Source organism: Xanthomonas sp. D-99, from assembly GCF_017746145.1.
In the GTDB taxonomy this organism is placed as follows: domain Bacteria; phylum Pseudomonadota; class Gammaproteobacteria; order Xanthomonadales; family Xanthomonadaceae; genus Xanthomonas; species Xanthomonas cissicola.
In genome coordinates this window covers 1-57,671 of record NZ_JAGHWU010000014.1, presented here as the reverse complement: position 1 = coordinate 57,671, position 57,671 = coordinate 1, and the positions used below count along the sequence as shown (strand labels likewise).

At 64.5% G+C, this 57,671-nt stretch carries 49 protein-coding genes, 1 other RNA gene and 1 pseudogene (1 of these 51 running past the window's edge); 28 read left to right on the top strand and 23 right to left on the bottom strand.

Going from position 1 to position 57,671, the window contains the following annotated elements:
- From J7360_RS06575 to J7360_RS06530, 11 genes are all read right to left on the bottom strand, one after another.
- A protein-coding gene (locus J7360_RS06575; protein ID WP_057660256.1) for an AGE family epimerase/isomerase crosses the window boundary here: on the bottom strand, window positions 1-1,130 show its 5' portion. 76 nt of this gene lie to the left of the window's left edge; 1,130 of the gene's 1,206 nt are visible here — the first part of the coding sequence; its start codon is at window positions 1,128-1,130; its stop codon lies beyond the left edge, outside the window.
- Entirely contained in the window at window positions 1,127-2,113 is a 987-nt protein-coding gene (locus J7360_RS06570) for a carbohydrate kinase (protein ID WP_209033495.1), read from the bottom strand. The genes J7360_RS06575 and J7360_RS06570 overlap by 4 nt, the downstream gene beginning before the upstream one ends.
- Window positions 2,110-3,420, bottom strand: coding sequence for an L-fucose:H+ symporter permease (gene fucP / locus J7360_RS06565; protein WP_209033493.1), 1,311 nt, complete (start codon window positions 3,418-3,420; stop codon window positions 2,110-2,112). Before fucP ends, J7360_RS06570 begins: the two co-directional genes overlap by 4 nt.
- A 13-nt stretch (window positions 3,421-3,433) precedes the next feature.
- Window positions 3,434-4,609, bottom strand: a complete 1,176-nt coding sequence (locus J7360_RS06560) for a LacI family DNA-binding transcriptional regulator (protein ID WP_209033491.1) — start codon at window positions 4,607-4,609, stop codon at window positions 3,434-3,436.
- Window positions 4,610-4,749: 140 nt separating this feature from the next.
- Window positions 4,750-5,595 carry a transporter gene (locus tag J7360_RS06555; RefSeq protein WP_057660260.1) on the bottom strand — a complete coding sequence of 282 codons (846 nt, stop codon included), beginning with the start codon at window positions 5,593-5,595 and terminating at the stop codon, window positions 4,750-4,752.
- Window positions 5,596-5,920: 325 nt separating this feature from the next.
- Window positions 5,921-6,655, bottom strand: a complete 735-nt coding sequence (locus J7360_RS06550) for a DUF2058 family protein (RefSeq protein ID WP_337411367.1) — start codon at window positions 6,653-6,655, stop codon at window positions 5,921-5,923.
- A gap of 18 nt (window positions 6,656-6,673) precedes the next feature.
- Window positions 6,674-6,910 carry a SlyX family protein gene (locus J7360_RS06545; protein ID WP_003483700.1) on the bottom strand — a complete coding sequence of 79 codons (237 nt, stop codon included), beginning with the start codon at window positions 6,908-6,910 and terminating at the stop codon, window positions 6,674-6,676.
- Window positions 6,903-8,252, bottom strand: coding sequence for a UDP-glucose/GDP-mannose dehydrogenase family protein (locus tag J7360_RS06540; RefSeq protein ID WP_022559646.1), 1,350 nt, complete (start codon window positions 8,250-8,252; stop codon window positions 6,903-6,905). The genes J7360_RS06545 and J7360_RS06540 overlap by 8 nt, the downstream gene beginning before the upstream one ends.
- Window positions 8,253-8,277: 25 nt before the next feature.
- Window positions 8,278-9,201: an FKBP-type peptidyl-prolyl cis-trans isomerase gene (locus tag J7360_RS06535; protein ID WP_244667778.1), complete on the bottom strand. Its 924-nt coding sequence runs from the start codon at window positions 9,199-9,201 to the stop codon at window positions 8,278-8,280.
- Entirely contained in the window at window positions 9,119-9,304 is a 186-nt protein-coding gene (locus J7360_RS21335) for a hypothetical protein (RefSeq protein ID WP_244667780.1), read from the bottom strand. The genes J7360_RS06535 and J7360_RS21335 overlap by 83 nt, the downstream gene beginning before the upstream one ends.
- 35 nt (window positions 9,305-9,339) lie before the next feature.
- Complete coding sequence (locus J7360_RS06530; protein WP_057660266.1) at window positions 9,340-9,897, bottom strand: glutathione peroxidase; 558 nt, start codon at window positions 9,895-9,897, stop codon at window positions 9,340-9,342.
- A 134-nt stretch (window positions 9,898-10,031) separates the two neighbouring features.
- On the opposite strand from J7360_RS06530, the gene J7360_RS06525 reads away from it, so the two are divergent.
- The 7 genes from J7360_RS06525 to J7360_RS06495 all read left to right on the top strand — a co-directional run bounded on the left by J7360_RS06525 (window position 10,032) and on the right by J7360_RS06495 (window position 14,684).
- Window positions 10,032-10,280, top strand: a complete 249-nt coding sequence (locus J7360_RS06525; RefSeq protein ID WP_015472303.1) for a hypothetical protein — start codon at window positions 10,032-10,034, stop codon at window positions 10,278-10,280.
- 2 nt (window positions 10,281-10,282) lie between these two features.
- Entirely contained in the window at window positions 10,283-10,645 is a 363-nt protein-coding gene (locus J7360_RS06520) for a GntR family transcriptional regulator (protein ID WP_003483692.1), read from the top strand.
- Window positions 10,642-11,517: an ABC transporter ATP-binding protein gene (locus tag J7360_RS06515; protein WP_209033489.1), complete on the top strand. Its 876-nt coding sequence runs from the start codon at window positions 10,642-10,644 to the stop codon at window positions 11,515-11,517. The genes J7360_RS06520 and J7360_RS06515 overlap by 4 nt, the downstream gene beginning before the upstream one ends.
- Window positions 11,514-12,500 carry a hypothetical protein gene (locus tag J7360_RS06510; protein WP_057660270.1) on the top strand — a complete coding sequence of 329 codons (987 nt, stop codon included), beginning with the start codon at window positions 11,514-11,516 and terminating at the stop codon, window positions 12,498-12,500. The genes J7360_RS06515 and J7360_RS06510 overlap by 4 nt, the downstream gene beginning before the upstream one ends.
- Window positions 12,501-12,510: 10 nt before the next feature.
- On the top strand, window positions 12,511-13,329 hold the full coding sequence (locus J7360_RS06505; protein ID WP_057660271.1) for a DUF4097 family beta strand repeat-containing protein: 819 nt from the start codon (window positions 12,511-12,513) through the stop codon (window positions 13,327-13,329).
- Window positions 13,330-13,363: 34 nt separating this feature from the next.
- Entirely contained in the window at window positions 13,364-13,894 is a 531-nt protein-coding gene (locus J7360_RS06500; RefSeq protein WP_057660273.1) for a DUF2884 family protein, read from the top strand.
- A gap of 367 nt (window positions 13,895-14,261) precedes the next feature.
- Window positions 14,262-14,684 (top strand): hypothetical protein, encoded by a 423-nt coding sequence (locus J7360_RS06495; protein ID WP_042805892.1) that lies wholly within the window; start codon window positions 14,262-14,264, stop codon window positions 14,682-14,684.
- A gap of 117 nt (window positions 14,685-14,801) precedes the next feature.
- Here the strand turns inward: J7360_RS06495 and J7360_RS06490 are convergent, their stop codons facing one another.
- On the bottom strand, window positions 14,802-16,205 hold the full coding sequence (locus J7360_RS06490; RefSeq protein ID WP_099801549.1) for a class II fumarate hydratase: 1,404 nt from the start codon (window positions 16,203-16,205) through the stop codon (window positions 14,802-14,804).
- A gap of 235 nt (window positions 16,206-16,440) precedes the next feature.
- On the opposite strand from J7360_RS06490, the gene J7360_RS06485 reads away from it, so the two are divergent.
- Entirely contained in the window at window positions 16,441-17,811 is a 1,371-nt protein-coding gene (locus J7360_RS06485; protein ID WP_209033487.1) for a hemolysin family protein, read from the top strand.
- Window positions 17,812-17,821: 10 nt separating this feature from the next.
- Here J7360_RS06485 and J7360_RS06480 read toward each other — a convergent pair whose 3' ends face one another.
- The gene (locus J7360_RS06480; protein WP_209033485.1) at window positions 17,822-18,772 is read right to left on the bottom strand and encodes a CAP domain-containing protein; all 951 of its coding nucleotides are present in this window, start codon (window positions 18,770-18,772) and stop codon (window positions 17,822-17,824) included.
- A gap of 196 nt (window positions 18,773-18,968) precedes the next feature.
- On the opposite strand from J7360_RS06480, the gene purB reads away from it, so the two are divergent.
- From purB to J7360_RS06405, 15 genes are all read left to right on the top strand, one after another.
- Window positions 18,969-20,336, top strand: a complete 1,368-nt coding sequence (gene purB, locus J7360_RS06475; protein WP_209033483.1) for an adenylosuccinate lyase — start codon at window positions 18,969-18,971, stop codon at window positions 20,334-20,336.
- A gap of 238 nt (window positions 20,337-20,574) precedes the next feature.
- On the top strand, window positions 20,575-21,075 hold the full coding sequence (locus J7360_RS06470) for a DUF3060 domain-containing protein (RefSeq protein WP_057660280.1): 501 nt from the start codon (window positions 20,575-20,577) through the stop codon (window positions 21,073-21,075).
- Window positions 21,076-21,320: 245 nt separating this feature from the next.
- On the top strand, window positions 21,321-22,814 hold the full coding sequence (locus J7360_RS06465; RefSeq protein WP_022559656.1) for a cupin domain-containing protein: 1,494 nt from the start codon (window positions 21,321-21,323) through the stop codon (window positions 22,812-22,814).
- Window positions 22,811-23,740, top strand: a complete 930-nt coding sequence (locus J7360_RS06460; protein WP_057660288.1) for a GNAT family N-acetyltransferase — start codon at window positions 22,811-22,813, stop codon at window positions 23,738-23,740. The genes J7360_RS06465 and J7360_RS06460 overlap by 4 nt, the downstream gene beginning before the upstream one ends.
- A gap of 105 nt (window positions 23,741-23,845) precedes the next feature.
- Window positions 23,846-26,749 (top strand): 2-oxoglutarate dehydrogenase E1 component, encoded by a 2,904-nt coding sequence (locus tag J7360_RS06455; RefSeq protein ID WP_176215004.1) that lies wholly within the window; start codon window positions 23,846-23,848, stop codon window positions 26,747-26,749.
- Window positions 26,750-26,791: 42 nt separating this feature from the next.
- On the top strand, window positions 26,792-28,024 hold the full coding sequence (sucB, locus tag J7360_RS06450; protein ID WP_057660292.1) for a dihydrolipoyllysine-residue succinyltransferase: 1,233 nt from the start codon (window positions 26,792-26,794) through the stop codon (window positions 28,022-28,024).
- Between the two features lie 111 nt (window positions 28,025-28,135).
- Window positions 28,136-29,578, top strand: coding sequence for a dihydrolipoyl dehydrogenase (gene lpdA / locus J7360_RS06445; RefSeq protein ID WP_007973245.1), 1,443 nt, complete (start codon window positions 28,136-28,138; stop codon window positions 29,576-29,578).
- Between the two features lie 214 nt (window positions 29,579-29,792).
- Window positions 29,793-30,386, top strand: coding sequence for a TIGR00730 family Rossman fold protein (locus J7360_RS06440; RefSeq protein WP_022559660.1), 594 nt, complete (start codon window positions 29,793-29,795; stop codon window positions 30,384-30,386).
- Between the two features lie 226 nt (window positions 30,387-30,612).
- Window positions 30,613-31,215 carry a YigZ family protein gene (locus J7360_RS06435; protein ID WP_033481316.1) on the top strand — a complete coding sequence of 201 codons (603 nt, stop codon included), beginning with the start codon at window positions 30,613-30,615 and terminating at the stop codon, window positions 31,213-31,215.
- The gene (locus J7360_RS06430; RefSeq protein WP_209033480.1) at window positions 31,212-32,981 is read left to right on the top strand and encodes an ABC transporter transmembrane domain-containing protein; all 1,770 of its coding nucleotides are present in this window, start codon (window positions 31,212-31,214) and stop codon (window positions 32,979-32,981) included. Before J7360_RS06435 ends, J7360_RS06430 begins: the two co-directional genes overlap by 4 nt.
- A gap of 241 nt (window positions 32,982-33,222) precedes the next feature.
- Window positions 33,223-34,122: a hydrogen peroxide-inducible genes activator gene (locus J7360_RS06425; protein WP_007964693.1), complete on the top strand. Its 900-nt coding sequence runs from the start codon at window positions 33,223-33,225 to the stop codon at window positions 34,120-34,122.
- A gap of 89 nt (window positions 34,123-34,211) precedes the next feature.
- Entirely contained in the window at window positions 34,212-35,900 is a 1,689-nt protein-coding gene (locus J7360_RS06420; RefSeq protein ID WP_057660300.1) for an ABC transporter ATP-binding protein, read from the top strand.
- A complete protein-coding gene (locus J7360_RS06415; protein ID WP_007964689.1) occupies window positions 35,884-36,969 on the top strand; it encodes an HlyD family efflux transporter periplasmic adaptor subunit in 1,086 nt (361 codons plus the stop codon). Before J7360_RS06420 ends, J7360_RS06415 begins: the two co-directional genes overlap by 17 nt.
- A complete protein-coding gene (locus tag J7360_RS06410; protein WP_022559664.1) occupies window positions 36,966-38,369 on the top strand; it encodes a TolC family protein in 1,404 nt (467 codons plus the stop codon). The genes J7360_RS06415 and J7360_RS06410 overlap by 4 nt, the downstream gene beginning before the upstream one ends.
- A 452-nt stretch (window positions 38,370-38,821) precedes the next feature.
- On the top strand, window positions 38,822-39,016 hold the full coding sequence (locus J7360_RS06405) for a hypothetical protein (protein ID WP_022559665.1): 195 nt from the start codon (window positions 38,822-38,824) through the stop codon (window positions 39,014-39,016).
- A gap of 280 nt (window positions 39,017-39,296) precedes the next feature.
- Here the strand turns inward: J7360_RS06405 and J7360_RS06400 are convergent, their stop codons facing one another.
- From J7360_RS06400 to hrcA, 6 genes are all read right to left on the bottom strand, one after another.
- A complete protein-coding gene (locus J7360_RS06400) occupies window positions 39,297-40,418 on the bottom strand; it encodes a prephenate dehydrogenase (protein ID WP_057660302.1) in 1,122 nt (373 codons plus the stop codon).
- The gene (gene pdxY, locus J7360_RS06395) at window positions 40,415-41,323 is read right to left on the bottom strand and encodes a pyridoxal kinase (RefSeq protein WP_007973258.1); all 909 of its coding nucleotides are present in this window, start codon (window positions 41,321-41,323) and stop codon (window positions 40,415-40,417) included. The genes J7360_RS06400 and pdxY overlap by 4 nt, the downstream gene beginning before the upstream one ends.
- Before the next feature lie 528 nt (window positions 41,324-41,851).
- Window positions 41,852-42,979 carry a molecular chaperone DnaJ gene (dnaJ, locus tag J7360_RS06390; protein WP_003483637.1) on the bottom strand — a complete coding sequence of 376 codons (1,128 nt, stop codon included), beginning with the start codon at window positions 42,977-42,979 and terminating at the stop codon, window positions 41,852-41,854.
- A 160-nt stretch (window positions 42,980-43,139) separates the two neighbouring features.
- Window positions 43,140-45,065, bottom strand: a complete 1,926-nt coding sequence (gene dnaK / locus J7360_RS06385; protein WP_003483635.1) for a molecular chaperone DnaK — start codon at window positions 45,063-45,065, stop codon at window positions 43,140-43,142.
- A 141-nt stretch (window positions 45,066-45,206) separates the two neighbouring features.
- A complete protein-coding gene (gene grpE, locus J7360_RS06380) occupies window positions 45,207-45,725 on the bottom strand; it encodes a nucleotide exchange factor GrpE (RefSeq protein WP_003483633.1) in 519 nt (172 codons plus the stop codon).
- A 100-nt stretch (window positions 45,726-45,825) separates the two neighbouring features.
- Window positions 45,826-46,857: a heat-inducible transcriptional repressor HrcA gene (gene hrcA, locus J7360_RS06375; RefSeq protein WP_057660304.1), complete on the bottom strand. Its 1,032-nt coding sequence runs from the start codon at window positions 46,855-46,857 to the stop codon at window positions 45,826-45,828.
- Window positions 46,858-46,994: 137 nt separating this feature from the next.
- On the opposite strand from hrcA, the gene recN reads away from it, so the two are divergent.
- Window positions 46,995-48,659, top strand: coding sequence for a DNA repair protein RecN (gene recN, locus J7360_RS06370; protein ID WP_057660305.1), 1,665 nt, complete (start codon window positions 46,995-46,997; stop codon window positions 48,657-48,659).
- 379 nt (window positions 48,660-49,038) lie between these two features.
- Here recN and fur read toward each other — a convergent pair whose 3' ends face one another.
- Window positions 49,039-49,449 (bottom strand): ferric iron uptake transcriptional regulator, encoded by a 411-nt coding sequence (gene fur, locus J7360_RS06365; RefSeq protein ID WP_005988392.1) that lies wholly within the window; start codon window positions 49,447-49,449, stop codon window positions 49,039-49,041.
- A 104-nt stretch (window positions 49,450-49,553) separates the two neighbouring features.
- Between fur and bamE the strand changes: the two genes are divergently transcribed.
- On the top strand, window positions 49,554-49,949 hold the full coding sequence (gene bamE / locus J7360_RS06360) for an outer membrane protein assembly factor BamE (RefSeq protein WP_007964666.1): 396 nt from the start codon (window positions 49,554-49,556) through the stop codon (window positions 49,947-49,949).
- A 269-nt stretch (window positions 49,950-50,218) separates the two neighbouring features.
- On the opposite strand, the gene J7360_RS06355 is transcribed toward bamE, so the two are convergent.
- Both J7360_RS06355 and J7360_RS06350 read right to left on the bottom strand, forming a co-directional pair.
- Window positions 50,219-50,506 carry an RnfH family protein gene (locus J7360_RS06355; protein ID WP_057660306.1) on the bottom strand — a complete coding sequence of 96 codons (288 nt, stop codon included), beginning with the start codon at window positions 50,504-50,506 and terminating at the stop codon, window positions 50,219-50,221.
- A 1-nt stretch (window position 50,507) separates the two neighbouring features.
- Window positions 50,508-50,939 carry a type II toxin-antitoxin system RatA family toxin gene (locus tag J7360_RS06350; protein ID WP_005913723.1) on the bottom strand — a complete coding sequence of 144 codons (432 nt, stop codon included), beginning with the start codon at window positions 50,937-50,939 and terminating at the stop codon, window positions 50,508-50,510.
- A gap of 60 nt (window positions 50,940-50,999) precedes the next feature.
- Between J7360_RS06350 and smpB the strand changes: the two genes are divergently transcribed.
- Window positions 51,000-51,503, top strand: coding sequence for an SsrA-binding protein SmpB (gene smpB / locus J7360_RS06345; RefSeq protein ID WP_005913721.1), 504 nt, complete (start codon window positions 51,000-51,002; stop codon window positions 51,501-51,503).
- Between the two features lie 142 nt (window positions 51,504-51,645).
- Here the strand turns inward: smpB and J7360_RS06340 are convergent.
- Window positions 51,646-54,091 (bottom strand): annotated as a pseudogene (locus J7360_RS06340) (S8 family serine peptidase).
- Window positions 54,092-54,226: 135 nt separating this feature from the next.
- Here J7360_RS06340 and ssrA point away from each other — a divergent pair.
- Window positions 54,227-54,623, top strand: a transfer-messenger RNA (tmRNA) gene (gene ssrA / locus J7360_RS06335).
- Window positions 54,624-54,730: 107 nt separating this feature from the next.
- A complete protein-coding gene (locus J7360_RS06330) occupies window positions 54,731-56,257 on the top strand; it encodes a tyrosine-type recombinase/integrase (RefSeq protein WP_209033478.1) in 1,527 nt (508 codons plus the stop codon).
- Window positions 56,258-57,671 lie beyond the last annotated feature (1,414 nt).

Sequence of the window (57,671 nt, the reverse complement as noted above, 5' to 3'; positions counted from 1 at the left end):
CTTTTCTCATCGCTGTACTTGCGGTTGTCCGCATCCAGGATGCGATACCACGCGCCATATTGATGGTCGATCATGTGCGCCCACGAATAGGCCCACAGCGTGTCATACCACTGCCAGTAGCGATCGTCGCCGCTGCGCTGGGCCAGCAATGCGGCAGCGGCCAGCGACTCGGCCTGCACCCAGAAATACTTATCGTCGTCGCAAACATTCCCGTCGGGATCGAAGCCGTAATACAGCCCGCCGCGCTGCGTGTCCCATGAGCGCTCCACCGCCACATCGAACAGGTGCTGCGCGGTGGGCAGCAACCAGTCGGCCGGTGCATAGCGATCCAGCAGCATCAGCAGCTTGGCCCATTCGGTCTGATGGCCCGGCTGAAAGCCCCAAGGGCGGAACAGGTGCTTGGGATTGTCGCGGTTGTAATCCCAGTCGATATTCCACCGCAGGTCGTAATGCTCCCACACCAGCCCATCGGCTTTGGCAGCCTGGCGTTGGGTCATGTTCTCCGCAAGCACCAGTGCGCGATCGAGATAACGCTGCTCACCGCTTGCCTCGTACGCGGCGATCATCGCCTCGCACATATGCATGTTGGCGTTCTGACCGCGGTAGCTGGTGAAGTTGAACTGCGCGTCGGCTTCGTCGCGATACAAGCCGAAGCCTGCTTCCCAGAAGTGTTTTTCCAGCAGTTGCCAGGTTTCGTCCATCCACGCACGCGCCTCATCGACGCCGGCTTTCAAGCCGCAGGAATACGCCAGCAACACAAAGGCAACGCCGTAGCAGTGATTCATGTCGTCTTCGACCACGCCATCGCGCAGCGTCCACGCATAACCGCCCGTTTGCGGGTTGCGATGCACGTTGCGCAGATAGTCCAGCCCGTGACGTACCGCCTGCAGGTACGCAGCGTCGCCGAACTCGCGGTACGCCATCGCGTAATTGAAGACGAAGCGCGTACTGCTGACCAGGTGGCGATGCCCGGCATCGTAGATCGAACCGTCATCGCGGAAATACTGGAAAAACCCACCGGCCGGATCAATCGCGCGCGGATGATAGAACGCCATGGTGTCGGCGATGTGCTGGCGCAAGACGTCGGCCGAACGGAAATCGGGTGCGGGTGTTGCAGGCAAACGGCTCATGATTGTTCCTGGATCAAGGAATGGACTTCATCGATGCTCGGCATTGCCGCGAACGCGCCCTTGCGCGTCACCGCCAGCGCGCCGACTGCGGCAGCAAACCGGATCACCTCATTGATTACCGCGGGATCACCGCACAGCTGCTCCAGCGATGCAGCACGCGTTGCCAGCTGATACAGCAGCCCGCCGACGAACGCATCGCCAGCGGCGGTGCTATCGCGCACCTGCACCTGGAATGCCGGCACCTGGCCCGAATCGGTGCGTGTCTGCCAATGCACCGGCCCGCCGCCATCGGTGACCAGCAACCAACTGGCCCTGCCCTGCCACAGCTTTTGCGTAACCGCACTGGCGTCGCTATCGAGCGTTCCCGCCAGATACTCAAGTTCCTCGCGCGAAAGCTTGACCACATCGGCCAACGCCAGCGCCTCCCATAGCAACGGCGCCGGGTCGACATCTTGCGGCCACAGCATCGGGCGCAGATTCAGATCAAGGCTGACGATGGCGCCATCGGCGCGCGCACGGCGCATGCCGTCCAGCGTGCACTGGGCAATCTCCGGCTCGGTCATGCTGTTGGAGCACACATGCAAGACCGCTGCCTGCGTAAACCCGTCCGCAGCGAAGTGCTCGGGACAGAACAACAGGTCCGCTGCCGGTGGACGGTAGAAACTGAAACTGCGCTCGCCCGCTTCGTCCAACGCAACGAACGCCAACGCAGTCTTGGCCTGATCGGTGCGCACGATGCCGTCGGTTGCCACGCCGGATTGCTGCAGGCTTTGCAGCAGGAAATCGCCGAACATGTCGCGCCCGAGCATGCCGACAAAATGCGCAGCGCCCCCCAGGCGCGCCACCGCGACGGCGACATTGGCCGGCGCACCGCCGGCATATTGCGCAAAGGTGCGCGCCTGGTCCGGGCGGGCCTGCGGCAACGCCAGCATGTCGATCAGCGCTTCGCCGAAACACACCACCTGATGCTTGCTCGCACTCATGCGCGTGCCTCCGCCAGTGCGCCGCGCAACCGCGAGCCCCAGATACCGTAGAACACGATGTACAGGTAGCACAGCAACGGCAGCACGAACGACTCATGCAGGCCGATGCTGTCGGCGAGCAGCCCTTGCAGATACGGCACGATTGCGCCGCCGACAATGGCCATGATCAGCAGGCTCGACGCGCGCCCGGTCAGCGGACCAAGCCGCTCGATGCCCAGGGTGAAGATGGTCGGGAACATGATCGAATTGAACAGGCCGATCGCCACCAGCGCGTACACCGCCAGCATGCCGCCGCTGGCCATTGTCAGGCCCAGCAACACCGCGTTGATTGCAGCGAACACCGACAACAACACGCGCGGCGACAGCTTGGCCAGCAGCGCCGAGCCGATGAAACGGCCGATCATCGCCAGCGTCCAGTAGGCCGACACGTACTTGGTTGCCTCGCGCTCGGTGAACCCACCAATCTGCGGCAGCGAGAAGTAATTGACCATCAGGCTGCCGATCGCCACTTCTGCGCCGACGTAGAAAAAGATCGCCAACACACCGAAGCGCACATGCGGGTGTTGCAAGGCATCGAGCAGGGAATGCTTGCTGTCGTCTTTCTGTGCGCTGGCGTCGGTCAGTGCCGGCAGACGGAACAGAAACACGAAGATCGCCAACAGGAACAGCACGATGCCCAGCCCGATGTACGGGCCTTGCACGGCCTGCGCTTCCTGCACGCGATAAGCCAATTGCTCGGCTTCCGGCAAGGCCTTCAGTTGGTCGCCGCTCATGACCGTGTTGGACAGGATCAACCAGCCGCCCAACAGTGGCGCGATTGCAGTGCCGAGCGAATTCAGTGCCTGGGCCAGGGTCAAGCGACTGGAGGCGCTGCGCTCGGGCCCCAGCAAGGCGACGTAGGGATTGGCGGCCACCTGCAAGATGGTGATGCCAGTGGCCAGTACGAACAACGCGCCGAGAAATGCGCTGTACACGCGCAATTCCGCCACTGGCCAGAAGCCCAGCGCGCCGACCGCCGCCACCGCCAAGCCGGCCACGATACCCTGCTTATAGCCCAACCGGTTCACCAGCCAACCGGCCGGCAGCGACATCAGGAAATAGGCACCGAAGAAGGTGAACTGCACCAGCATCGCCTGCGCGAAGTTGAGCTCGAACACCGCCTTCAGATGCGGAATCAGGATGTCGTTGAGGCAGGTCAGAAAGCCCCACATGAAAAAGATCGTGGTGACCACCGACAACGCGACGCCGTTGTTGACTGGCGCCTTGTTGCCGCTGGGCACGGAGGATTGCGTGGAAAGGGAAACCATAGGGATTGCCTGGTCAGCGGCCTGAGGCCTTGGTGGGGGAATGGGCGGATGGACCGCTTGGGGGAGGTGGTGACATTCGCGTTGTGGGTCCGCAGGCGCTGCTCGCACGAATATTCAGTGCGACTGCGGCGGTCAGCTGTTGTGCGGCAAGCTCGGGGCTACCGATCCGTTGCAGCACCAATTGCGCAGCCTGCCTGCCACGCGCACGCGGGTCTGCAGCCAGGGTGGTCAATGCAGGCGTGAACAGCGCCGCTTCGGCGATGTCGTCGAAGCCGGTCACCGCGAAGTCGCGGCCGGGCACGATACCGTGCTTGGCCAGTGCCGCCATCAAGCCGAGCGCAACGCTGTCGTTGTAGCAGACCGCCGCAGTCGCTGCCTGCGCCGTACTGCCTAGCAAGCGCGCCCCGCAGACTGCGGCGTCCTGGCGATTTGGAGCCGACTCGACGTAATGCGTTTCCAGGTCCGCCTCCTGCATCGCACGCGCGTAGCCGGCGCGGCGCTGGCGGCAGGAACTGGATGCGGCATGCCCACCGAAAAACACGATACGCCGATGACCTTGCGCGATCAGATGCGAGCAGGCCACGAACGCGCCTTGTGCGTTGTCGAGCGCCAGCAGATCCCATTGCGCGCCTTCCACCTCGCGATTGAACAGCACCACGTTGCGCTGGCGGCCGAGCACCTGGCTCAGCGCCTGCGCCTGGCTGCCTTCGGCCGGCGACAGGATGATGCCGGCCGGCGTGTGCTCCATCAGCGAAGTCAGCACTGCTTGTTGACGCTGCGTCGATTCGCCGGTGCTACCGAGCAAGGTGACATAGCCGGCTGCGCCCAGTGCTTCGTCGACGCCGGCGGCGAACTCGGCAAAAAACGGGTTGGACAAATCGTTGATCACCAGCGCGACGCTGGACGAGGTGCGCTGGCGTAAATTCGCCGCGGCGCGGTTGTAGATGTAATTCTGCCGATCCAGCTCGGCCTCCACGCGCGCGCGCGTGCTCGCATGCACGAGCGGGCTACCGCGCAACACCAGCGACACCGTTGCGCGCGAGACACCGATGGCGCCGGCGATATCGCGTAACGTCACCGCCCCGCGCCCCGCGCCCGGCGTAACGTCGTCCGCCGTCATCTCGGATGTCGGCTTGGCTGGCGTCACGTGGAAAGCCTTGCGATGGAAGAAAGACGCATGCAGTGGCATCTAATTGGATCGATCCAATTAGGCCTTTTCCGCGCAGCCAATGCATGCGGCAGTGCAACATAGCTCAGCTGGCACCAGGCTGAGAGGCCCAAGGCACCGCGCCGATTGGCCAGTGACCCAGCAGCGGCGGTTCGCGCCACTCACTCAAACGCGATCGACAGTCCGATGCCGCCCTGCCAGTCCGGGCTTTCCGAGGTCAGTCCGCGCAACACCGACACATCCAGCTGCATCGCATGCGGCAGCTGCCAGGCGCCACCCGCGCCAGCCACGCGCGCATGCTCGCTGCCGGTGTCCAAGCCCGCTTCCACATAGCTGCTGAAATCGTCGCCGGAGAAAAACGTGTAATTGGGAGAGAACGTCCAGGTGTGCCCGTCGTCGTCGCGCGCGTAATTGACGTATAACGCGATGGCGCGCTGCTGCGCCAGATCCCAGGATGCAGTCACACCGAGTTCGCGCGAGTAGCCGTCGCTGAAGGCCGGGCTGCCGGTCGGAATGCTGTAAGTGCCCAACGCAGCCCAATGAAAGCTCTCCGAACGCGATGGCAAGGCCACCTTCAACCCGACACTGCTGTCGCCACCGCCACGCACCCGCGCGCCACCGCCATGCTGCCAGTTGTAACTGTCACTCCCGAGTTGCAGCTCGACATTCCGGAACAACCCCAGACGCAGCAGCGTGTCGGCAGTGTATTGGGTCGTGCGCTGCCCGCCGCTGCGATCGGTACTCGCGTCCGGCAAGCCCTGTTCCCACGCAAACGCACCTGGCTGCAACGCCTCCGCAGCGAACGGAATGCCCGGCCGGTCGAACGCTGGCGCATCGTCTGCCTGCGCGGCGGTATGGCCGCTAGCGACGCACAGCGCGAGCACCACCGCAGCTGACGAGGTTCGGCGCAGCGCCCGCACCGGCACGCGAATAGGCGCACGAGAGACGACGGCCGCCACGGCGTTGGATTTCAAGGATTTCGACGACAGGGACATATGCAGCACCATTGGCAGGACAGAGCAACCGCGCAGGGACGAGACCACGGCGAAAGGCGCCGGCCTGCATCGATACGTAACGGCGCGCATGGTGCCGCGCCGCCTGTGACCGGCTTGTATAGCGGCGCTCAGTTCGTTGTCTGCCGGGTTAGCGGTCAGGGTGAGCCCCGCTGGCGGTGCAGCACCATGATCAGACAACCAGCATGCGTTCTACGCCCGACAATCCCATGGCCGCCCTCTGGCTTACGCGGAGACTGCGCGCTGCTGCCTGCGGATAAATGCCTAAAAAGGGCACCCGCAGGCGCCCCTATACAACACACAACACGCAGCGCGCGTCTTACCAGACCAGATCGTCGGGCACCTGATATTTCGGATCAGCGTACGGGTCCTCGCCCGCTGGTGCGTTCGGGTCCACTTTCAATGCCACCGATGGGGCGAACACCGCTTCGGCTTCGGCGAGTAGCTCGGCAGTCACCAGCAGATAGCGTCCGTTGAGTTGCAGCACGCCCAGCTCGCCGGCGTTGAGCGCCTTGAGCTGATCGGCGTTGACGTAAATGCGCTTGATCTTGCCGCCATACGGAAAGTGCCGGGCGATATCCGCAGCGGCATCATTCAAGCCCTTGTCCTTCACCAGCGCTTCGAGCCTGGCCTTGGCTTCGCGACGCAGGCGTGCTTCTTCCTGCTTCACTCGCTCGGCTTCGATGCGCTCGTCCTTCTCGCGCTGCGCACGGATCGCATAGGCCTTGGCCAGATCGATATCTTCGCGCGTGCGCGCCGGCCTGGGGCCACGGCGGTCTGCAGCGGGATGCTGCGGACGCGGCGCTGCACCGGGCTTGCCGTCATGACGACGCTCGGGCCTGCCAGCGGTTCTGCGCTCGCCATGGCCATCGGTCGCCGCAGCGGCATGCGGACGCTGCGGCCCCCTGCCCTCGCCCGGCCGATTGCCCCCGGGTGCTGGCTTGCCACCATTGCCATGTGCACGCGCTGCGGGCCGTGCATCGGGTTTGCGTTCGGGCTTGGGCGCGGACTTGAAGCCCAACCCAAGCAATTGGTCACGTAAGGTATCGCTCATGGCGGTGGCAATCTGCAATCAGTAGTGCGGAGGCGGCGGTTCGTCCGCTGCATCGGCAAACAATGTGGAGCGCACCTTGCCCAGATCCTCGAGCAGGTGGCGGATCAATTCGGCATTGCGTGCGCCCGTCAAACGGGCGTCCGCAAGTGCTTCACTCAGTTCGTTGAGCGCCTGCTCCTGGAAGGAGAGGCGCGTTTCCAATTCGATCAACCGCGCTTCCAGCGCGCGGTCTTGCAGCGGGAGTTGCTCATGCATACAGCGAACGGCCTCGTCCAATGGCGTAGTACGCCAGACCTGCGGCTTCGATCTCTTGCGGATCGTAAAGGTTGCGGCCGTCGAAGACGACATCGTCCTTCAAGGCCTGCTTGATCTTGCCGAAGTCCGGGCTTCGGAACTGCTTCCACTCGGTGACCACGACCAGTGCGTCGGCACCTTCCAGTGCAGAAAAGGCATCGTCGCAGAAGGTCAGATCGTCGCGCTCGCCGAAGATGCGCCTGGCTTCGCGAGTGGCTTCAGGGTCGTAGGCGCGCACGGTGGCACCGGCTTCCCACAACTGTTCCATCAAGCGACGGCTGGACGCAGCGCGCATGTCGTCGGTATTGGGCTTGAACGCCAGACCCCACACCGCGAAGGTCTTGCCGGCCACACTGCCGGTGCCCTCGGTACCGTAATGCCGCTGCACCAGTTCGAACAGATGGCCCTTCTGCGCGTGATTGACGCTTTCCACTGCGTTGAGCAGGGTCGGCTGCATGCCGTACTGCTCGGCCGTCTTGGCCAATGCCTGCACGTCCTTCGGGAAGCACGAGCCGCCGTAACCGGCGCCGGGATAGATGAAGTGCCAGCCAATACGCGGATCAGAGCCGATGCCGTTACGCACATGTTCGACGTCGGCACCGACACGCTCGGCAATATTGGCGATCTCGTTCATGAAACTGATCTTGGTCGCCAGCATCGCGTTGGCCGCGTACTTGGTCAGTTCGGCCGAACGCACGTCCATTTCGACGATGCGATCGCGGTTGCGATTGAACGGTGCGTACAGGCGACGCATGCGCGCAATGGCCGCCGGCTTCTTGGCGCCGATCACGATGCGGTCCGGGCGCATGCAGTCGGCCACCGCGCCGCCTTCCTTGAGGAATTCGGGATTGGAGACGACATCGACGTCGTGCGCCACTCCGCGCGCGGCCAGTTCTTCCTGGATCGCCGCGCGCACGCGATCGGCCGTGCCGACCGGCACCGTTGACTTGTTGACCACGATCGCCGGGCCGTCGATATGCCGGCCCACCGTGCGCGCAACTGCCAGCACGTATTGCAGGTCGGCACTCCCGTCCTGGTCGGCCGGCGTGCCTACGGCAATGAAGGTGATCTCGCCATGCGCGATCGCGGCAGCCGCATCGCTGGTGAAGCGCAACCTGCCGGCGGCATGGTTGGCCTTCACCATCGGCTCCAGGCCGGGCTCGTAGATTGGAATCAGCCCGCGATTGAGGGCATCAAGCTTGGCTTGATCGATGTCCACGCAGACGACCTGGTGCCCCACTTCCGCCAGGCAGGCACCGGTCACAAGACCCACGTAGCCGGTGCCGAAGATCGCAACGCGCATGGAATGAACTGCCTGCTGCGGAAGATCAGGGAAGGATACCCATCAGTTCGACATCGAACGTCAACGTTGCGTCAGGTCCGATCGGCCCTCCTTGCGTGCCGTTCGGGCCATAGGCCAAGTTGGATGGAATCCAGAAACGGTATTTCGAACCGACCGGCATCAACGCGACGCCCTCGGTCCAACCGGGAATGACTTGATCCAGACCGAACTCCGCCGGCTGGCCGCGCTGGTAGGAACTGTCGAAGACCTGTCCGTTGAGCAGCTTGCCTTCGTAGTTCACACGCACCTTGCTGGTCCGCATCGGGCGCTCGCCGCTCCCCTGGCGCAACACCATGTACTGCAGGCCGGACGCGGTGGTGATCACGCCCTTCTCGGTCTTGTTCTTGGCAAGGAATTCATTGCCCTGCTGACGATTATTAGCAGCGGCGGCGCCCTGCTTGGCAGAGGCGAATGCCTGCATGGTGGCTGCGGCCTCCTGCTGGGTCAGACGCGTGGTGCCCTTGGCGAACACGGTACGCACCGCTTCGATCAGGATCGACAGATCGATCTCATCCTTGATGCCGGCCAGCGACGGACCAACCGCACGATCGCCAAGCATCAGGCCGACATTTTCCTTGGACGGCGCAGCCGGCACGGCGCCCGGCGCCATGCCTGGCACCTGCTGGCCGTTGCGGGCAGCGAGCGCGGTACGCAACGCAGTATCGGTGGCCTGGGTCTGCTCATCCGACAACAGCGGCTTGCCGCCCTTGAACGCATTTTCGATGGCGCGTTGCATCGCGTTCACATCGATGTCCTGAGCAATCGGCTCGAACGAACGTGCCACGTCCATACCGATGGCGTAGCTGACGTTATCGCGCGTGCTCTTATCAGACGATGCATTCAAAGCTGGCTTCTCCTTGGTGGCCGCTGCGGCAGGTTGCTGCGACATCGCCGGCATCGACGCCGCCATTGCCACCATCAGTAACGACGCCGCCGCGCCGCGCTTTCCCATCTTCATTCGATGCACTTCCCAAAAGTGAAAAGACACGCCACCGATGGCGCTGAATGCGCATTGTCGCACGCGCGCGCGGCGATGCGAGCGCTGCGCTCAGCGCGCCGGCGCCTTGAGCTCGCGTTCGATTGCTGCCAGCACGCTCGGATCGTCCGGTTTGATCTTGCTGGGGAACTGCGCAACCACCCGGCCATCGCGACCGATCAGATACTTGTGGAAGTTCCAGCCCGGCGCCACGCCAGTGGCCTGGGTCAGGCGCTGATACAGCGGCGTTGCCTGCGCACCCAGCACATGGACCTTTTCGAACATCGGGAACTTCACGCCATAGGTCAGCGTGCAGAATTCCTGGATCTGCTTCTCAGATCCCGGTTCCTGTCCCTGGAAATCGTTGGACGGAAAGCCCAGCACGGTGAAGCCGCGGCTGCCGAAGCGCTGGTTGAGCGCTTCCAGACCTTCGTACTGTGGGGTGAAGCCGCACTTGCTGGCGGTGTTGACCACCATGACAACCTTGCCGCCGTAGGTACGGTTCAGGTTGATCGGCGTCTTGCCGGCCAGCGGCCGGTACTCCACATCCAGTACCGGGGTGCCGGCAGCGAACGCGGACGTTGCAAAGAAGCCAGTCAATACAAGAGCTAGCAGACGATTGAGCAACATGAGCAATGCCCTTCGAGAGTTGAGGCGGCGCACCGATAAAGGGGTGCCATCAGTTGGGGATGACAAACAGTTGACTACCTGCGTGTCGGTGTTATAGTTGAATACAACACCAGTCATCCAACGCAGGGGAAAGCATGAACAGCACACGCTTCACGCGACCAGTTCCGCTGTTGCTGTTCGGCAGCACCCTGTTTGCCATTGGTTGCCTGGGAGCCGCTTCCAGTCAGGTGACGGAGTCCGGCGCCGATTATGGCGTGTCGGAGGCGGTTACGGAAAACGCGACAACTCCCCCCGAAGCGCGTTCCCGGCCTGGCCGGCATGTGCGCGCTTCGCTGTCGATGCCCTATTTCTCCTTCGCGCAGGCCCTGCGCCCACGGAGCTGATCATGAACGATATTCAGTGGAGCGACGGCGCTCCCATCTACCGCCAACTCAAGGAACGGGTGATTGCCATGATGCTCGATGGAATTCTTAAGCCCGGCGACGCCCTGCCCTCGGTGCGCCAGGTGGCGGCCGATTACCAACTCAACCCCATCACCGTCTCGCGTGCGTATCAGGAACTGGCCGACGAGAACCTGGTGGAGAAACGCCGCGGCCTGGGCATGTTCATGACCCCGGAAGCCGCACAGAAGCTGCGAGGCAGCGAACGCGAGCGTTTCTTGAATGAAGAATGGCCCGCCGTGCTGGAAAGGATCCAGCGCCTGGGACTGTCCATCGACGATCTGTTGCCACAGGGAAAAACACCATGACCGCCGTCTCCTCCGACCATGTGGTCGATGCACGTGGCCTGCGCAAGGCCTACAAGCATCGGCTCGCGCTGGACAACACCAGCTTCACCATCGCCGCTGGCCGCATTATTGGACTGATCGGCCCCAACGGCGCCGGCAAGACCACTGCGCTCAAGGCGGTGCTGGGCCTGACCGATTTCGCCGGCGAGTTGCAGGTGTTGGGCATGGATCCGCGCACGCAGCGCAACGCGCTGATGAACGAGGTCTGCTTCATTGCCGATGTGGCGGTGCTGCCACGCTGGCTGCGGGTCGGCGAAGCGATCGATTTCGTCGCCGGCGTGCATCCGCGTTTCGATCGCGCCAAGTGCGAGCGCTTCCTGGCCAATACCCAGCTCAACCGCAAATCGCGGGTGCGCGAGTTGTCCAAGGGCATGATCGTGCAGCTGCATCCGGCGCTGGTGATGGCCATCGACGCACGCATCCTGGTGCTGGACGAACCGACCCTGGGCCTGGACATCCTCTACCGCAAGCAGTTCTACCAGCGCCTGCTGGAGGATTACTTCGACGAGCAGAAGACCATCATCGTCACCACCCACCAGGTCGAGGAGATCGAACACATCCTCACCGATGTGATGTTCATCCGCGACGGCCGCATCGTGCTCACCGCCGATATGGAAAGCGTCTCCGAGCGCTACACCGAAGTCCTGGTCGGTGCCGACCAGCTGGATGCAGCGCGCGCCCTGAAACCGATCGACGAGCGCGGCCTGCCGTTCGGCAAGACCGTGATGTTGTTCGATGGCGCGCCGAAAGAGCAGCTCGCCCGTTTTGGCGAAACCCGCAATCCCGGCCTAGCCGACCTGTTCGTTGCGGTCATGAAGGGGACCTACGCATGAATGCATTGACCAACCAAGCGTCACCCGCACGCACCTTCGCCTGGCTGCTCAAACGCGAATATTGGGAGCACCGTGGCGGCTTCGTGTGGGCGCAGTTCATCACCGGCGGCATTGCGGTGTTCTTCGCGCTGCTGGGCGCGGTGATCGGTGCGATCAGTGCGCGCCGCAACATGGTCGGCGACAGCATCGCCATGGACGACCTGGCCGAATACACCCGCACGCTGGGCCAGGTCGGCGACGGCCTGCTGCTGGGCGGCATCGGCATCGCCTCGGTGGTCCTGGCGTTTGTGGTGTTTTTCTATGCGCTCGGCAGCCTGTACGACGACCGCCGCGACCGCAGCGTGCTGTTCTGGAAATCGTTGCCGGTGTCGGACGTGCAGACGGTGTTGTCCAAGGCCGCCTGGGCGTTGCTGCTGGCGCCGCTGATTTCCATCGCGATCGGTGCGGCGGTCGGCATGGCGCTGTGGTTGATCGCCATCGTTGGCGCCTTGATTGCAGGTGTGCCCAGCCCCTGGGCGCTGGCGACCCATTCGCACCCGTTTTCGCTGCTGTGGCTGTTGCTGAAGACCGTTCCGATGAGCCTGTTGTGGGCGCTGCCGACCGTGGGCTGGCTGATGTTCTGCTCGGCCTGGGCCAACAGCAAGCCGTTCCTGTGGGCGGTGCTGTTTCCGCTGCTGGCCTGCGTGATGCTAAGCATTCTCTCGGCGATGCCAGGCGTGTCGCTGCCGATCGGCTGGATCTGGTACATCGTCGGCTATCGCGGCCTGCTCAGCGCCCTGCCCGGCACCTGGTCGCCGCTTGCCGTCAGCGGCAATCTGGACAGCAGCATGATCCAGAACCCCAGCGATCTGGTGCAGTGGGCATTGCAGCACACCGATAGCACACGTGTGTATGGCAGCCCTGACATCTGGATCGGCGCAGCCATCGGCGTTGCGTTGATCGCCGCCTCCATCTATCTGCGCCGTCGGCGCTCCGAAGCCTGAGGGACATCCCATGCGCCTGACCCTGAGCCTGGCCATCCTGCTCGCATTGCCCGGTGTTGCAGCGGCAGAGGAGCAGTGCAAATTCTCCGAACCGCGCAGCCTGGACCTGCAGCTGACCGGCGTGAAGTCGGTCCTGTTCGAGGTCGCTTCCAACGACCTGCATCTGGACGCCTCGCCCAGCGGCGGCGGAAAACTGGGCGGGCGCGCCTGTGCTGCCAGGGCCGAGTTGCTCAAGAGCCTGACCGTGACCCAGAAGCGCGTCGGCGAAAAGCTGGTGGTGACCTTGAACGATGACCGCCGGTTTTCCTTCGGCAACAGCTACTCCTACCTGGATCTGCGCGGCAGCGTGCCCAACACGGTGCTGGTGCAATTCGACGTGGGATCCGGCGATGCGCAGATCAACGGGGCCGCCGCGGTGAGCGCCGATGTGGGTTCCGGCGACATGACGATTCATCGCACAAAGGGCCGCGTGACTGCCAAGGTGGGCTCCGGCGATGTCGAGCTGGAAGATCTGGGCGCTCTGCGCGTGCTGGCAGTGGGCTCGGGCGACCTCAAGGCGCGCGAGGTGCACGGCGCTGCAGAGGTGGCGAAAGTGCAGTCCGGCGAGGTCAAGCTGCACGGCGTCGCAGGCAACATCAGGATCGGCACGATCGGCTCGGGCGATGTCGATATCCGCGATGTGCAAGGCAATGTCAACGTGGAGTCGGTCGCTTCCGGCGCGTTGAATGTCCGCAAGGTGCGTGGCGATCTGAGCGTGGCGCACAAAGGCAGCGGCGATATCGATGTGAGCGAGGTCTCCGGCAGCACGCGGGTGCCGGCAGACAAATGACGACGACTTCTTTCAGGATGTGGGGGAATTGCTGATGAAACTGCTTGTTTCGGCATTAGTGACGAGCGTCTTGCTGGCGGGTTGCGGCAAGTCCGAACCGACCGTCAACGTCTCCGGCCAGGCCAATGGTGCCGGCGTGACCTTTACCGGCAAGAGCCTGACGCTCAAGCGCGATGGCTTGCCGGCCGCCACCATCAGCGTCGATGGCGCGCTCAGCATCGACGGCAAGCCGGTGGACTTGAACGAGGCGCAACGTCAGGCGATGCGGAGTTACTACACGCAGGTGCAAGGCGTGGCCAAGAAGGGCATCGACATTGGCACCCAGGGCGCGGCGTTCGGGGCACATGCGGCCGGCGAAGCGATCAAGGGCGTGCTCATCGGCAATTCCGATCAGATCGGCGACAAGATCGAGGCCGAGGCGGACACCTTCAAGAACAAGGCCCTGCAGATCTGCGACCAGCTGGCCACGCTGCGCACCGCGCAGGATGCAGCCGCGCACCTGGTGCCGGCGTTTGCGCCGTACTCGACCCTGACCCAGCACGACATCGACGATTGCCGCAAGTAGAGCGGCCGACAAACCGACTTCGCCCACCGACAAGCGGGCGTCGTCGGTGCGCGGCGCGGCATGTGCAGCTCGTGCACTGCGGCGCCTGTGCGCCCCACGCCTGGTTGACGACTATTCGCGGGGGAGGTGGCAGCGCTTCCATCAGCACCGCTCAGCAACTGCGTATCGCACCGACTGCACAGCTGTTCGCATGGCGCGCGCCGCTGCTGATTGGCCGGCCGGAAAGCGCTCCCAGCCGACGATGCGTGCACGGCGGCCAAACAGAACGATGCCCTGCGACATTTTGGCAGGCACAGGACCGCCGCGTTGCCGATCCGCAGACCGGAGCGGGATTACACTAATGCGCTCCCCTCACTCCATCGACCCCATGAACAAGTTCGTGATGCTCTGCATGGCGCTTCTGCTGTGCACGCTTGCTGCCTGTGGCGACCAATCGTCTCGCCGCGCCGAACGCGGCAAGCCGCGCGTTGCGGTCACCACGCAGTCGGTGATGATCCGCCGCCCGCCGGCTGCCAATGCCGAAATCACCCCCGATGGCACGCTCAAGATCGACGACATCGCGCTACCGCAGAAAGAGCCGACACGCGCCAAGCTGCAGCTGCTGTTCGGCCACCTGCAGATGTTGCGTCAGCAGGCGGTCAACGAGGCCGGCCCGGATCCGGAATACAAGTCGATCAAGCTGACCGCCACGCCGCAGATCCAGACGCTCAGTGGTGAACTGCTGGATGAAATTCCGTCGCTGCAGCCGTATCGGGAGAGCTTCGGCAATGTGCAGGCCGAGCGGCATTGACGCTTAGCCGCCTTGGACAAGCGACGACAAAGCAGCAAGACCGGCAGCAGCGCGCCTGCGCGCGACAGGGCGTTATCGATAATGCACCAGCGCGCTCCTGCATATGCACTGCAATGATCAGCCCCCGCTACCGCCGCCGGCATGGATACCGCCACGCGTCAATGCCGTCGGGTCGAGCAATCGCCGCAGTTCCGTTTCGCCGAGCCCGCTGTCTTCCTTGGCCACATCCAGTACCGGCCGCTGCTCCTTGTAGGCACGCTTGGCGATCGCCGCGGCCTTTTCGTAACCGATGATCGGGTTCAGTGCCGTCACCAAGATGGGGTTGCGGTCCAGCGCCTCGCGGACGCGCTCCTGACGCACCTTCAGACCGGCAATGGCGGTGTCGGCCAACAGACGCGAAACGTTGCCCAGCAAGGTGATCGAATCCAGCAGGTTGTAGGCGATCAGCGGCAACGTCACGTTCAACTGGAAGTTGCCGGTTTGCCCGGCGATGGTGATGGCAGTGTGGTGGCCGATCACCTGCGCGCACGCCATCACGGTGGCTTCGGGGATCACCGGATTGACCTTGCCTGGCATGATCGAGCTGCCAGGCTGCAGCGCCGGCAGTTCGATTTCACCCAGGCCCGCCAACGGGCCGGCATTCATCCAGCGCAAGTCGTTTGCGATCTTGATCAGTGCCACCGCCAGCGCATTGAGTTGGCCAGACAACTCCACCGCATCGTCCTGCGCGGCGAGTCCTTCGAACTTGTTTTCCGCGCTCTCGAACCTGGCTCCGCTCAGGGTGGACAAGGCCTTGGCGACCTTGCCACCGAAGCGCGGGTCGGCATTGATGCCGGTCCCGATCGCCGTGCCGCCCAGCGGCAAGCGTCGCAAGCGTTTGAGCGCGTCGTCGATACGCTCCTGCGCCGAACTCAGCTGCGCCGACCACGCGCCGAACTCCTGACCAAAGGTGAGCGGCATCGCATCCATCAAATGCGTGCGACCGGTCTTGACGATCTTGTCCAGCGATTTGGCGCGCTTGTCGATGGTCTTGCGCAGATGCTTGAGCGCCGGTTGCAGATGTTCCTGCACAGCCAGCAATGCCGACACGCGAATGGCGGTGGGCACCACATCGTTGGAACTCTGGCCCAGATTGACGTGGTCGTTGGGATGCACCGCATCCTTGCCGGCACGCGTGGCCAGGGTGGCAATCACCTCATTGGCATTCATGTTGGACGAAGTGCCCGAACCGGTCTGGTACACATCGATGGGAAACTGCGCATCGAAGCTACCCTCGGCCACTTGCAACGCAGCGGCCTGCACGGTCTTGCCGATCGACTTCGGCAGCAATCCAAGCTCGGCGTTGACGCCGGCTGCCGCGGCCTTGATCAAGCCCAGCGCGCGAATGAAACCACGCGGCATCGGCTGCCCGGACACCGGGAAATTCTGCACCGCGCGCTGGGTCTGCGCGCCCCACAACGCATCGGCGGGCACCTGCAGTTCGCCCATGCTGTCGTGTTCGGTCCTGAAACGTTCGCTCATCTGCACTCTCCGCACATTGCTGATTTGTGGTGATGGATGGCTGGCGGCGGGCGTACCCACGCTGGCGAGACTGTCTACGATACTCGCACGCCGCGTTGCGACGATGTCGTCGCACGCTGTCGGCTAGACTGCCTGCTGATCATGACGAGATACCAAGCCGCCATGGGCGACGAGCCTGACTGTAGAAACGCACGTTCCGCATCGGTTGCCGCAACACTACACATCGCGGCTGCACATGCGGTGGCACGCGGATGGACCACTCCTGCAGCGCATGGAGGCGGCCATGTTGGGTGACGTCCTGCTGCTGTTGGTGGCATTGCTGCTGGTGCTGTTGAATGGATTTTTTGTCGCCGCCGAGTTCGCGCTGGTCAAGCTGCGGCACACCCAAGCGGTGGGCCTGGCGCAAACCAACGGCTGGCGCGGGCGCTTGTTGCTCGGTGTACACGCGCATCTGGATGCGTATCTGTCGGCCTGCCAGCTCGGTATCACGCTGGCTTCGCTCGGGTTGGGCTGGGTCGGCGAGCCGGCTTTTGCACATCTGCTGCAACCGCTGTTCGCTACGCTGGGCCTGTCGCCGGAAGCGGCACAATTCACTGCGCTGGCGATTGCCTTCAGCCTGATTTCGTTCCTGCATATCGTGCTGGGCGAACTGGCGCCCAAGACCATGGCGATCCGCCGCCCGGAACGCATGTCGTTGTGGACCGCTGCGCCGCTGTACGTTTTCTACTGGCTGATGTACCTGGCCATCTGGGTACTCAATACCAGCGCCAATCGCTTTCTGCGCCTGCTCGGCTGGGGCGAGGTGGAACATCACTCGCATCGTTACTCACGCGAGGAACTGATGCTGATCGTCGGCCGCCAGGACCCGAACGCCGCTGCGCCCGACCAGGGGCTGGCCTTGATGAGCCACGCGTTGGAATTGCCGGATCTGGTCGCCGGCGATTTGATGCGCCCGCGCGAGCACATGCGCAGCCTGCGCGAAGGCATGACCCTGGAGGCGGTGCTGGCCGAATTCAGTGAGTCGCGCTACAGCCGCTACCCCTGGTTCGATGCCAATGGCGAACAGGTGCTGGGCATCCTGCACACCAAGGATTTGCTGGTGGCGATGGCACGCGGCCAAAACCTGGACGATCTGCACCCGCTGCTGCGTCCTCCCACCGTGCTGACCCTGGAAACGCCGATTCCCAACGCGCTGGAGCAATTCCGCACCGGCACTACCCATCTGGCACTATGCGTGGAAGAAGAAGGCCGCATCCTGGGCTTTTTCACCCTGGAAGACCTGCTGGAAGTGGTGGTTGGCGACATCGAGGACGAGCACCGTCACGTGGTGCGCGATGCCCCGATCCGTGGCCAGGACGGCTCGTTGCTGATCGCCGGCAGCACCTCGATCTTCCGCCTGGAACGCCTGCTCGGTCAGGACCTGAGCGCGCCGGACCACGTCAATTCGGTCGGCGGGCTGATCCTGCATCAGCTGCAGCGCTTGCCCGAGGAAGGCGAAACACTGGAGCTGGATGGCCACCTGCTGACCGTGCGGCGCATGGCAGGCCACCGCATCCAGGCAGTCACGGTGCGCCCGGTGGGCGAAGCCGTCGACGCGGCCAGTTGATGCCGTCGATTCAGTCGGCGGACGCGCGAGGCGATGGGCCGATGCGAAACCAATAACGGTAATCGCGCGACTGCCCGCCGAACCGCACCCCGCGGATGGTCACGTCGTACATCACACCCGGCTGCAGGCGCGGCACCCGGAACTGCAGGCTGTTGGGCACCCCGAAACCTTCGTGGTCGTCGCTCAGGTTGCGTACCTGCAGCTGGCGTCCATCGCGCTCGCGGATCTGCACCTGCGCATCGGCATAGTCGACATCGCGATTGGCGAACTTGCGCTTGCGGTCCGGCAATGCGGTGAACGACAACAGCGCATCGTCGACGTAGTAGCGGCCCGGGTACTCGCCGATCGGCCAGGCGATGAAATCCTCACGCGTCCGCGCCGCGACGCCGACCGCCGGAACGAAGCGCAGCGCGGCACCGCTACTGAACGCGGCGCCGTCGCGACCGGCCACCATGCCGAAGGCGACGCGTTGCAGAAACGGATCCAGCAGCCAGCGCCGGTGCCCCAAGCCACCGGCGCTGACATTGTTGGCGTCGGTCAGCCACTCGATCACGATCTGTTCGGCGCTGGAGAAACGCAGCAGCGGCGAGCTGACTCCGCCATAGATCAGGCTGCGGCGCGCGCCCTTGGCTGCGGTGTCGGAATAGCAGCGCCAGTCCGGCGTCGGCGTATGGCTGAGGCGGCCGTTGGCGGCAATCACCAAGGCCGCCTGGGTGGCTTCGGGCTCGGCCGCCGGGTCGTCGTCGACCGCGTCGAGCCCGTGCAGCCGACGGATGTCGTTGATCAGCGCCAGCACGCGTTGCCGCTGCGCCGGCTGCAGGTCTCCGGCGCGGCAGCTGGCGATCGCGGGCGGGGTGCGATACAGCGCCGCCGCCTGCGCGGCGAAGTCGGCCTCCTGTGCGGCGGCAGGCAGCGCGGCGGTAAAGATCGCAAAGGCGAGGCTAGCGAAGATCGGGCGCATGGCAGCCGGAACAGCGCAGGGAGCTCTACCATAAAGTGCAGGTCGCGCCATGTCGGGCTCCCTCGGCCGCGCAGGTAGCCCGCCATTCAGCCTCTCTGCCGTGGGCTTGGGGACCCGTTTTGCAGGGCACCGGGCCTGCCCACAGCGCCGGCGGCGTAGAATGCTGGCCCCACCGTCACCGCCGCCCCCCTTGCCCATGTCGGATTCCGCTCTGCTCGCCCTGTCCCCGCTCGACGGCCGCTACGCCTCCAAGGTGGATGCGCTGCGCCCGATCTTCTCCGAATACGGCCTGATCAAGGCGCGAATCAAGGTCGAAATCGAATGGCTGCTGGCACTGGCCGCCGAGCCGGGCATCGCCGAACTGGCGCCGTTCTCGCCGGCTGCCACGCAGCGGCTGCGCGTCCTGGCCGACGATTTCAGCGTGGCCCATGCCGCGCGGGTCAAGGAAATCGAGCGCACCACCAACCATGACGTCAAGGCGGTGGAGTACTTCATCAAGGAGCAGCTCAAGGACGACGCCGAGCTCGGCCCGGCACTGGAATTTGTGCACTTTGCCTGCACCAGCGAAGACATCAACAACCTGAGCTACGGACTGATGCTGGAGCAGGCCCGCCGTCAGGTGTTGCTGCCCAGCCTGGATGGTATTACCGCAGCGCTGCGCACCCTCGCCCACGCTCAGGCTTCCCAGCCGATGCTCTCGCGCACCCATGGCCAGACCGCCTCGCCCACCACGCTGGGCAAGGAAATCGCCAACGTGGTCGCGCGCCTGGAGCGCCAGCGCAAGCAGATCGCCGCGGTCGAACTGACCGGCAAGATCAACGGCGCGGTCGGTAACTACAACGCGCACTTGGTGTCGTACCCGGACCTGGACTGGTCGGCGTTCGCACAGCGTTTTGTGGAAAGCCTGGGCCTGGTGTTCAACCCCTACACCACCCAGATCGAGCCGCACGACAATGTGGCCGAAATCGGCGATGCCAGCCGCCGCGCCAACACCATCCTGATCGACCTGGCGCGCGACATCTGGGGCTATATCTCGCTTGGCTATTTCAAGCAGAAGCTGAAAGAGGGCGAAGTTGGCTCCTCGACCATGCCGCATAAGGTCAACCCCATCGACTTCGAAAATGCCGAGGGCAATTTCGGCATCGCCAACGCGCTGTTCGAACACTTCTCCGCCAAGTTGCCGATCAGCCGCTGGCAGCGCGACCTCACCGATTCCACCGTGCTGCGCGCACTCGGCACCGCGTTCGGCCATACCCAGGTCGCGCTGGATTCGCTGGCCAAGGGCCTGGGCAAGCTCACCGTCAACCCCGAGCGCCTGGATGCCGACCTGGATGCGGCCTGGGAAGTGCTGGCCGAAGCCGTGCAGACGGTCATGCGCCGCCACGGCCTGCCGAATCCCTACGAGCAACTCAAGGCGCTGACCCGCGGCCAGGGCATCACCGCCGCCTCGATGCAGGCCTTCGTGGAAAATCTGCAACTGCCGGAAGAAGACAAGCAGCGCCTGCGCGCGCTCACCCCGGGCGCCTACACCGGACTGGCCGAGCAGCTGGCGCGCGCGATCTGAGCTGACCGAACCGCAAGCCCGGTGGGAGCTTGCGAAGCGGGCCACGTCATCGGCCTCATCGGCGAGGCTTCATCGGCATCACCGCATGCCGATGACGCACGATCAAGGCCCGTGATGACGACGCCTCGCGTCGGATGCGTCGCACGGCCTTAGAGGACTGGATGGCCGGCGAGGGCCTGCACATGGGTGACCTGACCGGACTGCTATCGTGCCGGCCTTACTTTTCAGGAGACCGGCGATGCGCGTCACCCACACGGCACTGTCCCTGTTGACGCTGGCAAGCGTCCTTGCACTGAGCGGATGCGGCGGCGACGGCCCCGCTGCGCAGGCGCTGTCGTCGGTCTCGTCCACACTGACCGATCCGGCCAGCGGCGCAGACTGTGCCGGCAAAGATGTGCGGCTGACCCGCGATGACAGCAAATGGGTCCTGCACGGCGAGTGCGGCACGGTCACCATCACCGCCTCGCGTGGCGCGATGAATCTGGACACCGCGCGCAACATTCGGCTGGAGGGAAGCAACTTCACGGTACTCAACAGGCAACTCGGTCAGCTCAGCGTGAGCGGTCACGCCAACACGCTCAATCTGACCGATGTCGATCGCGTGGACATCCAGGGCAACAAGAATCTGGTGCTGGCGCGCGCCGTGAAACAGGTGCGGTTTTCGGGCAACGACAACACCGTCAACCCATCCAGCAAACCCGCACTGGACGATCGTGGCAGCGGCAACAAAGTGATGTGATGCGCGCCGGTGCGCTACCCGCGCACGCGACGATCGGCGTGCGCGGCAGGCGCCACCATGCCGCTGGCAAGGCCATCAACACGAAGAAGCGATCGGAAACGCCGGCCAGCCCTGCAGCGGCGAACCGGAGCGGGCACGTTGCGCGCCGCACAGGTGCACATCCGGCTCGGGCAGTCGACAATAGGCCATTGGCGCCGGCCGATGCCGCGCACCGCACTCTCTTCTACATCGTGTAAGGACCCCAAATGGCCGTACGTAAAGCGACCCCACTTGCCATCGAAGTCCAGGCCCGTCCGGGACAGCCGCTGGGCATGCCGGTCGAGCGTTTCCTGCGCAATTACTGGCACAAGCACCCGCTGTTGATCCGCAATGCGTTCGCGGATTTCGCCTCGCCGCTGCAGCCGGAAGACCTGGCCGGGCTGGCCTGCGAAGACGGCGTGCTGGCACGCCTGATCAGCCACGACCGCACCACCGACGGCTGGGACGTGCGCACCGGCCCGTTCCAGGAAACCGATTTTCCCGGACTGCCCGACCATGACTGGACCTTGCTGGTGCAGGACGTGGACAAATGGGACGCCGACGTGCGTGCCCTGCTGGAGCACTTCCGCTTCCTGCCGCGCTGGCGTATCGACGACATCATGATCAGCTTCGCGGCCACTGGCGGCTCGGTGGGCGCGCATGTCGACCATTACGACGTGTTCCTGCTGCAGGGCCAGGGCCACCGCCGCTGGCAGATCGACGCGCGCACCGTCCAGGGCCGCAAGGCCACGCCGCTGGCGTTCCGCGACGATGTCGAGCTCAAGCTGCTACGCGAGTTCAAGCCCACCCACGATTGGGTGCTGGGCCCGGGCGACATGCTCTACCTGCCGCCGCTGATCCCGCACCACGGTGTGGCCGAAGACGCCTGCCTGACCTTCTCCATCGGCACCCGCGCACCGTCCTCGGCCGAGCTGATCGGCGATTACCTGGACACCTTGATTGCCGATGCCGACGAGGCCGTGCGCTATCACGACGAAGACCTCAAGGTGCCGGCCGACCCCTACGAAATCGACGTCACCGCGATGAACCGCGTGGTCGCTGCGCTCAATGCGCTGCGCATGAACGACCCCGACCGCCTAGGCGACTGGTTCGGCCGCTTCATGACCACCTACCGCGCCTCCGGCGACGTGGTGCCGGCGCCCGAGCCGATCCCGCGCGAAGCGGTCGAGCAGGCGCTGGAAGAAGGCGTGCTGCTGCACCGCCACCCGTGGTCGCGGCTGGCCTGGCGGCGCGCCAAACGCGGCGCCACGCTGTTCTGCAGCGGCCTGGAGTTTGCGCTGTCGGCCAAGGATGCGTCCCGTCTGGCCGCGGCCGAAGAGATCGACGGCACTTTGTACGCGCAGTTGTCCCCGCGTGGCCGCGAGGTGGTGCTGGAGCTGCTGGCACAGGGCCACTACCAGCGCGCCCACGAAGATGCCGAGGACGACCTCGCAGAGGACGACCACGCGCATGCCCTGAGCGTGTCGGCCGACCACGACGACGAAGATGCCGATGCCGAGGACGACGTGCCGGAGGCAGACGAAGACATCGATGCCGACGCCGATGTCGAACAGGTTGCCGACGCTGCCGACACCCCGGCAGAGGCGCTGGAGGCCGATGTCGAACCCGGCGACGATGCCGAAGCCGAGCAGGACGTCGACAGTGCGATCGCCGACGAGACCGATTCCGACGACAGCGACGACACCACCAAGCCTGCATGACCGCGTACGCCAGACCGCAGATCGTCACGCTGGACCCGGCCGCCGACGCCGCGGCGCTGCGTGCGCTGCGGCTGGCCTGCGCCACCGACACCGCTGGCGCCACCGGCGGTGTCCAGTGGGATGCATTGGATCCGCTCAGCCTGCATCTGGCCGTACGCGACGAAGGCCAGCTGATCGCCTCGGTGCGGCTCACCGCCGATCGCCGCCTCGACCGCCTCGGCGTTCTGCCCAACTGGCGCCGCCGTGGCGTGGCCGACCAACTGCTCGCTGCCGCAGTCGACGCGGCACGGCAGCACGGCTGGCATAGCCTGCGCGCATGTCCCAGCCCAGCTGCGGAAGCGGTCTTCGCGCGCCTGGGCTTTCTGCCCGACGCTGGCTCCCTCTCCTCACCCGAGCGCATTGGCCAGGCCTACGATGCGCCCGGTACCGTCGTGCACCGTCGCCTCGACGGCCCGATGGCAGTGGACTCCTTCACCGCAGCCTTGGCCGCCACCACCGGGTTGCTGTGCGCCGCGCGCCGCCAGGTGCTGATCTACACCCGCGCCCTGGACCCGCCCCTGTTCGACAACGCCGCGGTGCTCGACGCGCTGCGTCGTTTCGCCACCGCCCGCCACGACAAGCGTGTACATGTCCTGGTGCAAGACACCGCCAGTGCCGCGGCCAGCAGCAGCGCGATGCTGCGCCTGGCACAGCGCCTGCCCAGCGTGTTCCGGTTCCGCGCGGTCAGCGACCCGGTCGATGCAAGTTTTGCATCGGTCTATGTTGTCGGCGACGAGGCCTACTACTTTCGTCCAACAGGTCATCGCTTCGATGATGGCGAAACCTGGCTGTCGGGCGCAGCGCGCAGCCGCCAGCTGGAGCGCGAATTCGCGCAGATATGGGAGCGCAGCGCGCTTTGGAACGAGCCGCGCGCGCTCGGCATCTGACGCCGCAGCGCCCCTTGCACGTAGGCGCGCGTGCAATTGGTCTACCCCGCCGGTCAGCTTGCAGACGCCCCCTCACTAGCGCAAGGGGGTATAATTTTTCGAGATTTGAGACCGACCGATAGGGCATCTCGCCCTGCCGCTTCCGCACAATCATCCCCACAGCAGACCCGACTTACCATCGTGGATAATCTCCTAAAGCAGTTCGCGCAGTCATCGCAACTCGCCGGCGGCAACGCCGCCTATATCGAGGATCTGTACGAGCAGTACCTCGTCGCCCCGGACAGTGTCGATCCGAAGTGGAAGAGCTACTTCGATGGTTTCGAAGGTCGCGGTGCCGGCGATGTGCCGCACTCGGCGGCCATCGCCCACATCCTCACCGCCTCCAAGCAGGCTGCCAACGCCGGTACCGGCGCAGGCGCCAGTGACGAGCGCGAGCGCAATGTCGGCCGTCTGATCACCGCCTACCGCGCCCGTGGCCACTTGGGCGCCCAGCTCGACCCGCTGGGCCTGGTCCCGCCGGTCAACCCGCCCGACCTGGACCTGCCGTTCCACAGCCTGTCCCAGGCCGATCTGGACAGCGAGTTCAGCACCGGCGGTGTCGGCGGCCAGCCGCGGATGAAGCTCAAGGATCTGCTGACGCGCCTGAAGGCGACCTACGCCAGCAGCATCGGCGCCGAGTTCATGCACATCCAGGAGTTCGACCAGCGCCAGTGGATTTACAAGCGCCTGGAAGACGCCGGCGGCAAGATTGCCGGCGATGCGGCCAGTCGCAAGCGCACCCTGGAGCGGCTCACCGCTGCCGAGGGCCTGGAGCGCTACCTGCACACCAAGTACGTCGGCCAGAAGCGTTTCTCGCTGGAAGGCGGCGATGCGCTGATCCCGATGATGGACGAGATCATTCGCCAGTCCGGCAACGATCAGGTCAAGGACATCGTGATCGGCATGGCCCACCGCGGCCGCCTCAACGTGCTGGTCAATACGCTGGGCAAGAACCCGCGCAAGCTGTTCGACGAATTCGAAGGCAAGTTCGAGCATGCCCATGACGACCGTGCGCACACCGGCGACGTCAAGTACCACATGGGCTTCTCTGCCGATATCGCGGTGGGCACCGACAAGCAGGTGCACCTGGCGCTGGCCTTCAATCCCTCGCACCTGGAAATCGTCGACCCGGTCGTGGTCGGCAGCGTGCGTTCGCGCCAGGAGCGTTTCGGCGATGCCGAGCGCAAGAGCGTGTTGCCGATCCTGATCCACGGCGATGCCGCATTCGCCGGCCAGGGCGTGGTGATGGAACTGTTCCAGATGTCGCAGGCGCGCGGTTTCGCGGTCGGCGGCACCGTGCACATCGTCGTCAACAACCAGATCGGCTTCACCACCAGCACCCGCGACGACGCCCGCTCCACGCTGTACTGCACGGACGTGGCCAAGATGATCGGCGCGCCGGTCTTCCACGTGAACGGCGACGACCCGGACGCGGTGATGTTCGTGTCCAAGCTGGCCTACGAATTCCGCCAGCAGTTCAAGAAGGACGTGGTCATCGACCTGGTGTGCTACCGCCGTTGGGGCCATAACGAAGCCGACGAACCGGCAGCGACCCAGCCGGTGATGTACCAGACCATCCGCAAGCACAAGACCACCCGCGAGCTGTACGCCGCCAAGCTGGAAAGCGAAGGCGTGCTGAACGCCGACGAGGCCAAGGCGCTGGTGGACGGCTACCGCAACAAGCTGGATTCGGGCGAGTACACCACCGAACTGGCCAAGCGCAAGCCGGACGAATTCGCCATCGATTGGTCCAGGTACCTGGTCGGTACGGCTGCAGATCCGGTGGACACGCGCGTCAAGCGCGAGCAGCTGGACCGCCTGGCCAAGCTGATCACCACCATCCCCGAGGGCGTCGAACTGCACGCCCGCGTGGCGAAGATCTACGAAGATCGCGTCAAGATGGCCGCCGGCGATCAGCTCGGCGACTGGGGCTTTGCCGAGAACCTGGCCTACGCCACCTTGCTGGCCGAAGGCCACAAGCTGCGCCTGGTTGGCCAGGACGCCGGCCGCGGCACGTTCTTCCACCGTCACGCGATCCTGCACGACCAGAAGACCGACGACTACTACCTGCCGCTGCGCCAGCTGGTGCAGAACCCGGAAGACGCCACTGTCATCGACTCGTTGCTGAGCGAAGAAGCGGTGATGGGCTTCGAATACGGCTACTCCACCACCGATCCGAATGCGCTATGCATCTGGGAAGCGCAGTTTGGCGACTTCGCCAACGGCGCGCAGGTGGTGATCGACCAGTTCATCGCCGCCGGCGAAGCCAAGTGGGGCCGCATCGCGGGCTTGTCGCTGTTCCTGCCGCATGGCTACGAAGGCCAGGGCCCGGAACACAGCTCCGCTCGTCTGGAGCGCTTCCTGCAGCTGTGTGCGCTGGAGAACATGCTGGTTTGCGTGCCGACCACGCCGGCGCAGTGCTTCCACATGATCCGCCGCCAGATGCGCATGACGACCCGCAAGCCGCTGGTGGTGATGACGCCCAAGTCGTTGCTGCGCCACAAGCTGGCGGTGTCGAGCCTGGAAGAACTGGCCGACGGGCAGTTCCAGCATCTGATCCCGGACGCCAAGGCCGACGCGGCCAAGGTCAAGCGTGTGGTGCTGTGCTCGGGCAAGGTCTATTACGACCTGCTCGAAGACCAGACCAAGCGTGGCCAGGACGATGTCGCCATCCTGCGCGTGGAGCAGCTGTATCCGTTCCCGCGCGCGCAGCTGGCGGCCGAATTGAAGGCCTATGCCAACGCCACCGATGTGGTGTGGTGCCAGGAAGAACCGCAGAACCAGGGTGCGTGGTACCAGATCCGCCACCACCTCAACTTCTGCCTGGCCGGCGGTCAGAGTCTGCATTACGCCGGCCGTGCCCGTTCGCCCTCGCCTGCCGCCGGCCACATGGCCGACCACATCATCGAGCAGCAGAAGCTGATCGCCGATGCGCTGCTCAACCCGTTCAACGACCAAGTCGCTGAATAACTCCTCTTCCCCAAAGAACGAAAACCCTAGGACGCTCCCCGAATGGCCACCGAAGTCAAAGTTCCGGTACTGCCCGAATCCGTTTCCGACGCCACCATCGCCAGCTGGCACAAGAAGGCCGGCGAAGCGGTCAAGCGCGACGAGAATCTGGTCGACCTGGAAACCGACAAGGTCGTGTTGGAAGTTCCTTCGCCGGTCGACGGCGTACTGAAGGAAATCAAGTTCGACACCGGCAGCACGGTCACCAGCAACCAGATCCTGGCGATCATCGAAGAAGGCGCTGTGGCTGCGGCTGCACCGGCTGAAGAGAAGCAGGCCGCCGCCCCGGCTGCGACTGCTGCGGCACCGGCGGCCGCTCCGGCACCGGCGGTCGCTCCGGCACCGGCCGCCGCCGCGGCGCCTGCTGCTGCGTCCAAGTCCGCTGCCGATTCGCTGCCGCCGGGCGCACGTTTTTCCGCGATCACCCAGGGCGTGGATCCTTCGCAGGTCGAAGGCACCGGCCGTCGTGGCGCGGTGACCAAGGAAGACATCGTCAACTTCGCCAAGGCCGGCGGCGTCGGCAAGGCCTCTGGTGCGCGCCCGGAAGAGCGCGTGCCGATGACCCGCGTGCGCAAGACGATCGCCAAGCGCCTGATGGAGTCCAAGAACTCCACCGCGATGCTGACCACCTTCAATGAAGTCAACCTGGCCAAGGTGTCGGCCGCGCGCAAGGAGCTGCAGGACGAGTTCCAGAAGGCGCACGGCATCAAGCTCGGCTTCATGAGCTTCTTCGTCAAGGCTGCCGCCAACGCGTTGCAGCGCTTCCCGCTGGTCAACGCCTCGATCGACGGCGACGACATCATCTATCACGGCTACAGCGACATCTCGATCGCGGTGTCGACCGACAAGGGCCTGGTCACGCCGGTGCTGCGCAACGTCGAGCGCCAGTCGTTCGCCGATGTCGAGCAAGGCATCGCCGACTACGCCGCCAAGGCGCGTGCCGGCAAGCTGGGCCTGGACGACCTGCAGGGCGGCACCTTCACCATCACCAACGGCGGCACCTTCGGCTCGCTGCTGTCCACGCCGATCATCAACCCGCCGCAGAGCGCCATCCTGGGCATGCACGCGATCAAGGAACGTCCGATCGCCGAGAACGGCCAGGTCGTGATCGCGCCGATGATGTATCTGGCGCTGTCCTACGACCACCGCATCATCGACGGCAAGGACTCGGTGCAGTTCCTGGTCGACATCAAGAACCAGCTGGAAAACCCGGGCCGCATGCTGTTCGGCCTGTGATGAAAGCCGGGATTGGGGATTCGGGATTGGGGATTGGCGAGAGCCGCCCCTTCCCACGCATCCTGCTTTTACGAATCCCCAATCCCCAATTCCCAATCTCGTGAGCGAAGAATGAGCGAACAAGAACAATTCGACGTCGTCGTCATCGGTGCCGGTCCGGCCGGTTATCACGCCGCCATCCGTGCGGCGCAGCTGGGCATGAAGGTCGCCTGCATCGACGCGGCCCTGGGCAAGGACGGCAAGCCGGCACTGGGCGGTACCTGCCTGCGCGTGGGCTGCATTCCGTCCAAGGCGCTGCTGGATTCCTCGCGCCAGTTCTGGAACATGGGCCACCTGTTCGGCGACCACGGCATCAGCTTCAACGACGCCAAGATGGACGTGCCCACGATGATTGGCCGCAAGGACAAGATCGTGAAGCAGTTCACCGGCGGCATCGCGATGCTGTTCAAGGCCAACAAGATCACCCCTTACTACGGCTTCGGCCAGTTGCAGCCGGGCAACATCGTCAAGGTGACCCAGCATGAAGGCGGCGAGATCGAGCTCAAGGGCACCAACGTGATCCTGGCGGCCGGTTCGGAGTCGATCGAACTGCCGTTCGCCAAGTTCGACGGCGACACCATCGTCGACAACGTCGGCGGCCTGGATTTCACCGCCGTTCCCAAGCGTCTGGCCGTCATCGGTGCCGGCGTGATCGGCCTGGAGCTGGGCAGCGTGTGGAAGCGCCTGGGCGCCGAGGTCACCATCCTCGAAGCGCTGCCGGACTTCCTGGCCCTGGCCGATGCCGAAGTGGCCAAGACCGCGCTGAAGGAATTCAAGAAGCAGGGCCTGGACATCAAGCTGGGCGCCAAGGTCGGCAAGACCGAGATCACCGGCAGCGGCGACGCCAAGCAGGTGGTGCTCAGCTACACCGACGCGGCTGGCGAGCAGACCCTGACCGTGGACAAGCTGCTGGTGGCCGTGGGCCGCAAGGCCGCCACCAAGAACCTGCTGGCCGAAGGCACTGGCGTCAAGGTCACCGACCGCGGCCAGATCGAGGTCGACGGGCATTGCCACACCGGCGTGGATGGCGTGTGGGCGATCGGCGACTGCGTGCGCGGCCCGATGCTGGCGCACAAGGGCTTCGAGGAAGGCATCGCGGTGGCCGAATTGATCGCCGGCCTGCCGGGTCACGTCAATTTCGACACCATTCCGTGGGTCATCTACACCGAGCCGGAAATTGCCTGGGTCGGCAAGACCGAGCAGCAGCTCAAGGCCGAGGGCGTCGCCTACAAGGCCGGCAGCTTCCCGTTTGCAGCGATCGGCCGCGCAGTGGCGATGGGAGAGCCGGCCGGCTTCGTCAAGGTGATCGCCGATGCCGAAACCGACCGCGTGCTGGGTATGCACCTGGTGGGCGTGGGCGTGTCCGAGCTGGTGCACGAAGGCGTGCTGACCATGGAGTTCAACGGCTCGGCCGACGACCTGGCCCGCATCTGCCACGCGCACCCGACGCTGTCCGAAGCGATTCACGATGCCGCGATGGCGGTGAGCAAGCGCGCGATTCATAAGGCCAACTGAGGCCGGGATTTGGGATTCGGGAGTGGGGATTCGCAATTGCGGTTCCCGCCTCCGACTATTTCCCAGCCATGACATAACGCCGGGTAGATTCCGGCGTTATGTTTTTCAGGCCCAGTCAGAACAGTCGTGCAACGTGCATTCCACCGCTTTCCAGATGACATCGACGCATCGCGCCGCCGCTTTTACGAATCCCCACTCCCGAATCCCGACTCCCATGAAAAGCATCTGCGTCTACTGCGGCTCCAATGCCGGCAACAAACCCGCCTATGTCGAGCGCGCGATTGCGTTGGGCGATCGCATCGCCAAGCAGGGCCTGCGCCTGGTGTACGGCGGCGGCAACGTTGGCTTGATGGGCACCGTGGCCAATGCAGTGCTGGCGGCCGGCGGTGAAGTGACCGGGGTGATTCCGCAGCAACTGGCCGATTGGGAAGTAGCGCACCGCGGGTTGACCACGCTGGAAATCGTCGGCTCCATGCATGAGCGCAAGATGCGCATGTTCGAGTTGTCGGATGCGTTCGTGGCCCTGCCCGGCGGCTTCGGTACCATGGAAGAGATCTTCGAAATGCTGACCTGGCGCCAGCTCGGCATCGGCAACAAGCCGTGCGCCTTTCTGGACATCGAAGGTTTCTACGCACCGCTGATTGGCATGATCGACCGCATGGTCGAAGAGCGCTTCCTGCATCCAGACCAGCGCGCCGACCTGTGGTATGGCGCCGATATCGAGCAGATGCTCGAATGGATGCGGCACTACACTCCGGCGCAGGCGTCGAAGTGGATTGACGAGAAGCGTCGCTCCACCCTGGTGTAAGCGTTAGCCGCCCCGTCTCTTCGACGCGGCGGCACTGCATGCATCCGCGCGGTGGACCACTGCGCGCATCACCCCGGCATCGACCAGCGCGCTGTTGGCCAGCGACGCCGCTCCACGGCGACGTTCCAGACAGCGCGCAGCGCGGTCGCACGACATCGCCTCGATCTGCCAGCTTGCAACGGCAGTCACGATGGCTGCAGCGATCCGCCGTACCGCCTCGCATAGAATGGCGGCGATGCTCGATACCCTCGCCGCTGATGCGCACCATAGTCTGGACATCAAGCACAGTCGCTTTGTGGCCCACGCTGCCGCACTGGACGCTCCCGCGCATGCGCTGGAGATCGTGCAGCGCGTGGCAGTGCCGGACGCGACGCACAACTGCTGGGCCTACCGGTTCGGGCAGGACTACCGCTCCAGCGACGACGGCGAGCCAAGCGGCACCGCCGGCCGGCCGATCCTGGCCGCCATCGACGGCCAGGGCTTCGATCGGGTGGTGGTGGTGGTCACGCGCTGGTATGGCGGCATCAAGCTCGGGGCCGGCGGGCTGGTGCGCGCCTACGGCGGTACCGCGGCCGAGTGCCTGCGGCTGGCAACGCGACAGCCATTGATCGCGTTGTCACGGGTGCAGGTGCAGTGCCGGTTCGACGATCTGGGCCTGGTGCACGCAGCACTGGCGGCCTTCCATGCCGACAAACTGGACGAACGCTTCGACGCCGAAGGTGCAGCGTTGCATGTGCAACTGCCTGCCGATCAGCTCGCCGGCTTGAAAACCCGCCTGTGCGACGCCACTCGCAATCGTGTCCACCTCTCAACCCCGGAAGCCGCATGACCCAGCCAGCCGCTGCACGTCCCAGCCCGTTGCGGAAGCTGGGCAGCCTGCGCACCTTGTGGCCATTCGTCCAACGCCAGCGCGGCCTGTTCGCCGCCTGGCTGGTCGCGCTGGCGATTTCCGCTGCCGCCACGCTGAGCCTGCCCGCAGCGGTCAAGCGCATGATCGATCAAGGCTTCTCCGGCGACGCGCAGATCAATCAGGCGTTCTCGCTGCTGTTCGCAGTCTCGGTGGTGCTGGCGCTGGCGACTGCGGCGCGCTTCTATTTCGTCGCACTGCTCGGCGAAAAAGTGGTCGCCGACCTGCGCGGCCGGCTGTACGCACACCTGATCGGACTGGACGCCGGGTTCCATGACCGCAGCCGCAGCGGCGAACTGGTGTCGCGCCTGTCGGCCGACAGCGAATTGCTGCGGGGGCTGATCGGCACGACCATGTCGGTGGCCTTGCGCAGTTCGGTCACGGTGATCGGCAGCATGGTCATGCTGTTCGTCACCAGCCCGCGGCTGGCCGGCTTTACCTTGATCGGCATCCCGCTGGCGGTGCTGCCGATCGTGCTGGGCGCACGCCGCCTGCAGAAGATTTCGCGCGCAAGCCAAGACCGCGTGGCCGACGCCAATACGCTGGCGGCCGAAACCCTGGGCGCGGTGCGCACCGTGCAGGCGCACGCGCGCGAGCGTTACGAAAGCCAGCGTTTCAGTACCGCGCTATTTGCCGCCATCGATACCGCAAGGGTGCGCATCCGCACCCAGGCCACCGTGACCGCGGTGGCGATCATGCTGATCTTCGGTGCGATCGTCGCGGTGTTGTGGCTGGGCGCGCACGATGTGATTTCTGGCCGCATGACGCCCGGCACGCTGGGCCAATTCGTGCTGTACGCGCTGATCGGCGGCGGTTCGGTCGGTGCACTGGCCGAGGTCTGGAACGAGTTACAGCGTGCCGCCGGCGGCATGGGCCGGGTGAGTGAATTGCTCGACGAACAACCGCTGATCGTGGCGCCGGCCACGCCGCAGGCCTTGCCGCAGCCGCTGCGCGGCGCGATCCATTTCGACCAGGTGGTCTTCCATTACCCGCAACGCCCGGACGCGCCGGCGCTGACCGGGTTCGACCTGCATGTCAGCCCCGGCGAAACCGTGGCGCTGGTGGGTCCGTCCGGAGCGGGCAAGAGCACGGTGCTGTCGATGCTGCTGCGTTTCCACGACCCTGTCAGCGGCAAGGTGCGCATCGACGACATCGACCTGCGCGAGGCCGACCCGGTACTGCTGCGCGAGCACATCGCGCTGGTACCGCAGCAACCCACGTTGTTTGCCGCCAGCGCCGCCGACAACATCCGCTATGGGCGCCTGCAAGCCAGCGATGCCGAGGTGGAAGCGGCAGCGGCCGCCGCCGAAGCCGATGTCTTCATCCGCGCCCTGCCCCAGGGCTACGCCAGCGAACTGGGCGAGCGCGGCACGCGCCTGTCCGGCGGCCAGCAGCAACGCGTGGCGATTGCGCGTGCGCTGCTCAAGGATGCGCCGATCCTGCTGCTGGACGAAGCCACCAGCGCGCTCGATGCGCACAGCGAGCGCGCGGTGCAGCAGGCGCTGGAGCGGCTGATGGAAGGCCGCACCACGCTGGTGATCGCGCACCGCCTGGCCACCGTGCTCAAGGCCGACCGCATCGTGGTGATGGATGCCGGCCGCATCGTCGCGCAGGGTACGCATGCGCAGTTGATCGCCCAAGGCGGTCTGTATGCGGAGCTGGCGCGGCTGCAGTTCATCGACCAATGAGCCTCGCTGGGCGCCGTGGTTCCAGCGATGGCATCTGGCGCACCTAGCGAAACGACTGCGCTCACCGCGCTGCGGGCGCGGCCGGTGCTCGGAATCGGCATGCACCGCTCGTACACTGCGGTTACCGCGCGTCGTCCATCCTCGCCGGACGAGCTGCCGCTGCAGTCGCTAGCCGCACTTCGCCTGTCTGGTCTCACCGGCCACGCCGGCCGTGCGCTCCCACGCAATCCGATGTGATCCCATGCCGCGCCCCAGAACCACCCTTCGCCAGCTGAGCTATTTCGTCGCGCTGGCCGATACCGGCAGCTTTACCCGCGCCGCCGAGCAGATGGGCGTCTCGCAGCCATCGTTGTCGCAGCAGATCCGCGCATTGGAAGCGATCATCGGCGCGCCGCTGTTGGAGCGCGGCACGCAGGCGATCCTGACCCCGCTGGGTCGCGATCTGCTCGACCGCGCACGCAGCATCCTGCTCGATGTCACCGATCTGGAAGAGGTCCGCGCCACCGCCGCCGATACCTTGATCGGCACCATCCGCCTCGGCGTCTCGCCCACGCTTGGCGCCTATCTGATGCCCAGCCTGGTGGCACGTTTGCATCGCGAGCATCCGGCCCTGCGCGTGCATGTGCGCGAAGGCCTGCCAACCGCACTCGCCGCCGACCTGAGCAACGGCACGCACGATCTTGTCCTCGCGCAACTGCCGGTGGCCGGCCGGGGCCTGCACAGCGAGCGGCTGTTTCGCGAACTGCTGCATGTGACCATGGCTGCCGATCATCCGCTGCGCACCAAGGCCTGCATCACCCCGGCCGATCTGCGCGGCGCCAACTTGCTGACCTTGATGCCGGAATACCGATTGGCAGAACAGGTTGCCGCGATCGCCATGGATGTGGGCGCCAATGTCTTGCGCGATTACGAAGGCACCAGCCTGGACGCGATCCGCCAGATGGCCGGCATGGGCATGGGTCTTGCCTTGCTCCCGGACCTGTACGTGCGCCAGGAAATCCGCGAAGGCGACGACGTGGTGGTTCGACCGGTCGAAGGCGGGCGCTACTATAGGGAGATCGGTCTGCTCTGGCGCCAGGGTGCTGGTCGCGCACCGGCCTTCGGTTTGATCGCCAATCTGCTGCGCGCGGTGGCCGCATAGGAAAATCCTATGTGCCAAATAAGCACCATGGCCTTGTTTGCGGGCCGGCAACTCGTCAATGCTTCACTGAACTCATCAACGGATATCGAATGGCGGCCAAGCGGATTGGATGGCGGGAAGCGGCGAGCTGGCTGACGGAAATTGTCGGACCGGACATGCCGTATGTGCGCCTGACCCTGGTGTACGGCGTCGCGATCAGCCTGCTCTCGCTGGCCACGCCGATCTCGGTGCAGTTGCTGATTAACAGCGTCGCCAACACCGCGCTGCCTACGCCGCTATGGACCTTGTCCGGCCTGCTGCTGGGCCTGCTGTTGCTGGTGGCGGCACTGAGCGCGATGCGGGTGTGGGTGATGGCGCTGTTCGAACGTCGCCTGTTCGCACGCGTGGTGGCGGAGATCACCGTGCGCGCGGTGCATGCGCAGAACCCATTCTTCGCCGACCAGAACCGCGGCGATGTCTTCAACCGCTATTTCGATCTGGTGGTGGTGCAAAAGGCAGTGCCCAGCCTGGCGGTCGGTGCGTTCACCATCGTGCTGCAGTCGGCGGTCGGCTTGATCGTCACCAGCTTCTATCACCCGTTTTTCCTCGGCTTCAATGCGCTGCTGCTGCTGACCATCTTCTCGATCTGGATGATCTGGTCGCGCGGCTCGATCCGCTCGGCGGTCGAACTGAGCCAGGCCAAGCACAATGCCGCGCATTGGCTGGAAAGCGTCGGCGGCTCCAACGGGTTCTATAAATCCAGCCGCCATCTCAACTTTGCGATGGATCGCTCGGAAAAGGTGACCGCCGACTATGTCGACCGGCATCGGCGCCATTTCCGCTACACCTTTACCCAGACGCTGGCGTTCCTGCTCACCTATGCGGTCGCCAGCGCGGCGCTGCTGGCACTGGGCGGCAGCCTGATCCTGCGCGGCGAGCTGTCGATCGGCCAGCTGGTGGCAGCCGAGCTGATCCTGAGCGCGGTGTTCTACGGCATCGCACAGTTGGGCAGCTACCTGGACATGTTCTACGACCTGGTGGCCAGTGCGGAGGAATTGTCGCTGCTGTACGCCATCCCCCAGGAGCGCCCGGTGCTTGCCGCCGGCGAGGCGCCGCGCAACAGCGGGGTACGCCTGGATGGCGTGGTGATCGAGGGCGCGCGTTTCGATTTCGCGCTGGAAGCCGGCGAGCAGTTGGTCACGCTGGCCGATGGCGGCGCCGAGCGCCTGCTGGCCATGGTGCTCAAGCGCCACGTCGTTCCCGACCGCGGGCTGGTGATGGTGGGCGGCGCGGACATGGTCACCTTCGATATGTACCTGCTGCGTTCGGAAGTCACCGTGCTCGACCGGCCGACCATCGTGGAGGTCACCATTCGTGAATACCTGGCGATGGCCTCGGCCGATGTGACGTCCGAAGCGATGCTGCAAGCCATCGATGCGGTGGGCTTGCGCGCGCGCATCGCCGCGTTGCCGCAAGGCCTGGACACCCGGCTTGCCGCGTCCGGATTCCCGCTGTGGATCGGCGAGGTCATGGCGCTGAAGCTGGCCAATGCACTGTTGGTGCGCCCGCGCGTGCTGATGCTGTCGCAGCTGTACGACCTGATCCCGGCCGAGCGCCTGACCCAGGTGCTGCGGCGCTTGAAGGATGCAGGAACCACCGTGCTGCTGTGCACCGGGCGGCCGGAGGACATCACCCTGGATGGCTGGTTCCGGCTGGAGCCGCAGCGCCAGCAACGCTACGCCACACGCGCCGAGTTGATCGCATCCACGCAGGAGGTGCCGCATGCCGCACGCCCCTGATCGCATGGCGCATTTCCCCACCCTGGCGGCAATGCGTCCGCCCGGCATCGCCAAGGCAGTCGCCTGGATGCTGCTGATCGGCATCGGCATCGCTGCGGCGATCCTGGCACTGGCGCCATGGGTGCAGACCGCCAGTGGCAAAGGCCAGGTCGTGTCGCTGGATCCCAGCGACCGTCAACAACCGGTCACCGCCTTCGTGCCGGGCCGCGTCGAGCGCTGGTACGTGCATGACGGCCAGCATGTTGCCAAGGGCGACCCGATCGCGCGTGTCGGCGATCTGGACCCGGACCTGCTCACCCGCCTGGCCAGCGAGCGCGCGCAGGCGCAGGCGGAAATCGCCGCCATCCAGCAATCGCGCGCGGTGGCCAGCATCGATGTGGCGCGCAGCAGGCAATTGCTGGCCGAAGGCCTGGCCGGCCGCCGCGACTACGAGCTGACCCAGATCAAGGTAGCCGAGGCCGACGCCAAGCTGGCCGAATCGCGCGCCAAGCTGACCCGTATCGACATCCAGTTGAATCGCCAGTCTGCACAGCTGGTGCGCGCCCCACGCGATGGCCGCGTGCAGCAGCTCAACGCCGCCAGCGGTAGCGCCATGGTCTCGCCGGGCACCGTGCTGGCGGTGATCGCGCCGGAACGGGTGGAGCGCGCGGTCGAGCTGTACATCGATGGTCGCGACGTGCCGCTGATCCGTCCCGGCCGTCCGGTGCGGCTGGAATTCGAAGGCTGGCCGGCGATTCAATTCAGCGGTTGGCCGTCGGTGGCGCACGGCATGTTCGACGGCCGGGTGCGCGCCATCGACCCCAACGCCGCGCCCGATGGGCTGTTCCGCATCCTGGTGGAGCCGATGCCGGGCAAGCCGGCGTGGCCGGCACAGGAATTCGCCCGCCAGGGCGGCAAGGTGCGCGGCTGGGTGCAGGGCGAAACGGTCAAGGTCGGCTACGAGCTGTGGCGCCAGCTCAACAACTTCCCGCTGGAATTCGGCCGGCGCCCGGCTGCGGCCACCCAGGAAGACGGCAAGGCCAAGCCGGCCGCACCCAAGTCCGAAGACGAAGCGACGGGCAAGAAATGATCGGCCGTCTTGTCGTCCTGTTGATCGCACTCTGCCCCGGTGCGGCATTCGCCCAGGCCGCTGCGCTGACGCTGGATGAGGTGCTGCAGTCGTCGGCACGCTCCGCACCGCAGATCGTCGAAGCGCTGGCGAAGGTGCGCCAGGCCGAAGGCAAGGGCATCTCGGCCGATGGCGCCTTCGACACGGTGTTCGACATCGAAGGCCGCTCGCGCGAGGCCGGCTATTACGACGGCAGTACCATCGAAACCGGGGTCAAGCGGCCGTTCGAAGAGAACGGCGGCTATTACTACGGTGGCTACCGCTCCTCGCGCGGCTCCTTCCCGATCTACGAAGACAAGTCCTATACCGATCGCGGCGGCGAAGTGAAGGTCGGCGCGCTGTACGCGCTGCTGCGCGACCGCGTGATCGACGAACGCCGCACCAAGCGCAGCATCGCCAGCACCGATATCGATGTGGCCAAATACGAGGCGGAAATGGTGGCCATCGGCGTGCAGCGGCGCGCGGTGGATGCCTACCAGAACTGGGTCGCCGCCGGGCTGAAGTTGCGCGCCTACAACGAGCTGCTGCAACTGGCCGAGCAACGCCGCAATGCGATTTCGCGCCAGGTCGCGCTCGGTGCGCGCCCCACCATCTTGCTGACCGAAAACGACCAGAACCTGGTGCGCCGTCGCGCCTTGGTGGTCCGCTCGGAACAGGACTTCGCCAACGCGGCCAACGCCTTGTCGCTGTATTTGCGCGACGACGCCGGCATGCCGCTGATCGTTTCCGCCGAACGCCTGCCGGCCGACACCTCGGCGCTGGAAGGACTGGCCGGCGCCAGCAAGATCACCGCGCCGGTAGAGCGCCCGGATTACCGCGCCGTGCTGACCCGCATCGACCAGGCCACCGCGCGGCTGATGCTGGCGCAGAACGATCTCAAACCGCGCCTGGATGTCAGCGTGGAAGTCAGCAAGGATCTGGGCCCGCCCGGCGTCGGCGGCCCGAACCGGTCGCTGACCGACGCCATCATCGGCTTCCGTTTCAGCGTGCCGCTGGAAAACCGCGCCGCCCGGGGCCGCGTGGCCGAAGCGCGCGCCGAGATCGAAGCGTTGGATCAGCGCAGCCGTTTTCTGCGCGACCAGATTTCGATCGAGGTCGAATCGATCGTCATTTCGCTCAATGGCGCCGAACGGCTGGCCAGGATCGCCGATGAGGAACGCGGCCTGGCAGACCGCCTGGCGGCGGCCGAGCGGCGGCGTTTCGAGCTGGGCTCGGGTGACTTTTTCCTGGTCAATCAGCGCGAGGAAACCGCCAACGACGCGCGCGTACGCCTGATCGATGCGCAGGCACGCATCGCCTCCGCGCGTGCCGAACTGGCGGCGGCCACCGCCGACCGGGATGCCTTGCAGCTGAGTCGTTGATGGGTCGGCTGCGCGTCGGGCGGACGCGGTGATGCTGGGCAATTGCGCGGTTGTGCGAGTGACCTCGCGATGCCGCTGCTTGGCATCCTGTGGGTTGAAGCAAATCCTCCGCAGCGGACGCACTCAACCGCCACGCAGGTGGCTGGCTGTTGTGCCCAGCGACGTTTCAGCGCGCTTCACGCCTTGTCGAACCCGAGGCTGCAGCTGTCTGCTCCATGGCTGCTAGGCAGCCGCCTCTGCAACGCACGCGTGCACAGCAGCTTGTCGACGTGAACAATCGCCGTCGTCGCCCCGCCCCGCCTGACGAGCTCAACCAACAGGTCCGCATACCCCACCGCATAACGACGTTTGGATAACACCTGCGTGCGCATGCTCGCCGTACCGGCACGCGCGCCGGGCGCGCGGATCCATCGCGATCCGCACTGCAACCTTAGGAACTTTCGGAGGTGTGTATGTCTTTCCGGCAATTTCCCGCAATCGGCGCAGATGGCGAGCCTTACGTCATCATCGAATTTCGCGACGAGCAACAACCCCGCGCAAACCCCCATTCGGCGCCGCGTTACGAGCTTCCCGATGGCCGACATCTGCAACGTCAGGGGCAGCGCTTCGTCACCGACGGCGGTGAGCTGCGCCTGTCCGCGCTCTAGGAACGGCCCCAGAACCTCGCGCGTCGTCATCTTGCAGCCCTGGGCGGCGCACAGGAACCGGGGTGTACGAGGATCAGATGCCGAACCAGGGGACGCGACCGCCAAGAACGACGCCGTCGTCTAGCTGGCTGCCTCAAACGGCACTGGTCAATTTTTGACCAGCCACTGTACGCCCCTTGCGTTGCAAGGGCCGCGGGCAGTTATCCACATGCTTGTGCAAGTTTCATCCACACCCTGTGTGGATGAAACGGTGGCGATGGGAACGGGCCTGATCCTGCTACTAGCCACCGGAACGCTCCAGCACCCGACCGATCCCAGTGCGATCGATCTCGCTCGCTGCTTGCGTCAATGCTGCACGATCGCTCGCCGCCTCGAAGCCGATACGGAAATGCAGCTCGCCAACCGGCGTGCGCGATGAGTGGATCGACGACAGGTTTACCCCATGCCGCTCGAACACATGCAGCAAGGCGCGCAGCGAGCCGGGCTGGTCTTCGGGCAGATACACGCTCAAAGTCAGCGGCTCGGTGAGATCGGCCAGCAGATAGCCCACGCGCTCGTAGGTGTAATTGCCCGCCGCAAGCGCGTCGTGCTGCAGGGCTTGCGCATTGTCGTGCAGGAATTGGGTGCGGAACTGCGCACGCGCGGCATCGTCGCCCTGCGCGACCAGGGCGCGCAGCTGCTGCAACTGCAGTAGCAACCGGTCGAGCATCTCGCCCACATACGGGTTACCAAACTGGATGTCTTCGTAGATCGAGGGATTGAGCGAAAGAATGCGCGCGATCACTGCGGTATCCAGTTCGAACGACGCCGAGCGGTACGGCATCAGCGCGCGCAGCTCGCCCAGCAGCGGTGCGTAGTCGCGCAAGGTGCCGGCCTGCGCCAGGTGAGTGGCGTGCACCATCGCCTGCACCAGCGCCATCACGCGGTCGTGGTGCTCTGGCGTTGCGTACACGCATTCGGCCTGCAGCGCGCTGCACAAGCTCTGTACCCATGCCGACCAGTGCTGCAGCCGCGCCTCGCAGACCACCATCACGCGCCCTTTCAAGGTCGGCGATTTTGGCGGTGCGGTCATCGGATGCAGGCCAACCACGTCCGCCTGCGAGGTCAGCATTGCAGCGACCGGTGCCTGTTTGATCGAGGTGACATCCAGCCACAACTGCGAGGCAGCGCGTGCGCCGGCAAGCTGCACATACCGCTCGATCAATGCCGCAGTGTGGCGGATTGGCGCGGCGAACATCAGCACGTCGGCACGCTGCGCCAGCGTGACCTCATCCATGCTGACGCTGTCGGCCGGATCGAACCCGATCACCTCCAGCTGCATACGCGTGCGCAGGAACTGCGCCAGCCATCGCCCATATGCACCGGCGATGCCGACGATGCCGACTACCGGCTGCGCGATCATGCCAATCGCTCGACGGCAAATCGTGGCGTCGCGGCAAGTGCGGCCGGCGCCGCGGCCAGCACGTCGAACTCCTCGAATCCCGCAGCCAGGGTCGCTTCCAGCGCGCTATGCACTCCGCTGAGCGCGTGCCCCACCGCCTGCTCGAACGGCACATCGCGCAACAAGAAGCCAATCAGCAAGGCCATCAGCACATCGCCGGTGCCTGCCACATCGACCGGCAGGTGCGGGCTGGCCCAGCGATACACCGCCGCATCGCTGACTGCCAGGGTCACCAGCTCGCCCGCAGCACCGGCCACGCTGTGTGCAAGGACCCATTGCGGCCCACGCGCCAGCAAAGCGCGCGCGGCAGCAATGGCATCGTCCTGCTGCAGGCTCGGCAAGCCGGTCAACCGCCCCAACTCGAATGCGTTGGGCGTCACCAGCCAGGCGTGCGGCAGCAAGCGCTCGGCGAACACGCGCTCCAGCCCGGGTTCCACATACGGGCCGGTGTGCGTGTCACCAATCACCGGGTCCAGGCAGTAGCGCAGCTGCGGGGCCTGCGGCAAGGTCTGCGCCAGCCAGTCGGCGAAGGTTTCGCCGTTGGCCAGGCTTCCGAAATAGCCGGACACCAGCATGCGTGCACGCTGTGGCAAGCCGCGTTCGGTGGCGCCCAGCAACAAATCCGCCAGCCAGTCGGCCGGCAGGATGCGCCCGCGCAGGGTGGCGTAGAACGGCGCGTTGCTCAGCAGCGTGGTGGGCACTTCGGCCACACGCAGTCCCAGCGCGCGCAGCGGCGGTACTGCAGCGCTGTTGCCAGCATGGCCATAGACCAATTGCGATTGCACCGAAATCACATCGATCGGCGAAGGGCCGTCCGGACGCTGGCGGCGACCATGGACGAGGTGGCTGTCGGTTGCATCGCTCATGCGGGCGGCCGTGCAGGAAAGAGGGCACCGATTATCCGCGTAACCTTGCCAGGATGTCGTGGATGAACGGCGTCACCGGCAGTTGGCGCTGTTGAACAGCACGCACGTGGTCTCCATCGCATCACGGCCAGCTGCCCAAGCCCGCCAGTGCAGCCTGATGCGCAGTACCGTGGGTGAGCAAGGTCAGACGCTAAAGGCGCTCGACCGGTGCTGCAGGCCAATGGCCCGACCGCACGATCAGGGATCGGCTTTGCTAGCGGTGCGGGCAACGACGTGCTGCGCCTGAAGCCAATGACGACGCTTCAAAGACGCACGCGCGATGTGCGGAGATGTCGCTGAAAATCTCACACGGCGGCGCTGTTGGACCGCACGCGCGACTGGCCCGGCACTTCTCGCGCTGACACCTGCGTTCCATCCGCAACTTCAACACATTGGCCGCATCACGCGCGGCCTTCGGGGCAGCCCAAAAAAAGAGCCCGACGCGCAGCAAGCCGCACGCCGGGCCATCGTGACATCACGCCGCCTGGGTCAGGACGTCATCCGATCCCAAAACCCCTTGACGCCGTCGATGAAGGTGGCCGACTTGGGCGAATGCTTGCGTGCGTCCTCACCGGTGAACGTCGCTTCGAACTGCTGCAGCAGTTCGCGCTGATCGGCGGTGAGATTGACCGGCGTTTCCACCACCACGCGGCAATACAGGTCGCCTTCGCTGCGGCTGCGTACCGAACGTACGCCCTTGCCACGCAGACGGAACAACTTGCCGGTCTGCGTTTCGGCCGGGATGCGGATTTCCGCTTCGCCGCCCAAGGTTGCCACCCGCACGGTATCGCCGAGCGCCGCCTGCGAAATGCGGATCGGCACCTCGCAATGCAGATCGTCGCCGTCGCGCTGGAAGATCGCATGCTCGCGCACGCGCACTTCCACATACAGATCGCCCGGTGGCGTGCCGGCCGGGCCCGCCTCGCCTTCGCCTGCAAGACGAATCCGGTCGCCTGTATCCACACCGGCGGGCACCTTGATCGACAGCACCTTGTCTTCTTCCACCCGACCGGCACCGTGGCAGGTCTTGCAGGGGTTCTGGATCAGCGTGCCGCGCCCGTCGCAATGCGGGCAGCTCTGCTGCATGGCGAAGATGCCGCGCTGGATGCGGACCTGGCCGCGCCCATGACAGGTGCCGCAGGTCTCGACCTTGCCGTCTTCCGAACCGCTGCCATGGCAGGGCGCGCATTCGATCAGTGTGGGAATCTCGATGCGGCGCTCGATACCGGCGACGGCTTCTTCCAGATCCAGTTCCAACACGTAACCGACGTCGGCGCCACGTCGCGCAGCGCGCGGACCGGCAGCGCCACCGCCGAAAATATTGCCGAAGATATCGCCAAAGATATCCCCCATGTCCGGACCACCCGGCCCGCCACCACCGCCCATGCCGTGCTCGAACGCCGCATGGCCGTGCGCGTCGTAGGCGCGCCGCTTATTGCCATCGGACAGCACTTCGTAGGCTTCCTTGCATTCCTTGAACGCCGCTTCGGCAGCCGCATCGCCAGGATTGCGGTCCGGGTGATGCTTCATCGCACAGCGCCGGTACGCCTTCTTCAGCTCCTCGTCGCTGGCGCCACGGGCAACGCCCAGCACTTCGTAGTAATCGCGTTTGCTCATAAGCCGGGATTCGGGATTCGTGATTTGAGATTCGTTGAAACGCAAAAGCGGACAGCGTGTGCTGTTCCGCCCTGGCGACGCGACGCGTAAAGGATATCGGGATGGGGAACGGCTAGCTTTAGCGCTTGCCGATCCCCACTCCCGACTCCCAAATCACGGCTTACTTCTTGTCGTCCTTGACCTCGGTGAACTCGGCGTCCACTACGTCATCGGCGGCCTTGGAGGCCTGGGCGTTGCCGCTGGCCGCATCGGCGTTGCCGCCCTGCTCTGCTGCCGCAGCTGCTGCGTACAACGACTGGCCGGCTTCTTCCAGCGTCTTGGTGCGCGCTTCGATCTGCGCCTTGTCGTCGCCCTTCATGGCGGTTTCCAGATCCGACAGCGCCGCTTCCACCTTGCCAATCACATCGCCACCGACCTTGCTGCCATGCTCGGTGATTGCGGTACGGGTGGCGTGGATCAGACCATCGGCCTGGTTGCGGGCCTGCACCAGCTCCTGGAACTTCTTGTCTTCTTCGCGGTTGGCTTCCGCGTCGGCGACCATGCGCTGGATCTCTTCATCCGACAGACCCGAACCGGCCTTGATCTCGACCTTCTGTTCCTTGTTGGTCTTCTTGTCCTTGGCCGACACGTGCAGGATGCCGTTGGCGTCGATGTCGAAGGACACTTCCACCTGCGGCATGCCGCGCGGGGCCGGCTCGATGCCGGACAGGTCGAACTTGGCCAGCGACTTGTTGAAGCGGGCCTGCTCGCGCTCACCCTGCAACACGTGCACGGTCACGGCCGACTGGTTGTCTTCGGCGGTGGAGAAGGTCTGCGAGGCCTTGGTCGGGATGGTGGTGTTCTTTTCGATGATCTTGGTGAACACGCCGCCCATGGTCTCGATACCCAGCGACAGCGGGGTCACGTCCAGCAGCAGCACATCCTTGACGTCGCCGGCCAGCACGCCGCCCTGGATCGCCGCACCCACGGCCACGGCTTCGTCCGGATTGACGTCCTTGCGCGGTTCCTTGCCGAAGAAATCGGCAACTGCCTGCTGCACCTTCGGCATGCGGGTCTGGCCGCCGACCAGGATCACTTCGTTGATGTCGCTGGCGCGCAGGCCGGCGTCGTTCAACGCGGTGCGGCACGGCTCGATCGACTTCTTGACCAGGTCTTCCACCAGCGCTTCGAGCTTGGCACGGGTCAACTTGATGTTGAGGTGCTTGGGGCCCGACGCATCGGCGGTGACGTACGGCAGGTTCACTTCGGTCTGCTGGCTGGACGACAGCTCGATCTTGGCGCGCTCTGCGGCGTCCTTCAGGCGCTGCAGCGCCAGCGGATCCTTCCGCAGATCGATACCCTGATCCTTGTTGAATTCATCGACCAGGTACTCGATGACGCGGTTGTCGAAGTCTTCGCCACCCAGGAAGGTGTCGCCGTTGGTGGCCAGCACTTCGAACTGCTTCTCGCCGTCCACTTCTGCAATTTCGATGATCGACACGTCGAAGGTGCCGCCGCCCAGGTCGTACACGGCGATCTTGCGGTCGCCGCCGTTCTTGTCCAGGCCATAGGCCAGCGCTGCGGCGGTCGGCTCGTTGATGATGCGCTTGACGTCCAGACCGGCGATGCGGCCGGCATCTTTGGTGGCCTGGCGCTGGCTGTCGTTGAAGTACGCCGGCACGGTGATCACCGCCTCGGTGACCTTCTCGCCGAGGAAGTCTTCGGCGGTCTTCTTCATCTTTTCCAGCACGCGCGCAGAGATTTCCTGCGGCGCCATGCGCTTGCCATCGCTGGTCTGCACCCAGGCATCGCCATTGTCGTGGGCGAGAATGCCGTACGGCACGTGCGAGATGTCCTTCTGCACTTCGCCGTCGGTGAATTTGCGGCCGATCAGGCGCTTCACCGCGTAGAACGTGTTCTTCGGGTTGGTCACGGCCTGGCGCTTGGCCGAGGCGCCGACCAGCACTTCGCCGTCCTTGGTGTAGGCGACGATCGAGGGCGTGGTGCGATCGCCCTCGGAGTTTTCAATGACGCGGGCCTTGCCGCCGTCCATGATCGACACGCACGAGTTCGTGGTGCCGAGGTCAATACCAATGATCTTGCCCATGGATACGCTCCTGATGATTCTGTAGCTGTGTCCGGCGACGCCGGGTCTGGCTGAGATGTGGGGGTGGTGCGCAGGTGTTCAAGCCACCGGCGCACATCTGTGTTTCATGCCTGCGCCTGGCAGTTCAGCCGGCGCTGCGGGTCAGTCGTGCTTGGCCACGACCACCAGGGCCGGGCGCAGCAAGCGGTCGTTGAGCAGGTAGCCCTTCTGGAACACCTGCACCACATGGCCCGGCGCGACGCCCTCGGCCTCGCCCTGGCTGATCGCCTGGTGCTGGTCCGGGTTGAACGGCTGGCCGACCGGATCGAGCAGGGTCAGGCCGTTGTCTGCGGCCACCTTGAGCAATTGCTTGTAGGTCATGTCCAGGCCATCGCGCAGCGGGCTGGGCTCGGTACCGGCGGCGGTGAGTCCCGCGTCCAGGCTATCGAACACCGGCAGCAGCTCGCCCAGCAGCTTCTCGTTGGCGAACTTGCGCGCGTTTTCCACGTCGCGGGCGATGCGCTTGCGCTGGTTTTCCAGGTCGGCGCGCTCGCGCAGGGCGTCGGCCTTGACCAGGGCGATCTCGCTGCGCAGCGATTCGATCTCGGCCTTGAGCGGATCGGTCTCGGGTGGATTCTGGGACAGGTCTTCGGAGTCGAATTCGGGGTGGTCTTGGTTCATATGCAGTTCCCGGGCAAGCGGAACGCCCGCCCCAACGTCACCCCGTATATGGGCGCCTGCGCGCGTTTCAAGCAAACACGATCGCGCCGATCGATGCCGGTTATCGCGTACCGGGAGACTCCATGGCCGCACCCAGGACGTCGGCGGCGGTCTGCACCAGTGGAATCAGCCGGTCGTAGGCCATGCGTTTGGGCCCGATCACCCCCAGCACGCCCAGCACCTGGCCATTGGCGGCGTAAGGTGCAGTGACCAGCGAGACGTCTTCCAGCGACACCATGCCGGTTTCCTCGCCGATGAAGATGCGTACGCCCGGGGCCTGGATGGTGCGTTCGAGCAGTTGCAGGATCTCGCGCTTGCTAGCGAAGGCCTCGAACAGTTCGCGCAGGCGATCCAGGTCCGACAAATCCTGCACGCCCATCAGCCGGGTCTGCCCGGCCATCACCATGTCGTCGGCATCGGCCGGCACCAGCGCCTCGCTGGCCAGGTCCACGCTGTGCGCCAGCAGTTGTTCCATCTCGCTCTTGGCCATGCGCAGCTCGCGCAGCAGGCAGGCGCGGATGTCGGCCAGCGCGCGCCCGGCGAACTGCGCATTGAGGTAATTGGCCATCCGTTCCAGCTCGGCAGGCTCGTAGGCGCGCCGCGGCTCGATCACCCGGTTCTGCACCTCGTTGTCGGCAAACACCAGGATCGCCAGCACGCGGCGCGCATCCAGCGCCACGAAATCGATATGCCGGAACGCGAACTGCTCGCGGCGCGGCGCGCTGACCACGCCGACGAAATGACTCATCGCCGACAGCATCTGCGAGGCGCTGCCCAGCAGCGACTGGGTCCCATTGCCGCTGGCCAGCTCCGCGCGCAGCCGGCGCACTTCTTCTTCGCCGGGCGGCTGCATCTGCACCAGGCTGTCGACGAATACCCGGTAGCCATGCGCAGTGGGCACGCGTCCGGCCGAGGTATGCGGGGAGCTGAGCAGGCCGACGTCTTCCAGGTCGGCCAGGATATTGCGGATGGTCGCCGGGCTGACATCCAGCCCCGCATGCTGGGCCAGCGTCTTGGAGCCCACCGGCTCGCCGTCGCGGATGTAGCGCGCAATCAGGGTGCGCAGCAACTGGCGGGCGCGGGGGTCGAGCATTGGGGACTGGGACGCGCGCATGGGATCATCCGGTGAGACAGCGCATAGATAATGTCTGGCCCCGGGGATGGCAAGCGTCCGATTCCCCGTCCGCCCCCGCCACCCTAAGCTTCCCCAAAGCATTCACACTCGACCTCATGCTCAGACACCTCTCGATCAAGGATTTCGCCGTTGTCCGTGCCACCGAACTGGAATTCGGGCCGGGAATGACCGTGGTATCGGGCGAAACCGGCGCCGGCAAGTCGCTGATGGTGGACGCGCTGGGCTTCCTGTCCGGCCTGCGCGCCGACAGCGGCGTGGTCCGTCATGGCGCCGAGCGCGCCGAACTGTCGGCCGAATTCCAGCTGCCGGCCGAGCACCCCGGGCTGGGCTGGCTGGCCGATAACGAACTCGACGACGAGGCGCAATGCCAGCTGCGCCGGATCATCCGCGCCGACGGTGGCTCGCGCGCGTGGATCAACGGCCGCCCGGTCACCTCCTCGCAGCTGGCGGAACTGGCCTCGAAACTGGTCGAAATTCATGGCCAGCATGAGCACCAGGCGCTGATGGCCCGGCATAGCCAGCTCGCCCTGCTCGATGCCTACGCCCGCAACAGCGCCCAGCGCGAGCAGGTGCGCCAGGCCAGCCAACGCTGGCAGGCGCTACTGGACGAGCGCGATGCCCTCTCCGCGCAGGGCGATGTTTCAGACCGGATCGGCTTTCTGGAACACCAGCTGGCCGAACTGGAACGCGAGGACCTGGACCCGGCCGCGATTGCCGCACTGGACGTCAATCACCGCCGCCAGGCCCATGCCACCGCGTTGATCGGCGCCTGCGACAGCGTCGCCCAGCAGCTCAACGGCGACGACGGCGCCAGCGCCCTGGGCCTGTTGCAGGACAGCCGCCACGATTTATCGCGCGTGGCCGAGCACGAGCCGCGGCTGGGCGAGGTGGACGCGTTGCTGGACAGCGCCGTCATCCAGATCGAGGAAGCGCTGGCCCTGCTCGACCGCGTGCGCGACGACCTGGAGGCCGACCCGGCCCAGTTCGAGGTGATGGAGCGCCGCCTCGGCCGTCTGCACGATCTGGCGCGCAAACACCGCGTCACACCGGACGAGCTGGCCGCGCATCGCGACCATCTAAGCGCCGAAGTCGAGAACCTGCGCGGCGCCGACGAGCGCCTGCAGCAGCTCGACAAGCACATCGAAACCGCCACCGGCGCCTGGCGCAACGCGGCCGGTGCGCTCAGCGACAGCCGCACCGCCGCCGCCGAGGCGTTGTCGGCCGCGACCACGGCGCTGATCGGCGAGTTGGGCATGGGTGGCGGGCAGTTCCTGATCCAGCTGCAGCCGCACGAGAGCGCCCGGCCAGACCCCAATGGCGCCGAGCGGGTGGAATTTCTGGTCGCCGCCAACGCCGGGCAGCCCCCGCGCGCCTTGCGCAAGGTTGCCTCCGGTGGCGAGTTGTCGCGCATTTCGCTGGCCATCGAAGTGGCGGCGTTGGGCCTGGACAGCGTGCCGACCATGGTGTTCGACGAAGTGGATTCGGGCATCGGCGGCGCGGTGGCCGACATCGTCGGGCAGAAGCTGCGCGCGTTGGGCGAAGAGCGCCAGGTGCTGTGCGTCACCCACCTGCCGCAGGTCGCCGCCAAGGGCCATGCGCATTACCGGGTCAGCAAGGCGCCGGTGGACGGCATGACCCAGAGCGCGGTCGAACTGCTCGGCCCGCAGGCCCGCCAGGAAGAATTGGCACGCATGCTGGGTGGTGTGGAAGTGAGCAAGGAAGCGCGCGCGGCCGCCCGCAAGCTGTTGCAGAGCGCCTGACCGGGCGAGCTGCCCACAAATTCAGACTCCCCGTTCCCTCCGCCGGTGACAAGGCTCCCTCCTCCTGCGGGGGGAGGTGTCCGAAGGACGGATGGGGGCGACATCGCTGCGACGCGACCACGACAGGCGCAAATGCGGTTGTTCCTCATCCGGCGCTGCGCGCCACCTTCTCCCGCCCGCGGGAGAAGCGCTGTCTGGCTGAGCGCGATCTGTCTGCTGCACTGCGAACGGCCGCCCGCCGGCTCCCTTCCCCCGCCCGCGAGGGAAGGTGCCCGAAGGGTGGATGGGGGAAGGCCGTGCATCGAATCCACCAACACGCCCCACAACGGACAAGGCGGCCGAAGCCGCCTTGTCATTCGCACCAGCGCTAGGCCCCAGCTCAGCGCGGACGCTTCTTGCGTACGTACAGCACCAGCGAGTGCTCTTCCAGTTCATAGCCATGCTTGGCGGCGATCTGGCGCTGCAGCGCCTCGATTTCCTCGCTCTCGAACTCGATCACGTGACCAGTGTCCACGTCCACCATATGGTCGTGGTGACCGCCGCGATCCAGCTCGTAGACGGCCTGCCCGCCTTCGAAATTGTGCTTCAGCACCAGGCCGGCCGCCTCGAACTGGGTCAGCACCCGGTAGACCGTGGCCAAGCCGATCTCGTCGCCGTGGTCGAGCAGTTGGCGATAGATGTCTTCTGCGCTGAGGTGATGCTGATTGCTCTTCTGCTCGAGCAGTTCCAGGATCCGCATGCGCGGATGGGTCACCTTGAGCCCGACTTTGCGCAGGTCGTGGGTTTCCATACGTTCTCCGTTCATTGGCGATTTAGCGCCAGCTGCCATCAAACGGGTCGCGGCGACCGGCGGAAGTGTATCATCGGCGTGATTTCCTCAGCACTTAATCCCCGATGCGCAATCTCCTGCTGGTCGCCGCCGTTGCTCTTTCCACCGCTGGCTGCGGCATCATCTACAAGCAGCCGATCTACCAGGGCAATCTGATCAAACAGAACGCCGTGGAGCAACTGCAGGTAGGCCAGAGCAAGCAGCAGGTCAGCGCGTTGCTGGGCACGCCCTCGATCCCCGACCCGTTCCATGCCCAGCGCTGGGACTACACCTCCACGCAGCGCGTGGACCGTCTGGCGCGTACCGAGATCAAGAATTTCACTGTGTTCTTCGAGAACGAACAGGTCGCACGCTGGGAAGGCGACTACTTCCCGTCGCAGGACGAGCAGCTGGCCAAAGCCGCGCCCAAGCAGTTCGGCCGCAACCTGGCACGCGACAAGAAGAAGCAGCGCGGCCGTTGATGTGGTGGCTCTGCGGTGTCGTGATCGCCTGACCGGACCCAAACGCATCCCTTTGAACGGATGCGTTTTTCGTTTTGCCTGACGCCAAAGAGCGCTTCAGTGACCCCGCAGCGCCGAGCCCAGGACCGGTCCATCGCACTTGTTGTTGCATGTCTTAGGTCGAGCCGCGCTCGTTCGAACTCATCGAATACATCGAAGTCTTCAAGACAACGGGCAGAAGCGCTTGGTTTGCAGTGAGGCCAAGTACGTCCTCGCAGCGTTGGAAGTCGCTAGCTGTTGGCGCCGGCTTTCTTGCCTGGTCCGGCACGCCTGCGCCGCGCCTCTTTCGGATCCAGCAACAGCGGCCTGAGCAATTCGACCCGGTCGCCGTCGCGCAACACCTGCTCCGGCCGCGCGACCAGCCCGTGCACCGCATGCGCAGCAGGGGCTTGCTGCAACGCCAAACCGGACGTGGCGACGGCGTCGGCCACCGTTGCGCCTTCAGGCAATTCCAGCTCTACCGAGCTGTAGCGATCCGGCCAGGCCAGCACCACGTCGATACGCATGCCGCCGCGCAACCTAGACGTCGCCGCGATCGGCGACGCGCACGAAATCGTTGACCATGCGGTCGGCCAAGCCCTGAAAGCCCAGCGCCAGCGCCGGGCCAAGCAGCCGCGAGCTGGTCTCCACCTCCAGGGTCAGACTCACCTTGCAGGCGCCCTCGCCCAGCGCCTGGAACTCCCACAAGCCTTCCAGGCGCTTGAACGGGCCGTCGCGCAGATGCATGACGATGCGCTCCGGGCGCTCGAGGATGTTCTCGGTGGTGAACCAGGTGCGGAACGACCCCAGCCCCAAATCCAGGCGCGCCACGATGTGCGCCTGGTCCTGCTCAAGCACATTGGCAGCGTCGCACCAGCCGAAGCGGCGCGGGTAGGCGGCGACATCATTGACCAGATCGAACATGCGGGTGGCGCTGTGTTCGACTAGGGCGCTGCGACGGATGGTAGGCATTCGCTAACTTGTGAAAGACGGAAGATCGTTTGACGACACCGAATCGGCGACAATGGGCAGATGAGCAAGAAACAGACCAAGGATAAAGCAAACGGCGCGAAGGCCACGAAAACCATCGCGTTGAACAAGCGTGCGCGCCACGAATACCACCTGGAAGAACGCTACGAAGCCGGCCTGGCACTGCAGGGCTGGGAGGTCAAGGCGATCCGCGCCGGCCGCGCCAACATCGTCGACGGTTATGCCTATGTGCGCTCCGGCGAGATCTACCTGATCGGCGCGCAGATCACGCCGCTGATCCAGGCCTCCACTCACACGGTGCCAGTGGAACGGCGCGACCGCAAACTGCTGCTGCACCGCGCCGAGATCGACAAGGTGCTCACCCGCGTGGAGCGCGAAGGCTACACCCTGGTGCCTACCGCGCTGTACTGGAGCAGCAACAAGGTCAAGCTGGAAATCGCCCTGGCCAAGGGCAAGCAGAATCACGACAAGCGCGACGCCGCCAAGGACCGCGATTGGCAGCGCGACAAGCAGCGCGTGATGCGGCGGCATAATCGCGATGCGTGAGGAGCTGGGATTGTTGATTCGGGATTAGGGATTGGTTACAGCGGCTGTGCGTGGCCTTTCGCACTGCTGGCTTGCGATCCACACATGCAGCGCGGTGAGGCTAGCCCGCCGCTCTTGCGAATCCCCAATCCCGACTCCCGAATCACGTCGCTCCAAGCATCCGCATCAAATTCGGCACTCCCCTGCCCTGCACATAGCGGTCGCGCTGCAGGTCGGTACAGGTATCCAGCAGCAGTTGCTTGACCCGATCGGGGAAGCCGATGAACTCGCGGCGCGCCGATAGGAACCCCGCCAGCACGCCGGAGACATGCGGTGCGGCCATGCTGGTGCCGCTCATCTCCACCATCAGGCTCGCCGGGTCGTCCGGGTCGAAGTCGTAGTAGGCCGACAGGATCTTCTCCCCTGGCGCAACCACATCCGGCTTGCTGCGGCCGTCGGCGGTCGGCCCGCGCGAGGAAAAATACGATACGCCATAGTTATGCGGGCTGCTCTTGTGCACCGAGCCGACCACGATGGCGTCTTCCAGATTGCCGGGGTCGCTGATCGACAGATCCATGTTGGCCGCATACGCATCGCCATCGTTGCGCATCAACCAGGCCAGGCCCTCGTTGCCGGCAGCGATCACCACCAGCACGCCTTGCCGCCACAGCCGGCGTAATTCATTGCACAACGGCGTAAACCCGCAGCCGTAGCTCTCCGGGTCGAAACAGCCGCCCAGACTCAGGTTGACGCCTTGGATGATCAGCTCGCCGGCGCGCTCGTTGATGTCGGCCACCTGCTGCACCGCCTTGATCGTCCACGAGTCGCGGCCGTTTCCGGCATCGTCGAGCACCTTGAAGCCATACAGCTGGGTATCCGGCGCCATGCCGGAAAATTCAAGACTACGCCCGGGCGTGCCGCTCGCATCCGGGATCCAAGCGTGACACTGCCCGGCGATGATGCCGGCGATATGCGTGCCGTGCCCATGCCGATCGAGCCGGGTAAACGTCGTGCCGTCGGCGCGGGTCAACCGTTTGGGCGCACCGCGCCGCGTGCAATCCCACTGTGCCACCACGTTGTCGCGCTCACCCTTGAGGAAAAAGTGCGGGTGACCGGCCGCGATGCCGGTATCCATCACCGCCCAACCGATCTGCTGCCCGCGCGCGATACGCCGTGCGTGCCGCATCGGCATGCAGCACATTGCCCGACACATGGATCAACGCGCGTTTTCCGGCATCGCGCCACACCCGCCGAAAACCCAACGTGCGATAGCGATCCTGCAGCGATTCGATCTCGAACCGGGTGAGCCGCGCAGACACGAAACGCTGCAGGCTGTCTTCCAGCTCGATCGCCTCATCCAGCGCATCGCCACTCAGGCCGGTGGTGCGCGCAGCGGCTTCGCGCACATGCTGCAGCAGCAATGCGCGCACACCGGCAGGATCGTTCCCCAACACGCGCCGATCCAGCTCGATCAGCACATCGTGTCGGTGCTCCGGGCCATGCGCTTCGAGCTGCTCGCTGAGGTCCTTGATCAGCACTGCATTGGACACCGGCTGATCGAAGCCCACGCCCACGGCTTGGCGCACCGCGGCGCGCACCTGCGGAATCGACAGATAGCCCGAAACCGAATGCGGGTTGTGCTGCCAGTCCGGATTCAAGCGCGCAGCGGCCAGGTTTTCGAAACGTCCTTTCGCATTGGCGATGTCGTCGGTGAGGTCCGGGTCCAGCGCGATCGGGTCGCGCGTTTCGGCCACATTGATCCAGCGCTGTACGCACTCGGGGAACGGCAGTTTGCGCGTGCCGGTCCAGCGCTTGAACATGCTCCGCACCTGCGGCAACCCCAGTGGCGAGCCCAGGGTGAGGAACAAACTGACCTCGCAGTCGGCCGCCTTCAGCTGGCGCAGCACATCGAAGGCGATCATCGAACCCTGGCTGTGCGCCACCACCACGAATGGCCCGCCGCCTGCACGCAGCCGCTGCGCCAGACTTTCGCGCATCAGCGCCGCACGTTCCGGCACGAAGAACAGGTCATGCACGTCCTGCAACAATGCAGCGGAAATCAGCCGCAGCAACACCCGGTTGATCGCATCGATCGCCCCCTTGGCCTGCACGGCGCCGGGCACGGACGCGCCCTGAAGCTCGTCCAGCAGCCGATGCAGATCGGCACGTTCCTGCTCGCTCTGCGCCAGCGCGTCTGCCAACAGGTGCAGGTCCTGTTCGCCCGGCACCAGGCCAAGCGTGCTCAAGGCGCGCTGCACGCTTTGATTAAGCGCCGGACCCACATCGCGCGCATCGCAATTGCCCGGCTCGGCCACCGGATACCGCTCGCGATTGACCCAGTACGCCAGCCGCGTACGCTCGCCCATGGGCCGCCCGAACAAGGCCTTGTCCCACTGACAACGCAGCACATCAGCCGGCGGCTTGTTGCCGATGCCATGGATGTAGATCACCGTGCGCGCCTTGCCCTGCACGCGGGTCGCCGCGGGCTCCCGGGCTCCGGCCTGCTGCGCACGTGCAACGTGCGGCCGCGCCGGTTGTTGCGTGCTTGCAGCCGCCTTGCGCGGTAGCGCGCGTGCAGGTTTCGAACGTGGGGGCTTGCCTGTCGCCATCGCTTCGCTCCTTCGTTTGCAGACTGTTCCGTTCGGTAAGGGACTGAAGCCACTGTAAGCGTTGCGCATCTCACCACTTGTGACAGGGCGCGCCGATCCCTACACTGACCTGGTCAGCGTTTTACTGCTTTCCCCGGGGGTGCACTGGTTTCGACGGGGGTCGCGAAGTCGCTTGGCGCATGCCGAGGGGGCAGCTTTCCTCGTTAATCCAGCAGCAAACTTTTAGTTGCCAACGATGACAACTACGGTTCGGACTTCGCTATCGCCGCTTAATTGGCTTTAGTTGTAGTTCTACAGCCGCCTAAGGCGAACCCCCGAACCTACTTGTGCCCGTGCTCGTAGGTGTAGGGTCATTATCACGGAACCATCGGTAGTGGCTGCCTGTCAGCTACCGGTCAGATAAAGCAGGCTGGTTTCCAGGTGCGCTTTGCCAACCGTGCTGCCTGGGAACGAGATCTAACGGAGGGCTAAGCATGTAGTGCTGGGGATGGAGTGCTTCCGGACGGCGGTTCGATTCCGCCCACCTCCACCATCTGAACGCGGAAGAGAGCAGTAAGCGCTTGATTCTGCGAAGGTTCGGCCCGGGGTTTGATGTTCAGTTTGAGCCTGCGTTAGGTATCAAACGAGGTATCAAACCCCGTGCCGAAGCCTTATTTTTTGCGCCGCCCAGCTGGGCTCTACGTGCGCTTCTTCGTCCCTACCGACCTCCAAGCCATCATCGGCTCGCGCTACCTTGTCCGTCCCGTTCGCTTGGCCCTTGGTGATGCTGCACGTCTGGCCGTGGCACGAACTGCTGTGGCACTCTCGGAAGCATTCGATCAGATGCGGCAGGGAGCGGGCATGCGGGACGATTTGCTGAGCCAGGCGCTGGCCGCGTTGCAAGGGAACGAAGCCCGCCCCTACACCATCAAGGTCGGTGGCGTGGAGCTTTCTGCCAACGGCGCTGAGGATCATGCTCGGCTGCTGGACGCACTGAAACACCTCCCTCTTCAGCAACTGGCTTCTGTGAAGAGCGCCGGACCGCGGCTGTCAGAGCGCGCCACCATCCACATCAGTGAGATGCGGCGTGTTGGGCGAAGCGCGAAAAACGTGCTGGATACCGAGCACAGCCTGGGTCTTTTTGTGGCGCTTGTCGGCGACAAGCCGGTCGAGGACTACAAGACCGATGACGTCCGAAAGTTCCTGGATGCGCTTGAGCACTACCCCAGCAACGCCACCAAGAAGGCGGTGTTCGCCGGCCTCACCCCTGTCGAAATCCTGAGCAAGGCGCGGCAAGGTGGTCACGAACTGCTAAGCATGCGCACCAAGGAAAAGCATCGCGATCGCATTGCGTCCTTCTTCAACGCCTTGGCGAACGAAGACCTGATTAGCAAGCCGCCTCACAAAGCCATCCTCAATCGTGCCAAGTCGCTCACCGATGAGCCGAGTCGTGATCCGTTTAGCCAAGCCGAGCTTGAAGCGCTGCTCGAACTGAATGCATTCACGTCCTGGGCGAAGAAGTATCCCCATCGATGGTTTGGCACGCTGTTGGGATTTGCCACCGGTGCTCGGGTCAACGAAGTCGCGCAGCTCTATGTTGACGACATCGGCAAGGTCGGTGACTTCTGGGGCGTGCATTTCCGAGGAGCAAAGCCGGATCAGCGTTTGAAGAACCCCCACTCTTCCCGCTTTGTGCCCTTGCCCACATCTCTGATTGAGGCTGGGTTCTTGGTCTATGTGGATGAGGTCAAGCGCGCAGGCTTTGAGCGACTGTTCCCGCACTTGCCCTACAACGCCGAAAATGGCTACGGCGACGCGCTGGGGGATCAGTTCCGGGCCTATGCGATCAAGCAAGGGTTAACCCAACGGCTCAAAAGCTTTCACTGCTTTCGACACACTCTGTCCAACTCGCTGGTCAATGAGCACGGCATCTCGCTTCCGATTTCGCAGCAAATCACCGGCCACGAGTTGACGCTTCCACCAGGCTTGAAGCACTACGTCGATCCACCTTCTGTCCCCGCTCGCTTTGCGGCCATTGAACGGTTTGGCCCTCCGCTTCCATTGCCCGCTTACACGCCAGGGCAATTTGACCGTGCGTTCAAGCAGGTTTGCCACATGGAACGACGACGGGAACAAGCAGCAAAGAAGAGGACGACCAAGTCGCGAACGACAGGATGGAAAAACTAAAATGAAACGAGACTGAGGAGGCACCAACGCTGAAAGCGCTAAGGCATCTTACAGAGAGAGCTTTAGAGCGCTGGACAACAACATGCAGCCTTAAATGTTAACCGATGTTCTGCGGAGGACCCAAGGCAGCAATTTTCTGAAAAAATACGAAAGCTGGCCAGCCAAAAGTGCGTCTCATTGGAAAACACACAGAGAAAAAGCCTCCGGTGAGGGAGGCTTCATTTGCAGCTATACATGGCGAATCCTTGTATCACATCTTCCGGACAGGGGGATTTTCAATTATTCCTTGGGGCACTGAGAGTCTAATCCTTTCATGCTCTTCCCAGATGCGAGCCTGTTCCCATTCCTTGCTACCAATTTCTAGGGTTGATGACGGGGGGTGCTTTTTCATGTTTACTCCTTTTGATTATGATGAGCGGCAATTATAACTTATTAAAATAAATAAAAAACAATTTTCCATGGATTTATAATTTCCATTCATACTTCATAAAGAAAGGGCGATAAAGACCTCAATATTATGCGGACCCCTACGTTTGCTGCAATCTCGTAAAAGCAGAAAATTCTTCCAGAAGCTCATGATCGGCAACAAATGGCCGCCTCTTTCTCGCTCGACAAAATGCCTACTTTTGACTGGCCCATTACAATCGTGTGTTCGATACCCTCGCGGGCCATCTGCCGGATCTTTTCCGTCACGCTGTAGTATTATTCAAAGAATGCGCATTAATTGAAAAAATTAGCTGAAGACGGGTAACTAGAGACGGCGATCCTTGCTGAAAATTTTGGTGAATGATCACCAGCTCTTTAACGGCACTGAAAATTAAAATAAAGCGTTATTCACCCCAACCCTTAATCTGACATCGTGCATCGACAGATTTTCCAGGAAGCATTAATCTTAGACATCAGAAAGTGCGACGAGGGCCCCGGTCCCCAACAGATGCGTGTGGAGCCGTTTCGCTTGGGACTTCGGAACCGCTATGACAAGGAGTCGGCGAGCTCTCGACGCACCCACATAGATTTTCCGCGCGCTCTCAAGATCTTCTGAGGTCCCACCTTCGATAAGGCAGTCCACAATTTTTTTTGCAGTCTTCGGCGCCAACACGACACAGACCGCATCAAACTCCTTGCCTTTGACCGCATGAATAGTGTGCGCAGGATGTTTAGACACGCTACCAAGCGAAAACGCCGTAGCGAGTTCTTTCTTATTTTGCAGCTTCCGGGCAATCGATGCTGAACCGGCTGGTAGAAGGTGTCGAAGCACATCGCGAGCATCGATAAGCCACCTCTCAACCGTGGTGTGCTTATCAGGCTGAAATCGGAGCGCTTCGAGAGTCGCGATAGCACTAGGGAAGGTCTGATCAACTCACCGCAGATGCGCGACACTATCGCCTTATGTAGAGGATTCATCCATGCAGCT

Coding starts and splice junctions, on each gene's coding strand:
- J7360_RS06570 (WP_209033495.1), bottom strand. CDS start 2,113: ATGAGTGCGAGCAAGCATCAGGTGGTGTGTTTCGGCGAAGCGCTGATC.
- fucP (WP_209033493.1), bottom strand. CDS start 3,420: ATGGTTTCCCTTTCCACGCAATCCTCCGTGCCCAGCGGCAACAAGGCG.
- J7360_RS06560 (WP_209033491.1), bottom strand. CDS start 4,609: ATGCCACTGCATGCGTCTTTCTTCCATCGCAAGGCTTTCCACGTGACG.
- J7360_RS06555 (WP_057660260.1), bottom strand. CDS start 5,595: ATGGTGCTGCATATGTCCCTGTCGTCGAAATCCTTGAAATCCAACGCC.
- J7360_RS06550 (WP_337411367.1), bottom strand. CDS start 6,655: ATGAGCGATACCTTACGTGACCAATTGCTTGGGTTGGGCTTCAAGTCC.
- J7360_RS06545 (WP_003483700.1), bottom strand. CDS start 6,910: ATGCATGAGCAACTCCCGCTGCAAGACCGCGCGCTGGAAGCGCGGTTG.
- J7360_RS06540 (WP_022559646.1), bottom strand. CDS start 8,252: ATGCGCGTTGCGATCTTCGGCACCGGCTACGTGGGTCTTGTGACCGGT.
- J7360_RS06535 (WP_244667778.1), bottom strand. CDS start 9,201: ATGGCGGCGTCGATGCCGGCGATGTCGCAGCAACCTGCCGCAGCGGCC.
- J7360_RS21335 (WP_244667780.1), bottom strand. CDS start 9,304: ATGCGCATTCAGCGCCATCGGTGGCGTGTCTTTTCACTTTTGGGAAGT.
- J7360_RS06530 (WP_057660266.1), bottom strand. CDS start 9,897: ATGTTGCTCAATCGTCTGCTAGCTCTTGTATTGACTGGCTTCTTTGCA.
- J7360_RS06525 (WP_015472303.1), top strand. CDS start 10,032: ATGAACAGCACACGCTTCACGCGACCAGTTCCGCTGTTGCTGTTCGGC.
- J7360_RS06520 (WP_003483692.1), top strand. CDS start 10,283: ATGAACGATATTCAGTGGAGCGACGGCGCTCCCATCTACCGCCAACTC.
- J7360_RS06515 (WP_209033489.1), top strand. CDS start 10,642: ATGACCGCCGTCTCCTCCGACCATGTGGTCGATGCACGTGGCCTGCGC.
- J7360_RS06510 (WP_057660270.1), top strand. CDS start 11,514: ATGAATGCATTGACCAACCAAGCGTCACCCGCACGCACCTTCGCCTGG.
- J7360_RS06505 (WP_057660271.1), top strand. CDS start 12,511: ATGCGCCTGACCCTGAGCCTGGCCATCCTGCTCGCATTGCCCGGTGTT.
- J7360_RS06500 (WP_057660273.1), top strand. CDS start 13,364: ATGAAACTGCTTGTTTCGGCATTAGTGACGAGCGTCTTGCTGGCGGGT.
- J7360_RS06495 (WP_042805892.1), top strand. CDS start 14,262: ATGAACAAGTTCGTGATGCTCTGCATGGCGCTTCTGCTGTGCACGCTT.
- J7360_RS06490 (WP_099801549.1), bottom strand. CDS start 16,205: ATGAGCGAACGTTTCAGGACCGAACACGACAGCATGGGCGAACTGCAG.
- J7360_RS06485 (WP_209033487.1), top strand. CDS start 16,441: ATGCGGTGGCACGCGGATGGACCACTCCTGCAGCGCATGGAGGCGGCC.
- J7360_RS06480 (WP_209033485.1), bottom strand. CDS start 18,772: ATGCGCCCGATCTTCGCTAGCCTCGCCTTTGCGATCTTTACCGCCGCG.
- purB (WP_209033483.1), top strand. CDS start 18,969: ATGTCGGATTCCGCTCTGCTCGCCCTGTCCCCGCTCGACGGCCGCTAC.
- J7360_RS06470 (WP_057660280.1), top strand. CDS start 20,575: ATGCGCGTCACCCACACGGCACTGTCCCTGTTGACGCTGGCAAGCGTC.
- J7360_RS06465 (WP_022559656.1), top strand. CDS start 21,321: ATGGCCGTACGTAAAGCGACCCCACTTGCCATCGAAGTCCAGGCCCGT.
- J7360_RS06460 (WP_057660288.1), top strand. CDS start 22,811: ATGACCGCGTACGCCAGACCGCAGATCGTCACGCTGGACCCGGCCGCC.
- sucB (WP_057660292.1), top strand. CDS start 26,792: ATGGCCACCGAAGTCAAAGTTCCGGTACTGCCCGAATCCGTTTCCGAC.
- lpdA (WP_007973245.1), top strand. CDS start 28,136: ATGAGCGAACAAGAACAATTCGACGTCGTCGTCATCGGTGCCGGTCCG.
- J7360_RS06440 (WP_022559660.1), top strand. CDS start 29,793: ATGAAAAGCATCTGCGTCTACTGCGGCTCCAATGCCGGCAACAAACCC.
- J7360_RS06435 (WP_033481316.1), top strand. CDS start 30,613: ATGGCGGCGATGCTCGATACCCTCGCCGCTGATGCGCACCATAGTCTG.
- J7360_RS06430 (WP_209033480.1), top strand. CDS start 31,212: ATGACCCAGCCAGCCGCTGCACGTCCCAGCCCGTTGCGGAAGCTGGGC.
- J7360_RS06425 (WP_007964693.1), top strand. CDS start 33,223: ATGCCGCGCCCCAGAACCACCCTTCGCCAGCTGAGCTATTTCGTCGCG.
- J7360_RS06420 (WP_057660300.1), top strand. CDS start 34,212: ATGGCGGCCAAGCGGATTGGATGGCGGGAAGCGGCGAGCTGGCTGACG.
- J7360_RS06415 (WP_007964689.1), top strand. CDS start 35,884: ATGCCGCACGCCCCTGATCGCATGGCGCATTTCCCCACCCTGGCGGCA.
- J7360_RS06410 (WP_022559664.1), top strand. CDS start 36,966: ATGATCGGCCGTCTTGTCGTCCTGTTGATCGCACTCTGCCCCGGTGCG.
- J7360_RS06405 (WP_022559665.1), top strand. CDS start 38,822: ATGTCTTTCCGGCAATTTCCCGCAATCGGCGCAGATGGCGAGCCTTAC.
- J7360_RS06400 (WP_057660302.1), bottom strand. CDS start 40,418: ATGATCGCGCAGCCGGTAGTCGGCATCGTCGGCATCGCCGGTGCATAT.
- pdxY (WP_007973258.1), bottom strand. CDS start 41,323: ATGAGCGATGCAACCGACAGCCACCTCGTCCATGGTCGCCGCCAGCGT.
- dnaJ (WP_003483637.1), bottom strand. CDS start 42,979: ATGAGCAAACGCGATTACTACGAAGTGCTGGGCGTTGCCCGTGGCGCC.
- dnaK (WP_003483635.1), bottom strand. CDS start 45,065: ATGGGCAAGATCATTGGTATTGACCTCGGCACCACGAACTCGTGCGTG.
- grpE (WP_003483633.1), bottom strand. CDS start 45,725: ATGAACCAAGACCACCCCGAATTCGACTCCGAAGACCTGTCCCAGAAT.
- hrcA (WP_057660304.1), bottom strand. CDS start 46,857: ATGCTCGACCCCCGCGCCCGCCAGTTGCTGCGCACCCTGATTGCGCGC.
- recN (WP_057660305.1), top strand. CDS start 46,995: ATGCTCAGACACCTCTCGATCAAGGATTTCGCCGTTGTCCGTGCCACC.
- fur (WP_005988392.1), bottom strand. CDS start 49,449: ATGGAAACCCACGACCTGCGCAAAGTCGGGCTCAAGGTGACCCATCCG.
- bamE (WP_007964666.1), top strand. CDS start 49,554: ATGCGCAATCTCCTGCTGGTCGCCGCCGTTGCTCTTTCCACCGCTGGC.
- J7360_RS06350 (WP_005913723.1), bottom strand. CDS start 50,939: ATGCCTACCATCCGTCGCAGCGCCCTAGTCGAACACAGCGCCACCCGC.
- smpB (WP_005913721.1), top strand. CDS start 51,000: ATGAGCAAGAAACAGACCAAGGATAAAGCAAACGGCGCGAAGGCCACG.